Here is a 57,114-nt window from a genome sequence, read left to right as displayed (position 1 = left end):
GCGGCCGGGGCTGGTCCGCTGCCCTTCAGGCGGAAGATGGCGACGGCCGCGATCAGGGCTTGCGCCTGTTCCTGCAGGCTTTCGGCAGCGGCGGCCGCCTGCTCGACCAGGGCGGCGTTCTGTTGCGTGATGTTGTCCATCTGCGTGACCGCCTGGTTGACCTCGCTGATTCCCGCGCTTTGCTCGTGGCTGGCGCTGGTGATTTCGCTCATGATGGCGGCCACCTTCTGGATCGATTCCACCACCAGCGCCATGGTGCGCCCCGCCTCGTCGACGAGCTTGCTGCCCGCGTCAACCCGCTCCACGGAGGCGCCGATCAAGGTCTTGATTTCCTGGGCGGCGGCAGCGCTGCGGTGTGCCAGGCTGCGCACCTCGCCGGCGACGACGGCGAAGCCGCGCCCCTGTTCGCCTGCCCGCGCCGCCTCGACGGCCGCGTTCAAGGCCAGGATGTTGGTCTGGAAGGCGATGCCGTCGATGACGCCGATGATATCGGCGATCTGGCTCGAACTTTCCTTGATCGCGCCCATCGTGCTGACCACCTGGGCGACGACGGCGCCGCCCTGCACGGCGACGGCCGAGGCGGTGGCGGCCAGCTGGTTCGCCTCGCCGGCGTTGCTGGCGTTTTGCCGCACCGTCGCCGTCAGCGTTTCCATCGAGCTGGCCGTCTCTTCGAGGGAACTGGCTTGCGCTTCCGTGCGCGCCGACAGGTCCGCATTGCCCAGCGCGATTTCGTGCGTGGCCACCGACATTTCGCCGGTGCCGCTGCGGATGTCGCCGATCAGCCCCGTCAGGTTGGCGTTAATGGTGTTCATCGCATGCAGCAGCACCCCGATTTCATCGGCTCGTTCGATGACGGCGTCGATGCTCAGGTCGCCGCCGGCGATCAGCTGCGCCGTGGCGATCGCCTGGTCCAGGCTGCGCTTGATGTGGCGGTACACGAGGAACAGGCACAGCAGCGAGACCATGACGGACACCAGCAGCACGCCGACCGTCACGGAGTAGGCCGCCATGGTGCCGCTCATCGCCGTCTGCACGGCTGCGCTCGTGCGCTGGTCGAGCAGCGTGAGGAATTCATTCACCGGCTGCATGATCTTCGCCTTGTTGCTGTGGTATGCGGCATCGTGCATGATGGTGCGGGCCATTTCCAGGTCCGGCGGCCCGGTTTTGGTGAAGTTGCCGTTGCCGTCGTCGAAGCGGCCCTTGACGGCGTTCATGGCGATCACTTCGGTCTTGACCAGGCCGTCCGAATTGGCCTGGGCTTCGCGCAGCTTGGCGAATTCCTGCTCGCTGAAGCCGGCCTTGCGCATCAGTTCTGCCAGCGGCACGGCGGGTCCCGTCGATGCGGGCACGGGCACGCCTGCCGCCACGAAGTCCCAGTAAATGCGCTCGTAATGGGCTGGGCGCGGCTTCTTGCCGTTGCGGATGTCGAGGATGTCCAGGTATTGCTGTTCGTACCTGGCGTCGCCGGTGACGACGTAGGTGCGGGCCAGCCGGGTCAGGTCGTCCGAGCTTTGCCGCAGCTCGTCGGCCAGCAGGTAGGACTGGTAGCGCGTTTCAGTGACGCGGTTTGCCTCGGCCTGCTTGCCCGCCACGCGGAACAGCGCCCACAGGCTGATGACGGAGAGCGCCAGGCTGAGCAGAAAAATGGCGGCAAAGATATTCCTGATCGACAGTTTGCTGCGCATGGTATCCCCCGGAAGTGTGGTTGGGGCCGTTGGCGCTGCCCGCCAGATGAATATACTCCCGTCTGTACGGCATTTTTAATGCCGTACAGAAAAAAAGTGGCGCTATGCAACGGCGCCCCATGGCTATCACATTGCCAGTTGCTGCAGCAGGTAGAGGCGCTGGTACAGGCCGCCTTCGATCTGCATCAGTTCCTCGTGCGCTCCCGCTTCCGTGATGCGGCCGTGATTGAGCACGATGATACGGTCCGCTTCGCGGATGGTCGACAGGCGGTGGGCGATGGCGATGATGGTGACCTTGCCGCGCAATTCATTGAGGGCCAGCTGCACGATCTGCTCCGTCTGGCTATCGATGCGCGAGGTCGCTTCGTCGAGCAGCAAAATGCGCGGCTGGCCGGCCAGCGCGCGGGCGATCGCGATCAGCTGCTTCTGCCCCGACGACAGGCGCGAGCCGCCTTCGCCCAGCTGCGTGTCGTAGCCTTGTTCCAGCGCCGCGATGAAGTCGTGCGCATGCGCGGCGCGCGCGGCCGTCTCGATCTGCTGCTGCGTGTAGCCGCGGCCCATGTCGATGTTTTCGCGCGCCGAGGCGGCCAGCAGGAAGGGGTCTTGCGGCACCAGGCCCACATCGGCGCGGAAGTGCTCGTTGTCGATGCTGTCGAGGGCCACGCCGTTGATGGCGATGCTGCCCTGCGTGACGGGGTAGAAGCGCAGCAGCAGCGACAGCAGGGTCGACTTGCCGCTGCCCGTGTGGCCGACGATGCCGAAGAAGGCGCCCTGCGGAATCGTCAGCGACAGGTCGTGCAGCACCGGCTGGTTTTCCACGTAGGCGAAGGTCAGGCGCGAAATGTCCACGGCGGGCACGTCGCTGTCCGCTTGCGCATGCCGCAGGGTCGGGGTTTCCCTGCCTTGGGTGTGCTCGAGCGCCTGCGCTTCGTCCAGCAGGGCCGAGACGCGCGCCGTGGCCACCACCGACTGCTGCAGCTGGCTGAATTGCATGGTGATCTGGATCAGCGGCTCGATCACGCGCGCGATGTAGCTGATGAACGCGTACAGCACGCCCACTTCCACGGCGCCCATCTCGCGCCGGCCGAAGCTGAAGATGACGACGGCCAGCAGCACGATATTGAGCATGTCGAGCGCGGGGCGCAGCAGCCAGGCGTTGGCGCGCAATTCCTGCATGCGCGCCGTGTAGTGGTCCTGATTGATGCCCGTGAAGCGCGCGCCGAAGCGCTTTTCCGCGTTATTCGCCTGCAGCACGCTCATGCCGCCGATCGATTCGGCGATCTGGCCATTGATCTCGCTGCGCAGGGCGCGCGCGCGCGTGACGGCCGGCGCGCTCCAGCGCTGGTACAGGAAGACGATGAGCAGCACGGCCGGCAGCAGGGCCAGCACGATCAGCATCAATCGCCAGTCGAGGAAAGCCATGGCGGCCATGGTGCCGACCAGGACGATGGAGCTGTCGAGGATGACGAACAGCACCTGCACGTACAGCGATTTCACCGCTTCCGTGTCGTTGGTGACGCGGCTGACCAGCTGGCCCGTGATGGCGCGGTCGAAAAAACTCATCGGCAGGCGCAGCACGTGCTGGTACACGGTCTCGCGCAGGCGCTGCACCGAGCGCATGGCCAGGCCGGACAGGCGCACCAGCTGCAGATAGCGCAGGCCGGACGCGACCCAGCCCGTGAGCAGGCAGCCGCCCAGCAGCAGCGACATGCGCGTCCAGTCCAGGTGGCGCGGCAGCAGATGCTGGTCGATCAGGGCCTTGCCCAGGATCGGTCCCGTCACTTCCAGCGCGGCGGCGATAATCAGCCAGAACGTGGCCCAGTATAAATGGCGCAGGTCGGGCGCGGCGGCGCGGCGCAGCAGGCCGACGGCTTGCGCGGCCTGGCGGCGCACGGATGACGTGGCGGTGGTGGCGTGGTCGTTCTTAGATGGCATCGAGGCTGGCCTCCAGTTGTTGATAGCGCCACTGGCTGGCGTACCAGCCGTCGCGCTGCATCAGCGCGTCGTGGTTGCCCGTTTCCGTGACGTGGCCGTCGCGCAGCACCAGGATCAGGTCCGCGTTGACGACGGCGCTCAGGCGGTGGCTGGCGATGATGGCGCTGCGTTCGGGGCGGCGCGCGCGCAGTTCCTCCAGGTGCTGCAGGATGCGCGTTTCCGTGCCCGTGTCGACGGCGGACAGCGCATCGTCCAATAACAGCAAGCCGTTGTCGGCCAGCAGGGCGCGGGCAATCGCCACGCGCTGGCGCTGGCCGCCGGACAGGGTGATGCCCTTTTCGCCCACGTGGGTGGCATAGCCTTCGGGGAACTGCAGGATGTCCGCATGGATGTCGGCCAGCCGCGCCGCCCGTTCCACTTCCTCGCGCGTGGCGCCGGGACGCGCCAGGGCGATATTGTCGGCGATGCTGGCGGAAAATAAAAAGGATTCCTGCGGCACCCAGCTGATGGCCGCGCGCAGCGCGTGCAGGGTGTAGGCGTCCAGCGTCTGGCCGTTCCACGCGGCCGTGCCCGATTGCGGCGTCACCTGGCGCAGCAGCACGCGCAGCAGGGTCGACTTGCCGCTGCCCGTGGGGCCGACCAGGCCCAGGGTCTGGCCCGGCAGCAGGCGCAGCGAAATGCCGGACAGCGCCGGCATCGTCTGGCCCGCATACGCAAAGCCGACGTCCTGCAACTGCAGGGGGCCGGGCGTCAGCGTATCGATCGTGCCATGGTCGTCGATGGCCAGCGGCGCGTCGAGCATCGGCTGCAGGCGCTGCCAGGCGGCGCGGCCCCGCTCGATCAATGACAGCACCCAGCCGGCGGCGAACATGGGCCAGATCAGCTGGCCCAGGTACATGGAAAAGCTCGTCAGCGCGCCGATGGTCAGCTGGTCTTGCCATACGAGGTAGCCGCCCAGGCCCAGGGTCAGCGCCGTGGCCGCCGTCAGGGTCAGGCCGACGGCCGGTTCATACGCCGCTTCCCAGCGCTGCGCCGTCAGGCTGGCGTTGGCCGCGTGGCCTGCCAGGGTGGAGAACTGCTTGCTGCTGCGCTCTTCCAGGCCCAGCGCGCGCAGGGTGCGCACGCCCGACAGCGATTCCTGCACATGGTCGTTCAGCGCCGAAAAGCGTTGCAGCGAATCCGTCGACGCCGTGTGGATATGGCTGGAAATGCGCCAGAAGGCCAGTCCCATCAGGGGGAAGGGCAAGAGGGCGATGCAGGCCAGGCGCCAGTCCACGCCCAGCAGCATGATGCCGAGCACCATCAGCAAGGTCAATGTGCCGTCGAAGCCGGCCAGCATGGCTTCGCCGGCGGCCATTTCGATGGCGTCGATGTCATTCGTCGCCAGCGCCATCAGGTCGCCCGTGCGCTGGTGCTGGTAGAACGACGCCCCCTGCTGCGACATGCGCGTATAGAAGCGCGTGCGCAGCATCACGCCCAGCTGGTAGGCGGCCTTGAACAGGGTGATGCGCCAGCCCACGCGCAGGAAATAGATGACGACGCCGACGGCGAGCAGGGTCAGCAGCTCAAGCCACAGTTCGGCCGCCGTCATGCGGTGCGCGGCCAGCGCGTCGATGATGGCGCCCACGCGGCGCGGGATCCAGACGGTCAGTGTTGCCACGCCGGTCAGCATGACGGCAGCGGCGGCATACGCCGGCCAATGCTGACGCACGAAGCCGGCGATGAGCCTCGATAAACTCATGGTTACCTTTTGTTTTTGAGTAATGGGGTGTCGCGGGGCGGAAGGGCGGGCACGCGGACGGAAAGTACGCGTAGGATACAACAAGGCGGGAAAGCGCGCTGTGGACGAGCACGCAAAAAACGGGCCGTAGCCCGTTGTTTTGCTGCGTCAGTGCCGTGCGCGCGGCTTACTTGCGGCCGCTGCCTTTGCCGCCGCCCAGCATGTCGAGCTGTTTCGATGGCGTGCCCTTGGGCGCCGCCTTGGCTGCCGGCGCAGCGGATTGCTTCACGGCGGCCTTGGCCACGGTCTTGCTGGCTGTGCTGGCCGGCTTGGCGGCCGGTTTGCTGGGCGAAAATGACTTCGCGGCCGGCTTGGCCGGTGCCGGCGCGGCGGCTTTCGCTGGCGCGGCGGCGTGTGCCGGTGCGGGCTTGGCCGCTTCAGGCTTGGCCGCCGGCTTGGCGTCGGCCGCTTTCACGGCGTGCTTGTCGGTGGCTTGCTCGGCAGCCTTCGCAGGCGCTGCCTCTGGTTTGGCGGCCGGCGCGGGCGTCGCCTTGGCGGCCGGCTTGGCCACTTCCGCAGGCTTGCTCACTTCCGCAGGCTTGGCGGCAACAGGGGCAGGTACCGCTGCCGGCGCTGGTGCAGGCGCTGCGGCTGGTGCGGCGACGGCCAGCGCTGGCTTGGCCGGAGCCAAGGCGGGCGGCGTTGCGGCGGCTGGCGCGGCCGCATCGAGGCGGGCCTGGGCCGAGGCCAGCAATTCAGTCTGGGTGCTCGAGGCGATGCCGAACAGCTGGCGGCTATAGGCCAGCACGCTTTCGATATTCGGCCGCGCCTGGCTGCTGCTGTAGCTGAAGAAGTCGCGCGGGTCCTGCGTGACCAGCAACTGCTGCGCCGTCTCCGCCGTCTGCGACAGGGCGGCCTTGCCTGCGTTGAGGTTCAGGGCGATGATTTTCTCGGCGCTTTCAAAGACTTTGCTGGTGAGGGTACTGAAGATTTGCAGCTGGCTTTCCAGTTGCGACTTGGCGGCGCTGGAAATGTGTTCTGGAAGCGGAAACATATTTAACTCCTTTGTACGGATTAAAATGCTGGCAAAACGCTTTGCAAATCCCGAAAACCAGAGTTGGCCGCGTTTTGTAAAGTGGGTAGCGTGCTGATTAGCCGATCATAGACTTTTTATGATGCAACGCAATATGAATATTCTAGCGGTGATTCGAGTTAGTTGAAAGTTATTTTCTTAGGAGCGTGCGCGTGCCGTATTCACGCGTCCGGCAGCATTTGCACGAAGTTTGCGCGCGCGCAAGGCGTTGCCAGTCAATCTATGGCTATACCTTTGCCAGCAGCGCTATTTTTGCACTGCAGCATGCGTAAAATATATATACTATGACAAGTAACTGGAAGCACCACGCACCGTCGTCAAGCAAAGGAGTGTCCGCATGGACCTAGTCATCCGCAATGCCAGCCTGCCCGACGGGCGCCGCGCCATCGATATCGCCATCGAGGGCGGCCGCATTGCCGCCGTCGGCCCCGCCTTGCCCGTGACGGGCGCGCAAGAGATCGACGCCGCCGGCGACCTCGTCACGCCGCCCTTCGTCGACGCCCACTTCCATATGGACGCCACGCTCAGTTACGGCCTGCCGCGCGTCAACGCCTCCGGCACCTTGCTTGAAGGCATCGCCCTGTGGGGGGAGCTGAAACCGCAGCTGACGCAGGACGCGCTGGTCGAACGCGCGCTGCAGTATTGCGACTGGGCCGTGGCGCGCGGCTTGCTGGCCATCCGCTCGCACGTGGATATCTGCGACCCGCGCCTGCTGGCCGTCGAAGCGCTGCTCGACGTCAAGCGGCAAGTGGCGCCGTATCTCGACCTGCAACTGGTGGCCTTTCCGCAGGACGGCATCCTGCGCAGTCCCGGCGCCTTCGACAATTTGAAGCGCGCGATTGCCATGGGCGTCGACGTGGTGGGCGGCATCCCGCATTTCGAGCGCACCATGGCCGATGGCGCCGAATCCGTGCGCCTGCTGTGCGAATTCGCCTGCGAGCGTGGGCTGATGGTCGACATGCATTGCGACGAATCGGACGACCCCTTGTCGCGCCATATCGAAACCCTGGCCTTCCACAGCCAGCGCCTTGGCATGCAGGGCAGGGTGACGGGGTCGCACCTGACCTCCATGCATTCGATGGACAATTATTATGTGAGCAAACTGCTGCCGCTGATCCGCGAGGCGGGCGTGGCGGCCATTGCGAACCCCCTCATCAACATCACCCTGCAGGCGCGCCACGATACGTATCCGAAGCGGCGCGGCATGACGCGCGTGCCCGAGATGCTGGCCGCCGGCATCCCTGTCGCCTTTGGCCACGACTGCGTGATGGACCCGTGGTACAGCCTCGGTTCCGGCGACATGCTGGAGGTGGCGCACATGGGCTTGCACGTGGCGCAGATGACGGGCCAGCAAGCGATGCACGAGTGCTTCCTGGCCGTGACGCAAACGCCGGCGCGCATCCTGGGCCTGGACGGCTACGGCATCGCGCCCGGCTGCCATGCGGACTTGCTGATCCTCGATTGCGGCTCCACGGTGGAAGCGCTGCGCCTGCGCGCGGCGCGGCGCCTGGTGCTGCGGCGCGGGAAAGTCGTCAGCGAGGCGCCGCGCGCGCAATCGCGCCTGCACCTGCCGGGACGGCCCGAGAGTGTGAACTTCCGCCTGGGGCGCTGATACAATCAGCCATCACTTGTTATCGGGAGCACCGACTTGAAAGAAATTGATATCCGCCCGGCCAACGAAGCCGATTTCGACGCCATGTGGCCGATCTTCCAGACCTTGGTCGCCGGCGGCGACACCTATCCCTTCCCCGCCGAGACCACGCGCGAAGAGTGCCACGCCTACTGGTTCGGTCCCGGCGTGCAAAGCTTCGTCGCCGTGATGGGCAGCGAGCGGCTGCTGGGCATGTACAGGCTGGTGGCGAACCAGCCGGGCCATGGCTCGCACGTGGCCAATGCCTCGTTCATGGTCGATCCCGCCGCGCAAGGCGTGGGCGTGGGCCGCCTGCTGGGCGTGCACTGCATGGAAGAGGCGCGCCGCGCGGGCTACCTGGCGATGCAGTTCAACTTCGTCGTCAGCACCAACCTGGCCGCCGTCACGCTGTGGAAAAAACTGGGCTTTACGGTGGTCGCCACCTTGCCGCTGGCCTACCGCCACGCGCAGCTCGGCTATGTCGACGCCTACGTGATGTACCAGCTGCTGACCGACCCGATGCAGTGGCCAGCATGAGCGCCGCCATGACTGAAGCGGTGACCGTCATCGAGACGCCCCGCTTGCGCCTGCGCACCGCCACCCCGGACGATGCGGCCTTCTACATGGAACTGGTCAACGACCCGTCGTGGATCGCCAACATCGGCCAGCGCAACATCCACACGCTGGACGCGGCCCGCGCCGCGCTGGAGTCGGGACCGATGGCGCAGTTCCGCGAACACGGTTATTCGCTGTACATCGTCGAGCGCCGCAGCGACGGCGCGCCTGTCGGCATGGCCGGCCTGGTGCGCCGCGACAGCCTGCCCGGTCCCGATATCGGCTATGCCGTGCGTCCCGCCTACTGGGGCCAGGGCTATGCCTGGGAGGCGGCGGCCGCCATCGTGCGGCATGCACAGCACGTGCTGCGCCTGCCCACCCTGTACGGCATCACTTCGCTGCAGAACCAGGCATCGATCAATCTGCTCAACAAGCTGGGGCTGCGCTTCGAGCGCTTTACGCGCCGCCAGCCGGATGGCAAGGATACGAATGTCTACCGCCTCGATTTTCGCCTGGATTGACGCGGCAAATCCGTATCGGAAAAGTGAAAAAAAGTATTTAGAAAGCGGCGTCTTTTGTAGTGGTGGCGCGCAGTCTTTGTTTTTATAGTTGGCATACCGGTGGAAGACCGCCGGACTATAAAAACTGGAGACTCGTGATGAAAATCGTTACTGCTATTGCATGGGGCGGCGTCATGTCCGCCGCCTGCGCGTCGATGCCGGCGGCATCGGCGCAAAGCTGCTCGGTGCCCGTCCTCAAGGTGCTGGCGCAAAAAAGCCTGGGCCTGACCGTGATGGAAAAGACCCTGGCCGAGTATGAAAAGAAAAACGGCACCAAGGTGCAGATCAGCTATTTCGGCGAAAACGACCGCCGCTCCAAGGCCAGGCTCGACGCTTCCACCAAGGCCGGCTCCTACCAGATCTATTACATCGACGAAGCCAACGTGGCTGAATTTGCCACGGCCGGCTGGGTCCTCCCCCTGCTCAAATACCTGCCCAAGGATGCCGACTACGACGACTTCCTGCCGGGCCGCCGCGCCGTCGCCTCATACAAGGGCGTGGCGTATTTCGCGCCCCTGATCGGCGGCAGCGACTTCCTGTTCTACCGCCGCGACCTGCTGGAAAAGGCCGGCATCGCCGTGCCGAAGACGCTCGACGAACTGGTCGCCGCCGTGAAAAAACTCAATTCCCCGCCGAACGTGTACGGCTGGGCGGCGCGCGGCCAGCGGGGCTCGGGCATGAATGTGTGGCGCTGGGCGCCGTTCATGCTGGCCGCCGGCGGCAAGTGGGAAAACAATGGCGTGCCCACCTTCAATTCGCCCCAGGCAGTGAAAGCCACTACCCTGTACCGCGAGCTGTTCAAGTATTCGCCGCCCGGTGGCGCCACCTATGACTGGAGCAACGCGCTCGAAGCATTCAGGTCGGGCAAGGTGGCGTTCATGATCGAATCGACGCCGTTCGCCGACTGGATGGAAGACCCGAAAAAGTCTTCGGTGGTCGACAAGGTGGGCTATGTGCGCCCGCCCGCGCCGCTCGCGTCGGCCGCGTATGGCCACGGCCTGGCCATCTCCGCCACGGGGGCGAAGGATGAATGCACGCGCCAGGCGGCCGGCAAGTTCATCGCCTGGGCCACGGGCAAGGAGCAGGAACAGGCGCGCCTGAAGGACAACGTCTTCAGCGACTACAACCGCAGCAGCACCATCGCCAGCGAGTACTTCCGCAAGCACGTCAAGCCGCAGATCCAGGCGGGCCTGACGGACACCACGCCCGTCTCGCGCGTCACCATCTGGCCCAGCCCCGAGTGGCCGGACATCGGCGACAACCTCGGCGTAGTTTTGGAGGAAGTGTTTACGGGCACGCGCGGCGACGTGCAGAGCGCGCTCGATGAGGCCAATGAGTATGCGACGGAAGTGATGCAGCGGGCGAGCAAACGAAAGTAAGCCGCAGTAAGCCGCCTGCCGTGTCGCCGCCGCCCATCAAGGCGGCGGCCAGCTTCCCTGTACTTGACAGTCCGTTGCGAGAGTCTCTCCCATGTCGCATTCCATCCGTAAACAACGCCATACCTGGCTGCCGGCCGTCTTTTTGACGCTGCCGCTGCTGGTCCTGCTGATCCTGGGCCTGGTGCCCAGCATCGCCGCCATCAACCTGGCGCTGCAAAACCGCGTGCTGCGCTACAGCGACAGCGACTATGTCGGCTTTGCCAATTTCATCCGCCTGTTCGGCGACCGCCGCTTCCTCAATGCCGTGCAGGTGTCGGCCGTCTGGGAAGTCGTCACCGTGGCCGGCTCGCTGCTCGTCGGCGTGCTGCTGGCCGTGTTCCTGTTCGAGAAAGTCAAGGGACGCACGCGTGATCTTCTCGCGCTGCTGCTGATCGTGCCCGTGCTGCTGCCGCGCGTCTCGGCGGCCTTCATCTGGAAGTTCATGTATTCGCCGCTGATGGGCATTTTGAACTGGCTGCTCGACTGCGTGGGCCTGGGCGGCAGCGCCTTGCTGGCCGATCCCGCCACGGCACTGTATGCGGTGGCGCTGGTCGACATCTGGCAGTGGGGTCTGTTCTTCGGCGCCGTCATCCTGAAGCTGCTCGAAACGCTGCCGGCCGAACCGCTGGAAGCGGCGCGCCTCGATTACGCCGGCACGCTCCAGGTGTATGCGTATATCGCGCTGCCGATGCTCAAGGTCCCCATCATGAGCCTGGTGTTCATCAAGATGGTCGAGTCGCTGCGCTCGTTCGACCTGATCTACGTGATGACCAAGGGCGGTCCCGGCATCTCCACCGAAACGCTGGACATGTACGCGTACGCGCAAGGCATCGGCCTGATGGGCAAGGTGTCGTACGCGTCCAGCATGGCCGTGCTGATGATGCTGGCCACCACCGTAATTTTCACTCTCCTCTGGAAGCGGGTCGCCAAATGGGAAAACTGACGCTCTCTCGCGGCTTCGGTGCCGTCACCACCACCGCCATCACCACCGTGATTATCCTGGTGGCGCTGTTCCCCATCCTGTGGGCCGTGCTCAATTCCTTCAAGGAGCTGATGGATATCGTCACGCCCGTGCCGCGCTTTTTCTTCAGCCCGACCCTGGCCAACTACCGGCAGGTGCTGGCCAGCCCGGAAGTGCTGACGGGGCTGGGCAACAGCGTGGCCATCGTCGGCGTGGCCGTGTTGCTGGGCGCCGTGCTCGGTGTGCCGGCCGCGTATGCGATCGCCCGCTATCCGGTCCCGGCCAAGAAGGATATCCAGTTCTTCCTGCTGTCCCTGCGCTTTTTGCCGCCGGTGGCCGTCGCCATTCCGCTGATCTCGATCTGGATCGACCTGGGCCTGTACGACTCGCGATTGTCGATGGTGGTGACGTATCTGCTGGTGACCCTGTCGACCATCATCTGGCTATCGATTCCCGCGTTTGCCCGTATCCCGAAGGAGATCGAGGAAGCGGCCGCGCTCGACGGCTACGGCCCTTACCAGGTGTTCTGGCACGTGGCCCTGCCGGTAGCGTCGAAGACCCTGATGGGCGGCATCGTCTTCAGCTTCGTGCTGGTCTGGAATGAACTGATGATCGCGCTGGCGCTCACCTCGTCGAAAAGCATGACTCTGCCCGTGGTGGCGTCGGCGTTTACCTCGATGGGCCAGGAAGTGCCGTGGGGCGTGGTGAACGCTTCCACCGTGCTGCTGGCGCTGCCGCCGCTGCTGTTCGTCGGCATCCTGGGACGGCTGCTCAACTCCATGCTCAAACATAAATAAGGAATTCATCATGCAAGCACTCGTTTTGGAACAGGCGGAAAAAATCACCTTGCGCGACATCGACGTACCGCTCGTCGTCGGCCCGCGCGACGTGAAGATCAAGATTCATACTGTCGGCATCTGCGGCAGCGACGTGCACTATTTTAAACATGGCAAGATCGGCCCCTTCGCCGTCGAAGCGCCGATGGTGCTCGGTCACGAAGCGTCCGGCGTGGTGGCGGAAGCAGGCGACGAGGTGACACATTTGAAAGTGGGCGACCGCGTCTGCATGGAGCCGGGCGTGCCGCAGTTCGATTCGCCGGCCACCATGCGCGGCCTGTACAACCTCGACCCGGCCGTGCGCTTCTGGGCCACGCCGCCCATCCACGGCTGCCTCACGCCGTACGTGGTGCATCCTGCCGCGTTTACCTTCAAGCTGCCCGACAACGTCAGCTTCGGCGAAGGCGCCATCGTCGAGCCGCTGGCCATCGGCCTGCAGGCGGCCAAGAAGGCGGCCATCAAGCCGGGCGACGTGGCCGTGGTGATCGGCGCCGGCACCATCGGCGCGATGACTGCGCTGGCGGCGCTGGCGGGCGGCTGCTCGCGCGTGATCCTGGCCGACCTGGTGCCGGAAAAGCTGGCCCTCTTCGCCGATAACGCCGCCGTGACCACGGTCGACGTGCGCCAGGCCAGCCTGGCCGACGCGGTGCGCGCGCTGACGGATGGCTGGGGCGCCGACATCGTTTTCGAGGCCAGCGGCAGCATGCGCGCCTACGACCACATCGTCGACTTGCTGTGCCCGAACGGCTGCCTGGTGCTGGTCGGCATGCCGTCCGAAAATGTCCCTTTCGATATCGTCGCCATCCAGGCCAAGGAAGCGCGCATCGAGTCCGTGTTTCGCTACGCGAACATCTTCCCGCGCGCCATTGCCTTGCTCGCCTCGGGCAAGATCGACGTGAAACCGTTCATTTCGCGCACCTTCGGCTTTGCCGACGGCGTGCAGGCGTTCGAGGAAGCGGCCAAAGGCCACCCGCGCGACGTCAAGATCCAAATTGAACTGGCAGGAGACTGATCATGGCAAACATCGCCTGCAGGCAGCTGCACAAGACCTATGACCAGAAGACGGCCGTGCTGCAGCCGTTCGACTTGGAGATCGCCGACGGCGAATTCATCGTCCTGCTGGGGCCTTCGGGCTGCGGCAAGTCGACCCTGCTGCGCATGATCGCGGGCCTGGAAGACATCAGCGGCGGCGAGCTGCACATCGGCGGCGCCATCGTCAACGACTTGCCGCCACGCGCGCGCAACGTGGCGATGGTGTTCCAGAACTACGCGCTGTATCCGCACATGACGGTGTACGACAATATCGCCTTTGGCCTGCGCCGCCTGAAGGTGCCGCACGACGAGATCGAGCGCCGCGTGCGCGAGGTGGCGGCCATCCTCAGTCTGGACAGCCTGCTCGAGCGCAAGCCGCGCGCCATGTCGGGCGGCCAGCAGCAGCGCACGGCCATCGCGCGCGCCATGATCAAGACGCCGCAGGTGTTCCTGTTCGACGAACCGCTGTCGAATTTGGATGCCAAGCTGCGTGCGCAGCTGCGCGCCGACATCAAGCGCTTGCACCGGCGCCTGCGCACCACCACCCTGTATGTCACGCACGACCAGCTGGAAGCGATGACCCTGGCCGACCGCGTGGTGCTGATGAAGGGCGGGCATATCGAACAGATCGGCACGCCGGCGGAACTGTACAACCATCCGCGCACCCTGTTCGCGGCTGGCTTCATCGGCACGCCGGCCATGAACTTCATTGATGGCGTCATCGAAAAAGAGGGTGGACACACGCTGCTCGCGTGCGCCGGCTACCGCTGGTCATTGACGTCGCCCTGCTTCGCGGCTTTGCCGGCAGGCGCGCGCGTGGTCTTCGGCCTGCGTCCGAACCACTTGCGCGCGGCGCAAGTGCAGGCACAAACGCAGCAGCCGGCCGGCACGCATGGCCTGGCGTGCGTGATCGACCTGGTCGAGCTGCTGGGGGCCGAAGCGCTGATCAGCTTCCAGTGCGGCGCCTTGAGCCTGTCCGCCCTGCTGCCGGCGCATGCGGCCCACAGCGTGGCGCAGGTGGGGCAGACCCTGGCGCTGGCCTTCGACGAAGAACACATGCACCTGTTCGACGCCGACAGCGGGCTGGCCGTGGCGGTCAGTGGTCACTAAGTGGTGACTAAGTGGTTAGAATAGCTGGCAACGAGAACGCGCAAGGGAACTGCCGTGACGCCTGACCTGGAACTGATCCACAAACCGATCCACGAATCGTTTCGCGCGTGGGCGCACGGCTTTCCGCACACCGTGGCGAAATGGCATTTTCACCCCGAGTACGAACTGCACTTCATCATCACGTCGAACGGCAAATTTTTTATCGGCGACCATATCGGCAGTTACGGGGCGGGCAATCTGATCTTGACGGGGCCGAACCTGCCGCACAACTGGGTCAGCGAACTGCCGGAAGGCGTGGTGCTGCCCGAGCGCGACCTGGTGCTGCAGTTTTCCGGCGACTTCATCGAACGCTGCGCGCTGCTGTTTCCGGAAATGGCGCCCCTGAAAGCTCTGCTGGGCGAGGCCGCCAGGGGCTTGCAATTTCCCGATGCGCTGGGCCTGCGCCTGGTGCCGCTGATGAAGGAATTGACGACGGCGCAGGGCTTGCGCCGCGTCGAACTGTTTACGCGCCTGTTCGGCGAACTGTGCGGCTGCCGAGAGCGGCGGCCCCTGGCCAGCGTCAGCTACCTGGCGCAGGCGGGCCGCTACATGTCGTCGACCATCAACCTGGTGCTGGCCTACATCAAGCAGAACATCACGCTCGATTTTTGCGAGCAGGACGTGGCCGACGTGGCGGAGATGAATACCTTGAAATTCACGCGTTTCTTCCGCAAGCATACGGGCACTTCGTTCATTCAATACGTGAACCAGGAGCGCATCGCGCTGGCCTGCGAGCTGCTGATGAACACGGACATGAAGGTCACCGATATCTGCTACCGCACGGGATTCAACAACCTTTCCAATTTCAACCGCCAGTTTTTGGCGCACAAGCAGATGTCGCCGTCGAAATTCCGCTCCTGCCTGCTGATGAACATGCCCGAGCCGTCCGGCGACGGCCATCCTTAACTCTCTTTTGGAATCAAATGACTTATCTCGGTATCGATATCGGCACTTCCGAAGTCAAGGCCATCCTCACCGATGACGCGCAGACCATCCTTGCCAGCAGCGGCGTGACCCTGCGCGTCTCCAGCCCCCATCCCGGCTGGTCGGAGCAGAATCCCGAAGACTGGTGGCATGCCACCCTGGACGTCATCGCCGCCATCCGCGCCGCGCAGCCGGTGGCGTTTTCCGGCTTGCGCGGCATCGCCCTGTCGGGCCAGATGCATGGCGCCACCCTGCTCGACAAGCAGCAGCACGTGCTGCGCGCGGCCATGCTGTGGAACGACACGCGCGCCTTTGCCGAATGCGTGGAACTCGAGGCGCTGGTGCCCGAGTCGCGCGCCATCACGGGCAACCAGGCCATGCCCGGTTTCACGGCGCCCAAGCTGCTGTGGCTGCAAAAGTACGAGCCGTCGCTGTTCCGCGCCACGGCCAAGGTCCTGCTGCCCAAGGATTACGTGGCCCTGCGCCTGACGGGAGAATATGTGTCCGACATGTCCGACGCTTCCGGCACCCTGTGGCTGGACGTGGCCAGGCGCGACTGGTCCGAGCGCATGCTGGCGGCCACTGGCCTCACGCGCGAGCACATGCCGCGCCTGGTGGAAGGCAGCCATGCCGCCGCGCAGGTGCGCCCCTCGCTGTGCCAGGAATGGGGCATCGCGCATGCGGTGGTGCTGGCCGGCGGCGCGGGCGACAACGCGGCCGCCGCCGTCGGCCTGGGCGTGGTGGAGCCGGGCGCCGGCCTGCTGTCGCTGGGGACCTCGGGCGTGCTGTTCGCGGGCAGCGACGGCTTCGCGCCCAATCCGGGCCAGGGCGTGCATGCGTTCTGCCATTGCCTGCCCGAGCGCTGGCACCAGATGAGCGTGATCCTCAGCGCGGCGTCCAGCCTCAGCTGGGTGGCGCGGCTGACGCAGTCGAACGACATCGGCGAATTGGCGACGCTGGCGGAAAACGTCGAGGCGCGCACGGCACCCGTCTTCCTGCCGTATTTGAGCGGCGAGCGCACGCCGCACAACGACGCCACGGCGCGCGGCGTGTTTTTTGGTTTGTCGACGGAGCACGGGCGCGCGGAACTGGCCTACAGCGTGATGGAAGGCGTGGCCTTTGCCATGGCCGACGGCAATGCGGCCTTGCGCAGCGCCGGCACGCAGCTGGAAGAAGCGTCGTTCGTGGGCGGCGGTTCGCGCAGCCGCTTCTGGGCCCAGCTGTGCGCGAATGCCTCGGGCTTGCACGTGCTGCGCCACGACCACGGCGTGGCCGGCGGCACCCTGGGCGCGGCGCGCCTGGCGCAGATGGCGGTGACGGGCTTGCCGCCCGCGCAGGTGTGCACGCGCCCGGCCGTGCAGGAAACGGTGGCGCCGCAGGCGTCCGGCGTGCTGGACGAACGCCTGGCACGTTACCGGCGTTTGTACCCGCTGCTGCGCGAAGAGTTCGCGGGCGCGGCGGCGGCGCGCTGACGGGGGCCGGCAAGATTGCCTGCCGGACCATGCTGCGGGTGCGGGAATATGGCCAGACAGTCAATCTTCCCGTGTAATTTGTTGTTTCTATGTTGAAAGTGTTTCTCTAGCGAAAGCGCTGCTTGGTTTTTCACGGGCCCCGCCGCATGATTTGTGTATTCGGTGAGAATTGGATAGATTTGGCGGCGTCTTTGTTGCCATCCTGTTCTTGCCGCCGGGAGAAACACATGCAACTCGCGAATCTGAAAATCTCCGTACGCCTGGGTCTGTTGGGCGCCTTCTTCTTTCTTGCGCTGGTGTTCGTCGGCGCGCGCGGCTGGAGCGCGCTCGACGCGGCCAGTGCGCGCGGCAACGAAGCCATGCAGCGCTCCGTGGCCCTGACGCAAGCCGTCGACGCGGCGCGCAGCGCGCAGGTGGAATTCAAGATCCAGGTGCAGGAATGGAAAAACATCCTGCTGCGCGGCGGCGACGCGGCCGCCTTCCAGCGCTACCGCGAAGCGTTCGTCGCCAGCGGCGCGCAGACGCGCAAGGAATTGAAAAGCCTGCAGGCCATGATGGGGGCGTTGAAACTCGATACGGCGCCCGTGGAGCGTGCGCTGCAGGCGCACGATGCGCTGGGCGTGAGCTACCTGGCGGCGCTGCAAAAGTATGATGGCGCGCGCGCCGACAGCGCCCAGACGGTCGATGCGCTGGTCAAGGGCATGGACCGCGAACCGACGCGCCAGATCGACGCCATCGTCGCGGCCATCGGCAAGCAGTCGCACAGCCTGATGGCGCAGATGAAGGAGCAGGATGACGCCGCGCACCGCAGCGCCAGCATCGTCATGCTGGCCACGGTGCTGGTGACCCTGGTGGTCGGCAGCATCACCGTGTGGTGGCTGATCCGCAGCATCACGGTGCCGCTGGGCGCGGCCGTCGGCATCGCCCAGCAAGTGGCGGCCGGCGACCTGCGCGCCGTGGTGGCCGACGGCAGCCGCGATGAAATCGGCGACCTGCTGCGTGCTTTAAAAGCGATGAGCGGCAACCTGGCCGCCATCGTCGGCAGGGTGCGCGCCGGCACGGACGCCATCGCCATGGCGTCCGGCGAAATCGCCAGCGGCAATATGGACCTGTCCTCGCGCACGGAGGAGCAGGCCAGTTCGCTGGAAGAGACGGCCGCCTCGATGATCGAGCTGACCACCACCGTGCGGCAGAATAACGACAACGCCGACCAGGCGCGCCAGCTGGCCGGCGGCGCGTCCGACGTGGCGCAGCGGGGCGGCGCAGCCGTGGCGCAGGTGGTGCAGACCATGAACCATATCAATGCCTCCTCGAAGCGCATCGTCGACATCATCGGCGTCATCGACGGCATCGCTTTCCAGACGAATATCCTGGCCCTGAATGCGGCCGTGGAAGCGGCGCGCGCGGGCGAGCAGGGACGCGGCTTTGCCGTCGTGGCCAGCGAAGTGCGCAGCCTGGCGCACCGCTCGGCCGCGGCGGCCATGGAAATCAAGCAGCTGATCGGCGAATCCGTGCGCACGGTGGAAGAGGGCAGCGTGCTGGCCGGCCAGGCGGGGCACACGATGGATGAGGTGGTGAGCAGCGTGCAGCGCGTGAACGCCATCATCGGCGAGATCGCCGTGGCCAGTGTGGAACAGCGCGACGGCATCGAGCAGATCAGCATCGCCATCAGCCAGATGGATGGCGTGACGCAGCAGAACGCGGCCCTGGTGGAGCAGGCCGCCGCCGCTGCGGACGCGCTGCAGCAGCAGGCGGCCAGCCTGGCCGACGCCGTCAGCATCTTCAAGCTGCACGGCACGCCCGGCGTGGCCGCACCGGCGGGCGCCGCCCTGGCCCGCACGCTGTCGCTGGCCTGAAGCAGGCATGCCCTGCGCCGCTTGATGCCAGTCAAGCGGCGCCCGATCAGGCAAATATCGCGCCGAAATTCTTATATTATTTCCTTTCAGCATGTATCTGCGCCCGGCCGCATGGCGCGCGTTGCAAAGGAAAACCATGTCCCGTACTTTCCGCCTGCCGGGTGACGCATGACGGCGCTGCTGCTGGCGCTGTGCCTGTGCCTGGCCGTGACGCTGAGCGTGCTGCTGGCCAGCCAGTGGCAGGCGGCGCGCATGTGGCGCATGCGCCATGCGACCGGCGCGGTGCTGCAGGCGGCGCAGGCGCAGCGCATGGCGGATGCGCTGGCGCTGCTCCATGCATTACCGGCGGCCATCGTCGGCACCGATCACGACGGCGTGGTGCAGTACCTGAATCCCCGTGCCAGCGCGATGGGGGGCTTGCTGGGCGACGATGGCCTGGGCCAGCCCGTGACCGCGCTGCTGCCGCTGTTCCATGACGGCACGCCCATCGATGCGGCGCGCCAGGTACGCGATTGCGTGGCGCGCCAGGAGGTGCTGGAGGTGGCGCGCGGCGCCGTGCTGCTGCGCCATCTTGACGGCAAGCGCATCGACGTGCAGTACAGCTGCGCGCCGCTGGCGCAGGGCGGCGCGGTGCTGCTGCTGCACGACGTGTCGGCCCGCCGACGCGCCGAGCAGCAGCTGGAATTCATCGCCCACCACGACGGCTTGACGGGGCTGCCGAACCGTTTGCATTTCCAGATCCGCTTCGAGCACGGCATCGCCTACGCGCGCCGGCACCAGGGTTTGCTGGCCGTGCTGTTCGTCGACATCGACCGTTTCAAATCCATCAACGACAGCCTGGGGCACGACGTGGGCGACCAGGTGCTGACGGAGTTCGCGCGCCGGGTGCAGCAGTGCGTGCGCAAGGTCGATACGGTGGCGCGCCAGGGCGGCGACGAATTCATCATCCTGCTGACGGAACTGCGCACGGCGCACGATGCCGAACGGGTGGCTGAAAAAATCGTCGCCGCCATCGCCGCGCCCTTCGTCATCGGCGAGTACAGCCTGTCGGTGGCGGCCAGCGTGGGCGTGGCCCTGTACCCGGACGACGACGATGATGTCAATGCGCTCATCGAAAAGGCCGACCTGGCCATGTATGCGGCCAAGCGCCACGCGCCCGGTACCTGTCTGCGCTACGCCGCGCGCATGCAGACGCAAACGTATTCGCGCACCATCCTCGAGACGGCCCTGCGCCATGCGCTCGAACGCGATGAATTCGTCCTGTTCTACCAGCCGCGCATGGACTTGAAGACGCGCAGGATCACGGGCGTGAAGGCGCTGCTGCGCTGGAAACATCCGGAACTGGGCTTGATGATGCCGCTCGACTTTTTGCCGGTGCTGGAGGAAAGTGCCTTGATCCTGCCAGTGGGGGCGTGGGTGATGGCCACGGCGGTGGAACAGGCGCGCGGCTGGATCGCGCAGGGGCAGATGCTGACGGTGTCCGTCAGCCTGTCGGCGCGCCAGTTCTACCAGCGCGATATCGCGCGCCATTTCGCCGCCGCGCTGGAGGCGGCCGGCGTGCCGGGCCATTGCATCGAGCTGGAAATCGCCGCCGGCATCCTGATCGACAGCAACCAGAACTGCGAGCTGATACTGCGCCAGTTCCGCCAGCTGGGCATGGCGATTGCCATCAGCGATTTCGGCACGGGCGACGCTTCGCTCACTTACCTGAAACGCTTTCCCACAGACGCCGTGAAGATCGAAAAGTGCTTCGTCGACGACCTGGGCAAGCCGGGCGGCGACGGCGCCATGGTGCGCGCCATCGTGGCGATGGCGCGCACGCTGGGGTTGCGCAGCATCGCTGGCGGCGTGGAAAGCGGCGAGCAGCTGGAACTGCTGGCCGAGATGGGCTGCGACGAGGCGTTCGGCTATTTTCTGGGCCGCGCCATGGCGCCCGAGGGGATCGAGGTGCTGCTCAAGGCGCCTAGCCAGGCGTGACGGACAGCGCGGCCAGCAGCACTGCTGACAGCACGGCCGCGCCGCCGATGACGCGCGCCAGGCGCATGGCATGGTGCGGCGCATACGGCAGCAGCCAGATCAGCAGCAAGCCGCAGCCCGTCAGGCTGCCGACCCAGTAGACGAGACCATAGCCGCCGCCGGCGATGTGCATGGCCCAGGCCAGGGCCGCTGCCAACGCCAGCCATCCGGCCCACTGCAGGCGGCGGCGCAGCGGGGCGGGCGGTTCGGCGCCGCGCCCGTGCAAATCGGCGTAATGGCGGTCCATCGCCAGGCACAGCGAAGACAGGCCCGCGTAGCACAAGGCGAAGACAAGGAAGTTCGACAGCAGCTCCATCACGCGGCCTCCATCGTCTGCGCCGGTTTTACCGCATCCGTTGCCTTGTGTGCCTTGGCCGCCTTCACGGGCAGCGGTTTCAATTTGAACGCCGCATACGCGAGGCCCAGGCCCAGCACCAGCACGACCAGGTCGAAGGCGGCCACCGCCACGGGGCCGCGCCCCAGGAACAGGGTCACGCCCAGGTGCGAATGGGTGGTGAAGACGTTTAGCACGGGCAAGGATGCCAGCAGGAAGGCGCCAGCGGCCAGCTGCATGCGCCACATGGCGCGCGACGGGCGCAGCTGGGCGATGATGGCGGCCAGGGCCCAGGCGCCGAAGAAGCAGGCGATTTCCTCTTTCGGGCGCTCCTCCATCGCCGCCGGCAGCAGGCGGTTGGCCCAGAAGTAGGCGCCGAAGGCGATCGGGATGCCGGCGATGGCGCCGATGTTGAGCGCTTCCACCAGGCGCAGGCCGAAGCTGGCGCGCTTGCCGGCGGCCAGCGCCTTGGCCTGCTTCTGGCGCGTCTTGACGGCCCACAGCAGGGCGCCTGTGGCGACCATGGCGCAGCCGGCCAGGCCGGAGAGGAAGAACAGTGCGCGCAGCAGCGGGCCGCCGAAATGCGCGACGTGCAGGCCGACCATCACGCCGTGCGTGGCGGCTGCACCGGGCTGCGCCTCGCCGTCGGTCGACAGCAGTTTGCCGGACACGCCGTCGAATTCCATCGACGGCTGCTTCGATGACATATCGCGTCCGCCCGCGCGCGTCAGCGTGATGGTGGCGTTGGCGTCGCCCGGATGGTTGACCGAGATGCGCTCGACCTTGCCGCCCCACTGCTGTTCCGCCTGGCGCACGAGGGGCGCGATCGGCGTCAGCGGCGCGGCCACGCCGGCCGGCTTGCTGTCGCCCGAGCGGCCGGGAAAGGCTTCGGCGAAGAAGGCATCCTGGTCGCCCTTGTAGGCGGCCGTGACGCCGGAAGGCATGTACAGGAACATCAGGGTGACCAGGCCCGTGTAGGTGATCATGATGTGGTAGGGCAGGGCCAGCACGGCCGTCACATTGTGCGCGTCCAGCCACGAGCGCTGGCCCTTTTTCGGCCGGAAGGTAAACAAGTCCTTGAAGATGCGCTTGTGCGTGACGATGCCGCTGATGATGGAGACGAACATGAACATGGCGCAGAAACCCACGATCCAGCGGGCCCAGATGGCCGGCATGTAGTGCAGGTCGAAGTGCAGGCGGTAGAGGAATTCGCCGCCCCGCGTCTCGCGCGGCTTGGACAGCACCTGGCCCGTGGCCGGATCGGCTTTTTCGCTATGAAAATTGCCGCGCCGTCCGCGTTTCTTTTCGCCCGGTTGCGACGGCTTGCTCCAGCCCAGCTGCGTGGTGGGGCTGCGCTCGCCGGGCAGGCTGATGAACCAGCGCGTGGCGCCCGTGGCGCGCTCCTGCATCGCCTGTTGCGCGACGGTGGCCGCTTCCTCGGTGCTCACCTGGCTGGCGGCGGCGCCGTGCAGCTCGGGCTGCATCCATAAGGTGATTTCATTGCGGTAGTAGCTGGCCGTGCCGGCGCAAAACACCAGCAATAAAATCCAGCAGACGAGCAGGCCGGACCAGGTGTGCAGCCATGCCATCGACTGGCGGAAACCTTCTTTCATGCGAGACTCCAGGAGAGTGCGCCCATCGACTGCAGGATGGCGGCGATGACGGCGGCCGGAATCAGGAGACCCAGCCACGCGCGCAGGGCGCTGCGCGTGGCGAAGACCCACAGCACGGCGCAGGTGTAGACGGCAAACGACAGCAGGGTGGCCGTCATGACGGCTTCGGAACGGGCCATGGGCAGCGTCACCGACAGCAGCATGGTGACCAGGGCGGCCAGCACGTAGCCGCCGACGATGGCGGCCACGCTGCGCGACGCCACGCCGAGGCGGTACATGACCGCGGCGGAGAGCCGCAGGCGCGGCATTTTAATGATGGCTGGCGCTTGCATGGTCAGTCGTGATCCTTGCTGGGTGGCAGGGCCGGGCCGGCAGGCAGCGGCGCCACGCCTTGCGGCTGCACCAGGCTCAGGGTGGTCACGAACATGGCCTTGTCATACGCTTGCGCGCCGCGCTGTCCGGCCGTCTTGTCCGTGTGCTGCACTTCCAGCACATACGTGCCTTTCCATGGCAGCGCGAAGCTGACCAGGCCTTGCGCATCGCTCCACGCTTCCTTGCCCCAGCCCGACTGCACCACGGCGTTGACCTTGGCCTGCGCCAGCGGCTTGCCCTGGTAGCTGACCTGGAACTGGCCCGGCGTACCGGTCGGCACCAGGTCGAGGGTCAGCGCGGGTGCTTGCGCCTTGCCGTCGGCGATCAGGCGCGCGGCCGGCACCCACACGGTGCGCGTGGTCTTGCCATCCTTTTTCTCTTCCCACGACGGGTAGGCGTTTTCCTCGACGATGATGCTTTCGCCGGCGCCCACCTTGCCATTCAGGAGGAAAGCGCCGGCCGTCTTGCTCGCCTGCAGCGGCTGCGCGCCCTTGGCTGACAGCCACGTCACGTTCTTGATGCTGAACTTGTCCAGCAGGCCGGGCGACGCTTCGCGCAGGTTGTCGCCGAATTCGCCGAAGTACACGCTGGCCGCCTTGCCGTCCTGCTGCAGCCAGATCTGGTGCGCGCTGGCGCTGCCGCAGGCGAGGGCCGCGCCCAGCAGGGCGGTGGCGAGGGCGCCGGGGCGCGCGATGGAAGTGATGTGCATGGTGTATCCCTTATCTTGTTATATGAGTGGAAAAAGCGGCCGGCGGTGCATCAGTACTGGTAGCGCAGGTTCAGCGCCACGCCGTCGATCTGGTAATTGCCGATGGAAAAGCCGCGCGCTGAAAAACTCGTGCGTTCGCTATCGTTTTCCTGCACCGTCACGCCCGTCGACTGCACCAGCACCTCGGCCAGGCTGTTCAAGCCCATGTCGTCCATGCGCTGGCGCGTCACCACGGAGATCGATTGCGGCGTTTCGCGCATCGACAGGCCCATGCGCGTGCCCGTGGCCATCTGTCTGGTGGTGTAGGAGCCCGTGTGCTCCGTCGAGGCCTGGTCTTGCTGGCCCGGCACCTTGATTTCGCTCAGGGTGGCTTCCTCCGGCTTGGCGCTCGTATCGGCGGCCAGGGCCGTGCCTGCGCCCAGCGCCGCCGCCAGCAATGCCGCCTGCTCGGCGGCGGCCAGCGGACGCAGGGCGGTATTGCCAACGGTTGGGGAAAACGGGCTGGCCACCATGCCGGCCAGCGAAACTGCTCGCGCCATGAAACATCCTTCTTCTCGTCTGCCCGCCGTCGCACGGCGGGCGTTTTTGGTAGGGGAGGCTTGCTTGGCGGTGTTGCCTGGCTGGCGCAGCGTGTCATCCAGCCATATGGCAGTCAGGCGACTGCGTGCAGACTCTGGCGAGTCCAAATGTGAATGAGAACTATTCTTATTATAGTGCGCAGTTGTGAGACATGCAAGAGTGCGATGTTGTAAACACGCGCGGCCGCCCCGGTACTGGCGGCGGCCGTGGCGCGCGATGCTGGCTGCGCGGGTGCTTACAGCGCCGGCGTGTAGCGCACGGTGAGGATGATGTTGCGCGGTTCGCCGAAGTAATTACCACGGCGCAATTCGCCCGTGGCGGCCCAGTAGGTCTTGTCCGTCAGGTTGGCGATACTGAGGCTGGCGCTCCAGTGGCGGTTGAAGATGTACGCGGCGCGTGCATCCCAGAGCGTGCGCCCGCCGTTGCGGAAACGCACGTCGGGATTGTCATCGGCCCGGTAGACATAGCCGCTTTGCGCCGAGACGCCGCCGCCGATGGTCCAGTGGTTCCACGCGCCGGGCAGGCGGTAGCTGGTCGATACGCGCAGCATGTGCTTGGGCGTGACGGTGGGCGGCGTTTCGTCGCCTTCGCCGCGCGCGATATTGTAGGTGTAGCCGGACGACAGCTGCCAGCCCGGCAGCACTTCGCCGCTGGCGTCCGCGTCGATGCCCGTGCTGCGGATGGGGCGGCCATTGCGGTAGCAGCTGCCCGTCACGTCCCACTTCAGGCAATCGTCGTTGCTGGCCTCGTCGTACACGGCCGTGTCGCGCTTGTCGATGCGGAAGGCGGCCAGCGCCACGTTCAGGCGGCCGTCGTACAGCTCGCCCTTCACGCCCGCTTCATAGGTATCGCCCACCACCGGTTTCAACGGTTGTCCGCCCAGGGTGTAGTACAGGCTTTGCGGCTGGAAGATGCTGGCGTAGCTGCCGTATACGGACCAGCGCTTGTCGAGGTCGAGCACCAGGCCCGCGTACGGCGTGAATTCGCGGCTTTCCTTGTAGCGGCTGACAGGGTCGGTCGCCAGCTTGCCCGTGGTCTGCTTGTCGAACCAGCTCAGGCGGCCGCCCAGCAGCAGGTGCAGGTCCGGGCGCAGTTCCCAGCGCGTGCTGGCGTAGGCGCCGTAGTGCTGCTCGTTCAGGTGCGGCAGCGAGTCCCAGGCCGGATGCGGGGGACGGGCAAGCAGCGTATTGTTCGGATGGAAGACGTCGAAGGGCAGGCCGGGCGAGGCCGAGGCCGCGTGATCGTCGGTCACGGCGCGCGAGGCATTCATGCCCAGCAGTACCTCATGCCTGCCGCCCCAGGCCTGGAAGCTGCCGCCGACGTTGGCGTCCAGGCCCGTGCTGACGATATCCTGCTTGCGGTAATTGACCGTGTACAGGCGCGCCCCTTGCTGCGTGGCGGGAGCTATGCTGCCGCGCACGATGGCCGCCTGCTGGTCGAATGCGCCCATGGTGCGGTTGATGGCGACCTTGGCCTTCCAGTCGCCGCCAAAACGGTGCTCGAGATCGGCGAACAGTTCGCCGATGGTGGCGTCGTGGCGGTTCCAGTCTTGCGCCAGCGAGGTCGAGCGCCGCACCGGCAAGGTCGCGCCGTCGCTGTAGCGGGGCAGGCCGAACAGCCAGTAGCCGTCCGTCACCGTGTGCTGGCGGCGCGCGCCGACGCGCACGGTGGTGGCGGCGTCGAGGTCCGCCTCGACGATGCCGTAAAACAGGGGCATGCGGCTGTGCGCCGCGTCATAGAAATAATCGCGGTCTTCATAGGCGACCAGCGCGCGTCCGCGCACCGTGCCGGCCGCGTTCAGCGGCGCGCCTGCGTCGAGTTCGATGCGGCGCTGCTTCCAGCTGCCCACGGTGGCCGTCACATCCGCGTGCGCTTCGGCGCGCGGGCGCTTGCGCACCAGGTTGGCCACGCCGCCCGGCGTGCCGGCGCCGACGATCAGGCCGGCCGAACCGCGCAGGATTTCCACGCGGTCATACACGGCCATGTCGGGGATCAGCCAGCCCGTGGCATTGTCGGAAATGCCGGGCATGCCATCGATCAGGTAAGACAGGGCATTGCCGCGCGACAGGAATTCATGCGAGCCGAAGCTGCGGTTCATGCGCGTCAGGCCCGTGCTTTGTTCCAGCACCTGGTCCAAGGTGAACAGATTCTTGTCATCCATCTGCTGGCGCGTGACGACGGACACCGATTGCGGCGTGTCGCGCAGCGAGCGTTCCGCGCCCGCCAGGGTCACGGCGCGCGTCGTGTAGGCGCCCGTGCCTTCGCTGGTGGCCGTGCGTTCGCCATTGGCCGTCACGGTGATTTCCGACAGCATCGCCGTTTCGCCCGTGGCCTTGGGCGCCGCCTTGATGATGACGGCATTGCCGTCGATCGACGCCTGCAGCCCGCTGCCGGCCAGCAGACGATCGAGGCTGTCGCGCACGCTCAAGGTGGCGTTGATGGCGGGCGCCGTCTTGCCGGCCACCAGGTCGGGCGAAAACAGCAGTTGCAGATTGGCTTGCCGCGCCAGTTCATTCAGGGCTTGCCCCAGCGGCTGGGCGGCGATGGCCAGTTTCACGGTGGGCACGGCTTGCGCCTGCGCCACGTTGAACGTGCCCAGGGCCAGCATGGCGGCCAGGGCGAGGGGGGCGGGTTGCAGATTGAAGCGGGGGGACCACATGCAGCACTCTCCAGGTTATTTGTTGTCGATTCACCTGGTAGACGCGGCGGCAGATAAAACCCTCACCTGCGGATGCGATTTATTTTCATTTATTTTGTTGCAGATGCATGGCGGGCGCCTGCGTAGGCATGTTTGCCGCCATGCGGATCTCGTTGGCGCTGCCGCTGTGCACGATCTGCACGGGCAGCAGCTGGGGCAGGGCGGCGGCGAAGCGGTCGAGCTGGGTCAGGCTGAAGCTGCCGCCGATGCGCAGGCGCGCCACGGCCGGATCACGCACGAGCAGGCCCGTGTCGCCATAGCGCTCGAATTCGGCCAGCGCGGCGCCCAGCGGGACGTTGTCGAAGGTGATCCTGCCGTCGCGCCACGGCGCCACGCTGCCGGGGGCCAGGCTGGCGACGGCCGACAGGCGGCCGCCGGCGTCGGCCGTGACGCCCTGGCCGGCCGTCAGGTCGACCCGATCTTGCCGCGCGCCCGCCACGCGCACGTGGCCATGCTGCACGGCCACGCGCAGCTGGCCGTCCTGGGTCAGGGTGTTGCGCACGGAAAACTGCGTGCCCACCACCGTGACCGTCAAAGGACCGCTGAGCACGTCGAACGCCTGTCCTTGCTTCGCTTGCACCTGGAACAGCGCTGCACCCTGCGCCAGGCGCACTTCGCGGCGCTGGCGGTACACGGTGACGTGCAGCTGCGTGGCCGTGTCGAGCTGCAGCTTGCTGCCGTCGGGCAGGGCGACGGCCAGGCGCTGGCCGCGCGCCGTGGCGTACGACTGGCTGAAAGTGGGTTGCTGCCACCACTGGTAGCCGCCCGCGCCCACGCCGAGCAGCAGCATGGCGGCGGCCGCATACGGCAGGCTGCGCAGCCAGTGCCGGCGAGGAGCGAACACTGGCGCAGGGGAAGCCTGGGGCACCGTCCAGCGCGCGGCGACGTGCGCGGGAATCCGGCGCACGGCGCGGTGCGTGTCCTTGAGCTGCGCATACGCTTGGGCGTGACGCGCATCGGCCGCCAGCCAGGCGGCAAACTCGGCCTGGCCATCCGGCTGGCCGCGCCGGCTGAACCAGTGGGCCGCCGCGAGCGCTACCGGGTCTTGTGTGGCGGCAAAAGCGGCGTGTTCGCGCGAGTCCGCCTCGTCCTGGGCGGAGGAGCCGACATCATGGCGGGGCGGGCGGGCGGTCATGGGCGCCATTATGTGGCTTTGCGCAAAGAATGCAACTGTGCCTGGCAACTGAGCATGCCGCGCGCGATATGCTTTTCCACCATGCTCACGGATATGCCCATGCGCGCGGCGATCTGCGCGTGCGGCAATTCCTCGAACACGTGCAGCACGAAGGCATCGCGGCAGCGGGGCGGCAAGGCGTCGATGGCGGCCACGCAGGCTTGCCAGTCCTGGCTGCTTTCGAACGCCTGTTCCGGCTGCAAATGCAGCGGCCCTGCCGGATGCGCCGCTTCCGGCAGGGCGTCAAGTTCCTCGTGCTGGCGCAGGGCGGCGCGGCGGTGCTGGTCGATCATCAGGTTGCGCGCCGTGCGGTACAGCAGCGCGCGCGGTTCGCGCACGGCCTGTTCGCCCAGCACGCGCGCGTAGCTTTCCTGCACCAAGTCCAAGGCAGCCTCGCGGTTGCGCAAGCTGCGCCAGCAAAAGTTCAACAGTTCTTGGTAATAGCGTGCAACCACGGCGTCCGATGTATGAGTCCGCAGCCAGGAATGCCGCATATGAGAATGATTCTCATTATACGATATGCCGGGATACGGCGTTAAGCGGCTTGCCGCACCGTGGCAGGCGTACAACGCTTTGCCCGGCGGCCGGCATCGGATAACATGGGAAGTTAACAGGGAGATAACATGGCGATTCAAATTATCAACACGGCGCCGGCAGCCGGCCAGCGGCCCGGCACCTCGGGCTTGCGCAAGAAGGTGGCGGTCTTCAGCGCCCCGCAATACCTGGAAAACTTCGTGCAAAGCGTGTTCGACACGCTCGGCGACTGCCGCGGCCAGACCCTGGTGCTGGGTGGCGACGGGCGTTACTACAACCGCGCGGCCATCCAGACGGTGCTGCGCATGGCGGCCGCGCACGGCTACGCGCGCGTGCTGCTGGGACAGGGCGGCATCCTGTCGACGCCGGCCGTCAGCTGCGTGATCCGCAAGCATGGCGCCAGCGGCGGCATCATCCTGTCGGCCAGCCATAATCCGGGCGGCCCCGATGGCGATTTCGGCATCAAGTACAACATCTCCAATGGCGGCCCGGCGCCCGAAAAGGTCACCGAAGCCATCTACGCCCGTACGCAAACCATCACCGAATACCGCATCAGCGACGCGGCCGACATCGACCTCGACGCCTTGGGCACCGTGCGCATCGAGCAGATGACGGTCGAAGTGATCGATCCCGTTCTCGATTACGCTGAACTGATGCAGCAGCTGTTCGACTTCGACGCGATCCGCGCCCTGTTCGCGGGCGGCCTGCGCATCTGCTTTGACGGCATGCATGCCGTTTCCGGCCCGTATGCGACGGCCATCCTGGAAGGCATGCTGGGCGCGGCCAAGGGCAGCGTCATCAACGGCGTGCCGCTGGAAGACTTCGGCGGCGGCCATCCCGACCCGAATCCCGTCAATGCGCAGGAATTGATCGCCGTCATGGCGGCCGATGATGCCCCTGATTTTGGCGCCGCCTCGGACGGCGACGGCGACCGCAACATGATCGTCGGCCGGCGCTTCGACGTCACGCCGTCGGACAGCCTGGCCATCCTGGCGGCCAACGCCAGCGTGGCGCCCGGCTACCGCGGCGGCTTGAAGGGCATCGCCCGCTCGATGCCGACGTCGGGCGCGGCCGACCGGGTCGCAGCCGCGCTGGGCATCCCGTGCCACGAGACGCCGACAGGCTGGAAATTCTTCGGCACCCTGCTCGACGCGGGCATGGCCACCCTGTGCGGCGAGGAAAGCTACGGCACCGGCTCGAACCACGTGCGCGAAAAGGACGGCCTGTGGGCCGTGCTGTTCTGGCTCAACCTGCTGGCGGAGAAAAAACAATCGGTGGAAGACATCGTGCGCGCGCACTGGGCAACCTATGGCCGCAACTACTATTCGCGCCACGACTATGAAGACATCGACAGTGCCGGCGCGCAGCAGCTGATGGACGCCGTGCGGAGCCAGCTGGCCGCCTTGCCGGGCCAGCAGTTCGAGGGCTGCACGGTGGCGCTGGCGGACGATTTCAGCTACACCGATCCCGTCGACGGCTCGGTGGCCACGCAGCAGGGCATCCGCATCATCATGACGGACGGCGCGCGCATCGTGCTGCGCCTGTCCGGCACGGGCACCGAGGGCGCCACCCTGCGTTTGTACCTGGAGCGCTATGAGGCCGATCCGACGCAGCACGCCATCCCGACCCAGCAGGCGCTGGCGGGATTGATCGCCGTGGCCGAGCAAGTGGCGCAGATCCGCGCGCGCACGGGGCGCGATGCGCCGACGGTGACGACGTAACAAAAAAGGGCGCTGTCGGGCGCCCTTTTTACGTCAGATCAAACCGGCATCATGCTTTTGCCGGGATGGCCGTCTGGCGGTAGTTGTCGACCATCTTGTAGCGCTTCGCATACAGGCCGAAAGCCAGCATGGCCACGGCGGCAAAGGCGGCGAAGAAGAACATCTGGAAGGCCGTCACGCTGATGCCGCTCTCGGCGATCTTGCCGATCACGCCTTCGTTCATGACGCTGCGGTTGACGATCAGCACCCACAGGTTGCCCACCGTGGTCGACAGATTCCAGAAGCTCATGATGGCGCCCTTCATCGACACGGGCGCCTGGCTGTACGCAAACTCCAGGCCCGTGGCCGAGACCAGCACTTCGCCGAAGGTCAGCAGCGCATACGGCAGGATCTGCCACATGATGGAGACGGCATTGCCGCTGTCGAGGGCCAGCTGCAGCAGGCCGATGACGATCCACGCCAGCGAGGAAAAACCGATGCCGGCCGTCATGCGGCGCAGGGCCGTCGCTTCCAGGCCGAAGCGGTTCAGCATCGGGTACAGCACCAGGTTGTTGAACGGGATCAAGAGCATCACCAGCATCGGGTTCAGCGCCTGCATCTGCGCCGGCAGGAACCAGCTCGGTTTTTCCATGGTGTTCGCCTGCACGATCCAGGTCGAGGCCTTCTGGTCGAACAGCGAGAAGAACGGCGTGACGAGGGCGAAGATGACGAGGATGCGCAGCACGGCGCGCACGCCTTCGACGGCTTCGTCCGGGTGGATGCCGCGCGCGCGTTCCAGCTGCATGGCCGTGCCGATGCTGCCGAAGGCCAGCAGCAAGACCAGCGCCGTACACGCGGAAATCACGAAGCCCCATTCGGGAATGCTGTAGAACGCATACAGGGCGCCGATCACGCCGACGTAGGCGACGTACAGGCCGGGACGCGAACCGCCGTCGACGCGCGCCAGCAGGGCCGTGCGGGCCACGCGGGTGAACGAATCGGGATTCGGCGGCGCTGGCGGCACGTGCACGTATTTCTTGGCGCCCATCCAGAAGACGATGGTGGCGGCCAGCATCATCAGGCCGGGGATGCCGAAGGCGATCGACGGGCCGAAGTCGCGCAGGAACATCGGCATCAGCAGCGAGGCGAAGAAGGAGCCGAAGTTGATGATCCAGTAGAACAGGTCGAACACCAGCTTGGCCTTGTGCTTGTTGGTCTGGTCGAACTGATCGCCGACGAACGAGGCGACGAGCGGCTTGATGCCGCCGGAACCGAAGGCGATCAGGAACAGGCCGAAATAGAAGCCGTTGACGCTGTTTTCAAACAGGGCCAGGCAGGCATGGCCCGCGCAATACACGAGGCTGAGCCAGAAGATGGTGTTGTACTTGCCGAAGAAGCGGTCGGCCAGCCAGCCGCCCAGCAGCGGGAAGAAATACACGCCGATGACGAAGGTGTGGAACACGTGCTTGGCTTCGCCCGTGCGCTGGTCGATCGGGATCATCAGCAGCAGTGTGCTGATGAGGAATGGCGTCAGGATGTTGCGCATGCCATAAAAGCTGAAGCGTTCGCAGCCTTCGTTGGCGATGATGTACGGTATTTGCCGCGGCATTTTGCCCGTGGCGGTGTGTGTCTCGGCCGATGACATTGGCTCTCCCCCAAGTTTTTTTTGTAAGCCGCGATGCTAAGGCCTGCCGCGTTTGCTTGCAACAGAAAAAACGGCCTGTCCGCTATTTCGCAGGGATTTGTAAGGTATTGATTTTCATAAAGACATTACTTTCGGCACTTGCACGGGCCGGGCGCGGCAGCGACAGCTGCAGTTGCAGCATGCCGTCCGATGCGGGGCCGTCCGCCAGGGTAAAGCCGCAGCCCAGGTACAAGGTCAATGCCGCGTGGTTGTCCTGCGCCACGGCCAGGCGCACGCGGCCCAGTTCGGGAATGGCGCAGGCATGGGCGAGGGCGGCCTGCACGAGTTGCCGTGCCGCGCCGCGCCCGCGCGCCTGCGGCGCCACGTACACGCCCCACAGGCTGGCCTTGTCATGCACGACGGCGATCAGTTCGCGGCGCAGGCCGGCAATGCCGATCAATTGTTCCCCGTCGAAAGCGCCAAATATTATTTGGCAAGGAGTGGCGCGCAAGCGCTCGGCTATCCGTGCCAGCGGCAAGCCGCTCTCCGCCGCGTACGTGGTGCAGAAGGCGGCGGGCAGCTCGGCGATGCCGGCCAGGCGCAGCGCGCGGTAGCCGCTGGCGTCGTCTGGCATGAGGGGGCGGACGGTGGTGGCGGGCATGTGGGCGAGTATCGGGCTTCGATGCCAGAAAGTAAACCTTGCGTTGCAATGACTTCGGACATAAGATATATCTTATTGCGATATATCTTAAGGAATCATCATGTTCCATCTTCTGCGCGGGATGCACCCCGTGCGCGCGACAGCCCACAGCCAGGGCGATGCGCCCGGCAGCCCTGTTGCCCGCGGGCCGAAAATGTTTGACGCGGGCACCTTGCGCTATCTGGTGCTGCAATTGATCGCCGACAAGCCGCGCCACGGCTACGACATCATCAAGGCCATCGAACAGCGTGCCGGCGGCGCATATGCGCCGAGTCCCGGCGCCATCTATCCGCTCATGCACGGCCTAGTGGGACACGGTTACGTGGCCGTCAGTCTCGATGGCAACAAGAAGCTGCACAGCATCACGCCCGAGGGACTGGCTTTCCTGGCGGCGAACCGCGCCTATGTCGACGCGATTGCCGCCAGGGTCGATGCGCCGGCCGGCGCGGACGACGATTTGCGCCACCTGATGCACGAACTGAAGGCGGCCGTGCTGGCGCGCGGGCGCGCGGGCGATGCGGATGCCGTGCGCCTGGACGCCATCCGCGCCATCCTGCGCCAGGCCCGCAGCGCTGTCGAGGCGCTGGCATGACGGCCGCGCCTGTTCCCGTGCTGACCGCGGCGCGCGAGCGCGCGATGCTGTGGCTGCTTGCGCTGACGCAATTTACCGTCATCATGGATTTCATGGTGATGATGCCGCTGGCGCCCCAGCTGATGCAGGCTTTCCACATCGGCCCGGCCGCCGTCTCGGGCGCCGTTTCCGCCTATGCCTGGTGCGCGGGGCTGTCCGGCTTGCTGGCGGCCACGTATATCGACCGCTTCGACCGCAAGAAGCTGCTGCTGACCATGTTTTGCCTGTTCACCCTGTCGAACCTGGCTTGCGCGCTGGCGCCGAACTTCCATGTGCTGCTGTGGTCGCGCGCGTTTGCGGGGCTGACGGGTGGCGTGCTGGGCGCCATGGTCATGGCCATCATCGGCGACGTGATTCCTTCCGAGCGGCGCGGCGCGGCCACCGGCATCGTCATGACCTCATTTGCCATGGCGGCCGTGGGCGGCGTGCCCATCGGCGTGGTGCTGGCTGCGCACTTTGGCTGGGCTTCGCCGTTTTTCCTGCTGGTCGTGCTGTCGCTGCTGGTCTGGCTGGGCGCGGCGCGCGTGCTGCCGTCGCTGACGGCGCACATGGGCGCCGCTGCCACGCCGCTGCGCCAGGTGCTGCCGAACCTGCTGGCGCTGTTCCGCGAGCGGCGCCACCTGAAAGCGTTCTCCTTGTCGATTGTCAACATGACGGCCGGCATGCTGGTCATTCCCTTCATTTCGCCCGTGCTGGTGGGCAATATGGGGCTGGCGCCGGCCGACGTCACCTGGGTTTACCTGGCAGGCGGCTGCGCCACGATCTTCACGGCGCGCCTGATCGGCCGCTGGGCGGACCGGGCCGGCAAGCAGCAGGTGTACCGCTGGGTCTCCCTGCTGTCGATTGCGCCGCTGCTGTTCATGACGCACTTGCCCCAGCTGCCGCTGCTGGGGCTGATGCTGGCGTTTCCCTTCTTTATGGCCTTGGTGTCGGGCCGCATGGTGCCGCTGCAGGCGCTGCTGACGACCATCCCGGAACCGCACAAGCGCGGTGCTTTCCTCAGCGCCAATTCGGCCTTGCAAAGCTTAGGCAGCGGCCTGGGCGCCTGGCTGGGCGGCCTGACCCTGCAGACGGACGCGGCCGGGCACATCAGCGGCTATGGCATCAATGGCTGGCTGGCGGCGGGCTTGTCGCTGTGGACGGTGTGGTGGGTGGCGCGCGTGGGCGGCGCGGCGCGGCAGGGGGCGCCGGCGTAGGGGATTACTGGGTGGCGATGCGCTGCATGGGCGCATTGTCCTTGCGCCATTGTTCCAGGCTGATCAGCTCACCGCTGACGACGTCGTCGACGAGGATGCGCTCGCCATCCTGGGAGACGACGAAACTCTCCCAGCGGTGCGCCGCGTCCGGCGTGTTTTCCACAAAGTTCAGGTCATAGTAGGGCTTGCCATCGATGAGGCGCACGTCGGGCGAGGTTTCCATCACGGCGCCATGGGCGCGGCCGCCCGAAGCCTTTTCGATATGCGCCGACCAGGCCTTGATTTCCGGCAAAGCCATCAGCGCATCGACGGCGCGCGCGCTCTGTTCTGGCGCCGCCGGGCTGCTCGCGGCCGGGACGTTGCCGGGATGCGGCGCGGACTGCTGGTGCAGGTAGAAAGCGCCGAGTCCGGCGGCCAGCAAGCCGGCCAGGATGCCGGCGATGATGGTGGTTTTGGAAGAAGAGGCGCGTGGCGGCATGATGGTGGCGTGAGAAAGAGGAACGATGGCGGCCATGCTAAAGCAAAACGTGCAGGCGGGCAATCGTTGAAATTTCTAAAAAGCAAGGCGAAAAAAAAGCCACCTTCCGTAGAAGATGGCTCTCGGGGCTGCCGGGCAGGCGCAGGCAGCTTTTGGTCTGCCTGTCCTGTCCCGGCGTGTGCGGCTGCGCGCGCCGTCGCCTGCGCGCGCGGCCGCGGACATTACATCATGCCGTCCATGCCGCCCATGCCGCCCATACCACCCATGCCGCCGCCCATGCCGCCGGCTGCCTTGTCGTCAGCGATTTCGCAGACCATGCAGTCGGTCGTCAGCATCAGCGAAGCGATCGAAGCGGCGTTTTGCAGCGCCGAACGGGTCACCTTGGCTGGGTCCAGGACGCCCATTTCCACCATGTCGCCATACGTGCCGTTGGCAGCGTTGTAGCCGTAGTTGCCCGCGCCAGCCAGAACGGCTGCCACGACGACCGAAGCTTCTTCGCCGGCGTTTTGCACGATCATGCGCAGTGGCTCTTCCATTGCGCGCAGGACGATCTTGATACCAGCGTCTTGATCAGCATTGTCGCCCTTGATCGCGATGTTGGCGCGTGCGCGCAGCAGAGCGACGCCGCCGCCTGGCACGATGCCTTCTTCCACGGCAGCGCGGGTCGCGTGCAGTGCATCTTCAACGCGGGCTTTTTTCTCTTTCATTTCGACTTCGGTGGCTGCGCCAACCTTGATCACGGCAACGCCGCCAGCCAGTTTGGCCACGCGCTCTTGCAGTTTTTCACGGTCGTAGTCCGAGGTCGCTTCTTCGATCTGTACGCGCACTTGTTTCACGCGGGCTTCGATCGAGGCGGCTTCGCCGGCGCCATCGATGACGATGGTGTTTTCCTTGCCCACTTCGATGCGTTTCGCCTGGCCCAGTTCGGCCAGCGTCACTTTTTCCAGGGTCAGGCCGACTTCTTCGGCGATCACCTGGCCGCCGGTCAGGATGGCGATGTCTTCCAGCATGGCCTTGCGGCGGTCGCCGAAGCCAGGGGCTTTCACTGCGCAGGTTTTCAGGATGCCGCGGATGTTGTTCACCACCAGGGTGGCCAGCGCTTCGCCTTCGATGTCTTCGGCGATGATCAGCAGTGGACGGCCAGCTTTCGCGACTTGTTCCAGTACCGGCAGCAGGTCACGGATGTTCGAGATTTTCTTGTCGCACAGCAGGACGAATGGGCTGTCCAGGACGGCAACTTGCTTTTCCGGGTTGTTGATGAAGTATGGCGACAGGTAGCCGCGGTCGAACTGCATGCCTTCAACGATGTCCAGCTCGTCGTTCAGCGACTTGCCGTCTTCCACGGTGATGACGCCTTCCTTGCCGACTTTTTCCATCGCTTCAGCGATGCGCTCGCCGATCGATGCATCGGAGTTGGCCGAGATCGAACCGACTTGGGCGATTTCCTTGGTGGTGGTGCAAGGACGGGCGATTTTCGCCAGTTCTTCGACGGTCGCCGCAACGGCCTTGTCGATACCGCGCTTCAGGTCCATCGGGTTCATGCCGGCGGCAACGAACTTCATGCCTTCGCGCACGATGGCTTGTGCCAGCACGGTCGCGGTGGTGGTGCCGTCGCCGGCGTTGTCGCTGGTGCGGGAAGCAACTTCCTTGACCATTTGCGCGCCCATGTTCATGAGCTTGTCTTTGAGTTCAACTTCTTTCGCTACCGACACACCATCCTTGGTGACGGTAGGGGCGCCGAACGAGCGCTCCAGCACCACGTTGCGGCCTTTCGGGCCCAAGGTGACTTTGACTGCGTTGGCGAGGATGTTGACGCCTTCGACCATCTTGGCGCGCGCTGCGTCGCCGAATACTACTTCTTTAGCTGCCATGTTCAATTCTCCTGAGTTTCGGGATGTATCTGTCTACAACGTGGAAACAATTACTTGACGACGATCGCCATGATGTCTTCTTCGCGCATGACCAGCAGCTCATCGCCGTCAACTTTGACGGTTTGGCCGGCGTACTTGCCGAACAGGACGCGGTCGCCCACTTTGACATCCAGAGGACGGACTTTGCCGTCGTCGAGAATCTTGCCATTGCCTACGGCAAGGACTTCGCCTTGATCCGGTTTTTCAGCAGCTGCATCAGGAATGATGAGGCCGGACGCAGTTTTGGTTTCCTGGTCGAGGCGTTTGACGATGACGCGATCGTTCAATGGGCGCAGATTCATACAAAACTCCTTAAAGTTCAATGGATAGGTGTTGCTAAATGAATACATGCCTGGCACAGCGCCAGGCGTGCTTTCAGTGACCGCCGTTGAAAGCAGCCCGCAACGGTCAAGCAAACCCCATGGCATCGTGTGCATGCCGGCGCTGGGCAGTGGTGGCATCGCGGCGTCGCCCGCCGCGTAGCGTTCCCTGCTGTTGCCCGGCAGACACCATCATGTCTTGAGGATTGCTACGAAAGAGTTTGTTAGCACTCTCTACTAACGAGTGCTAATTATAGGGACGGTAGGGGGCTTATTCAAGGGCTTATTCTCCGGGAAGATCAGCATCAACGTTCTGCGCAGCCTGCATTGACGCAGGGTTTGCGCAAACGCAAGCCTCGTTCGCGGGCGTCAGCAACAGGCGCGACTCTAGCATGCCCGTCAGGCGAACGGCGTTCCTGTACGCACAGGAAACAGAGTTTTGCTATGGACTTTGATAAGATGATTGCAATTGCGTATCAATATTCCCCCTGTACCAGAAAGCACACCATGCCATCGACTCTTTCCCGTCCCGCCCTGCGCCTGCTCGGTGCCGCCATCGTCGGCCTCGCCTGCCTGGGCAATGCCGCCGCGCAAACGCCCACCATTCTCGACGAGATCACCGTGGCGACCCTGACGCCGCTGGAAAAGGAAAGGCTGCTCAACGAGCTGTTCAACGACTTGAACAAGGATGACGACGACCAGGAAGCCCACGTGTGGGACAACGGCGGCGACAGCGGCGCGCGGGTGAAGGTCACGTATAACTTCAGCAACTCCGGCATGACGGAACACAGCCTGAAGGCGCATGTCTGCCGCGACCTGAAATTTGTCGTCACGGCGGCCGGCAAGTCGCAGGACCTGAGCCGCCGCACCTGCTCGCAGAACAGCGGACGCTGGGATGTGCAGGGCAAGGACCCGGCGCCCGTCGTGTATCCGCCCTTCCTGTCCGACGTGACCATCGCCAAGCTGAATGCGAAGGAACAGAAATCCTTGCTGACGGCCGCCGTGCGCACCTTGAAAGATGAAGAGGATGGCAAGAGTCGCCAGTGGAGCAACAAGGGACTGGGCAATGCGCAAGCGCTGGTCGTGACCTTGACGCCGTCAGGGACGGACGCCAAGCCGGGTAGTTACCGCACCTGCCGCGACTTGACGATGGTGCTCGACGGCAAGGGTGGCAAGCAGGAATTGCGCCGCCGTTCCTGTGAAAACCGTTATGGCGCACTCGATATCGAGCCTGATTACGTCGACGAGTAAGCCTGCGCGCGGACGGCGTCCGCGGCAGCGCGGACGATGCGTGCAGATGGCGAAAAGCGCCGGAAAAAGCGTGTATTTCACGGCAACTGACCTGCATTGATGTAAATATGTGTGACAGCGGCGTGATTCGATTGACGCCCATGGAGCGTCCGCCCTATAGTGGCGGGATGATTTYCGAATTCAACGAATTATCCGACAAAATAGGCCTGCTGGCCGAAATGACCCATGCGCTGCGTCGTGAAAACGCGCAACTGCGCAAGGACAATGCCGCGCTGGCCGCCGAGAACGCCCTGTATGTGCAGCGCATGCGCGAGGCGCAGGAGCGGGTCGAGGCCTTGCTGGAAAAAATTCCCGAACTGGTGCAAGCCGGCCTGGAGCAAGCCGCCTCGGAAGCGGGTGCCTATCTTGCCGAGAACGAGAAGGAAGCGTAATGCCGCGTGTCGATGTCAATATCATGGGCCAGTCCTACAGCATGGTGTGCCGCGACGGCGAAGAGCGCGCGCTGCGCGAAGCGGCGATCTATCTCGATAGCAAAATGAAAGCCATCCGCGACGCGGGCAAGGTCAAGGGCAACGACCGCATCGCCGTGCTGGCCGCCCTGGGCGTGGCCGCGGAATTCCTTTCCGTGAAGTCGCCGCAGGGGCCGTTGTCGGAATTGACGATCCTGGAAGTGAAGCAGAAAATATCGGCCATGCACACCGTATTGGACAGTGCCCTGACGCCCCAGGAGAACCTTTTTTAAGCGCGTACGCGACGATTTGTCTTTGCGATGCGCGATCAAAGGAGTAAACTTGGGTCTACCCTGCGGTGTTCGCGATTGCCATATATTCCTTGAACCATTTATGCGCATCGGTTGCGAATTTTGTTTGATGGGAGTGAGCGTCGCTCGTTCGACGAACCCGAAATTGAACTAACGTGACCACCTTGAACCGTTTGGTTCGGGATGCCGGCATAGCGGCACAGGCGGGGCCCAATTTGCAGTATAAAGAAAACGGTTGCAGCATCATGCGCAACCGTTTTTTTACGCCTGTTGCTTTTGATAGGGAATGAACATGAAACAATACTGGCTGATGAAATCCGAACCCGATGAAGTGAGCATCGACGACCTGATGGCCGCGCCCGGGCACACCATGCCCTGGTTCGGCGTGCGCAACTACCAGGCGCGCAACTTCATGCGTGACGGCATGCAGGTTGGCGACGGCGTGCTGTTTTATCACTCGAGCTGCCCGCAGCCGGGCGTGGCGGGCGTGGCTGAAGTGGCCAGCGGCGCGTATCCCGATCACAGCCAGTTTGAAGAGGGCGGCAAGTATTTCGATGCCAAGGCCACGCAAGAGCAGCCGCGCTGGATCAGCGTCGACGTGCGCGGCCTGAAGAAGACGGCGCTGTTGCCCCTGTCCGCGATGCGCCAGATGCCGGAGCTGGAAGACATGCTGCTGCTGAAGAAGGGCAGCCGGCTGTCGATCACGCCGGTGACGCCGGCGCAATGGAAAGCCATTACCGGCAAGCTGGCAAGCTAGCCCTCGACCCGGTTGCGGCCGTTGTGCTTGGCCCGGTACAGGGCCTGGTCGGCGCTGGCGAGCAATTGTTCCGGCGTCTGTCCTGCGTCATGCAGTGCCAGGCCGATGCTGGCCGTCACGAAGCCGCCGCGCGACGGTGCGTGGACGATGGCGGCAGCGGCGATGGCTTCCTGCATCTTGTGCGCCACGGCCAGCGCGCCCGCGCCATCGGTGGCGGGCAGGAGGGCGGCAAACTCCTCGCCGCCGAAGCGGGCCGCCAGGTCGCTGGCGCGCGGCAGCGCGGAATGCAGGGCCGCCGCGATCCGCACCAGGCAGGCGTCGCCATACGGGTGGCCGAAGCTGTCGTTGAGGCTTTTGAAGAAATCGATATCGATGATCAGCAGCGCCAGCGGCTGATGGTTGCGCGCGGCGCGCTGCCACTCCAGCTGCAGCGCCTGGTCGAAGCAGCGGCGGTTGGCGATGCCCGTCAAGCCATCGGTCAGCGACAGCTTTTCCAGCTTGTCATGCGCCGCGCGCAAGGCCAGTTCGCTTTGCATGTAGCGGCTTTGCAGGGTGGCCGAGCGCAGCGCGTGGACCAGCAGCGCGACGAACAGCGACGCCGCCGCCAGGTAGAAGTGCGTGCGCATGACGGCAAAGCCCAGGCCCAGCAAGGCGGCCGTAAAGAAGATGGGACTGAAATTGTCGATCAGCAGGGTCAGCTTTTGCGGGACACGCTGGGCCGGTATCCTTGCCATCCCCGATGGCGCCGCCGGGACGCGCGTGGCCAGCAGCACCAGCAGCAGGAACGGCAGGCCCGGCAGCACTTCGCTCCACGCTTGCGTCACGCCATGCAAGGTCAGATAGTTATATGCGGCCGCGCAGCCGGCATAGCACCATAAAAACACCGTCAGCGACAGGTAAAAGCGGCCTTGCCCGCCATCGCGGCGGTGCGCCAGCAGGCGCAGCGAGGCGCAGCAGGCCAGCGCCAGGTTTTCCACGTTGTAGGTCAGCACCAGCAGGCTGGCGGGAATCGGCGCGATGGAGCGCTGGTCGAAGGGCGACACGGAAAAGATGGCCATGTAGGCCAGGTAGGCTGCCAGCGCCACCTGCACGGCGTCGAGCCATTGCAGGGTGCGCGAGGGAGGGCCGTGCGTCACGGACGACATGGCCAGCAGCAGGGGCGCGCCATACATGAAATAGGCGAAATCGGAAAAATACGTGGCGTCGGAGGCCACTTGTCCGCTCAGGTCTTGCCAGGCCGACAGTAGCATGCCCGTGCTCCAGAACAGCATGGCCACGGCGAACAGGGCCCAGCCTGCCCTGGCGGCGCCTGCCGCGCTGGCGTAGGCGCAGCGGCAGCAGGCGGCCAGCGCCAGCAGGGGCGAGACAATGTTGAACGCGTAGCTGACCCAGGGGGCGCGCGTGCCGGCCCAGGCCGTCAATGCCAGCTGGGCCAGCACATAGCAGGCGCCCAGCGTGATCGAGCATGTCAGTTTTCGCCCTGCAGGCGGCATGGCAAGGCACTCCCCGGTGGCATGCCCTGGTCAGGCGGCACGTGAAAACGATGATACCCAGATGTCAACAGCAAGTCTATTCCACAAGGAAATTTTATTGCGCCGGGGGAAGTGGTGCGGAGGGGACGTGGCGCGCCTGCCTGGCGCGCCACCGGGGGACGCGTGCTTACGTGTTTGCCGGGCGGGCCTTGGTGGGCGGCGTGCCCATCACCTGGCTTTTATACGCCCAGACCAGCAGCGCGATGGCGCCGACGATCATCGGCAGCGACAGCATCTGGCCCGAGGTGATCGGCACGCCCAGCCACACGACTTCCCAGTCCGGCGTGCGGAAGTATTCCGTGAAGAAGCGGGCGCAGCCGTACAGCAGGGTGAACATGGCGCCCACGGCCATGCGCGGACGCTGCTTGCGCGCATACAGCCACAGGATGATGAACACCAAAATGCCGTCGACCAGCATCTGGTAGATCGGCGACGGGTGCACGGGATACGGAATGCCCGGCCACTGCATGGCCCACGGCAGGGTTTCCGGTGCGATGCGGCCCGGCAGTTCGGCGTTGATGAAGTTGCCCAGGCGGCCGGCCGCGTAGCCGAGCGGCACCAGCGGCGCGATGAAGTCGAGCACGTCGAACAGGTTGCGGCCCGCCTTGCGGCTCCACAGGTACATGGCCAGGATGACGCCGAGGAAGCCGCCATGGAAGGACATGCCGCCATGCCAGACCATGAAGATCTCGAGCGGATTGTGCAGGAAGTATTCGGGACGGTAGAACAGCACTTCGCCCAGGCGCCCGCCGATCACCACGCCCAGCATGCCGTAGAACAGCATGTCGTCGAGGTCTTCCTTCTTCCAGCCCAGCACGGCGATATGCGGCTGCTTGATGCGCACTCTGCCCAGAATAATGAACAGGGCAAAAGCCAGCACATACATCAGGCCGTACCAGTGCACGGCAAGCGGGCCGATCTGGATGGCTATCGGGTTGGGCATCGGGTGTATCAGCATGGGGTTTCTTTCTTTGTTTAAAGCCAAGGTGGCGTAGTATGGGGGCGCTTGCGGTTTTTTGCCTTAGCGGCCACTTAATTTAATCGGCGTTTAATCGGCGGCAGCGCTGATCTGCCTGCGCAACAGCGTCAGGAAACCTTGCAGCACGGCGGACGGATTGTCGCGGCGCCAGGCCAGGCCCGTCTCCACCAGCGGCGTGGCATCCTGCAGCGGCCTGTATTCTACGCCCGGGCGCATCAGATTCGATACCGATTGTGGCACAAGCGCGATGCCCATGCCAGCCGAGACGAGGCTGACGATGGTTTGCATCTGGATCGCTTCCTGGCCGATCTGCGGCGTGATGCCGGCCGCGCGGAACACGCCGAGGATGGCGTCGTGCAGGGCGGGCGAGATCGCGCGCGGGAAAATGATCAGGGGCAGGGGCGGCAGGTCGCGCAGGCGCACGGGCCCCGGCGTATTCAAAATGTCCAGGCCGGACGGCGCGGCCAGCACCAGCGGCTCGGCCAGCACGGGCAGGTAGTCGAGTTCCCCTTTGGCCTTCTCGGGCAGGGGCGGGATCAGCAGGCCCGCATCCGTGCGCCCGGCCAGCAATTCATCGAGCTGCAGGTCCGAGGTGGCTTCCTGCAGCGCGATCTGTACTTGCGGATAGGCTGTTTGGTAGGCGCGCAGCAATGGCGGCAGCACGCTGTAGTCGGCCGACGAGACAAACGCCAGGCTCAAACGTCCCGCCTCGCCCTGCGCGGCCCGTCGTACCAGCGCGGGTAAATCGAGCGCCTGCGCCAGCAGCCGGCGCGCCTCGGGCAGCAGGGCCGTGCCCGCCGGCGTCAGCTGCACTTCGCGGCGCGTGCGCACGAACAGCGCTGCGCCCAGCAACTCTTCCAGCGCCATGATGGTTTGCGACAGCGGCGGCTGCGTCATGTGCAGGCGCGCGGCGGCGCGGCCGAAGTGCAATTCCTCGGCGACGGTGACGAAATAGCGCAACTGGCGCAGTTCAAGGTTCATATGCGTTTCCATGCAGATTGATTACTGTGATATGTAAAACGACTCACAGGAGCGTGCATCATATATTTGACAGTGGGGCGCGCGCAAGGCAATCTGGCGTACCCCCACTGCATGCAGGGTTTTGCTGCGAACTTTTCTGCAAACCCGCGCAGTCAGGCATCAATCATCCTTGGAAGGACCCCATCATGCCGCAATACCGCTCCCGCACCACCACCCACGGCCGCAACATGGCTGGCGCCCGCGCCCTGTGGCGCGCCACCGGCATGAAGGATGGCGACTTCGACAAGCCGATCATCGCTGTCGTCAACTCGTTTACCCAGTTCGTGCCCGGCCACGTGCACTTGAAAGACCTGGGACAGATGGTGGCGCGCGAGATCGAAAAAGCGGGCGGCGTGGCCAAGGAATTCAACACCATCGCCGTCGATGACGGCATCGCCATGGGCCACGGCGGCATGCTGTATTCGCTGCCCTCGCGCGACCTGATCGCCGATTCCGTCGAATACATGGTCAACGCCCACTGCGCCGACGCCATGGTCTGCATCTCGAACTGCGACAAGATCACGCCGGGCATGCTGATGGCCGCCATGCGCATCAACATCCCCGTGGTGTTTATTTCCGGCGGTCCGATGGAAGCGGGCAAGGTCGTCAAGGTGGTCAATGGCAGCCAGAAGATCATCAAGCTGGACCTGGTCGACGCCATGATCAAGGCGGGCGACAGCACCGTCTCCGACGCCGACGTGGCGGAGATCGAGCGCTCGGCCTGCCCCACCTGCGGCTCGTGCTCCGGCATGTTTACGGCCAACTCGATGAACTGCCTGACGGAGGCACTGGGCCTGGCCCTGCCCGGAAACGGCACCATCCTGGCCACGCACTCGGACCGCCAGCAGCTGTTCCTGCGCGCCGGCCGGCTGATCGTGGAACTGGCCAAGCGCCACTACGAGCAGGACGATTATTCGGTGCTGCCACGCTCGATCGCCACCAAGGCCGCGTTCGAGAACGCCATGGCGCTCGACGTCTCGATGGGCGGCTCGACCAATACCGTGCTGCACTTGCTGGCCGCCGCGCACGAGGCGGAAGTCGAGTTTACGATGGCCGACATCGACCGCATTTCGCGCAAGGTGCCGTGCCTGTGCAAGGTGGCGCCGATGACGGACAAATACCATATCGAGGACGTGCACCGCGCGGGCGGCATCGTGGGGATACTGGGCGAACTGGCGCGCGCCGGCCTGCTCAATACCACCTTGCCGACCATCCACGCGCCGACCCTGGCCGACGCCATCGCGCAAAACGACATCAAGTGCACCGACGATCCGGCCGTGCATGAACTGTTCCGCGCCGCGCCGGGCGGCGTGCCGACGCAGACGGCGTTCTCGCAGTCGGAGCGCTTCGCCGCTGTCGACACGGACCGCAGCACGGGCTGCATCCGCGACAAGGCGCACGCCTACTCGCAGGATGGCGGTCTGGCCGTCCTGTACGGCAACCTGGCCGAAAAGGGCTGCATCGTCAAGACGGCGGGCGTCGATGAAAGCATCTTGAAATTCTCGGGCAAGGCGCGCGTGTTCGAAAGCCAGGATTCCGCTGTTGAAGCGATTTTGGCCGATACCGTGCATGAAGGCGACGTCGTCATCATCCGCTACGAAGGCCCGAAAGGCGGCCCCGGCATGCAGGAAATGCTGTATCCGACCTCGTACATCAAGTCGAAGGGCCTGGGCAAGGCGTGCGCGCTGTTCACGGACGGGCGCTTCTCGGGCGGCTCCTCGGGCCTGGTGATCGGCCACGCCTCGCCGGAAGCGGCCGAAGGCGGCGCCATCGGCCTGGTGGAAGAGGGCGACTTCATCGACATCGACATCCCCGAGCGCACCATCAAGCTGCGCATCACGGATGCCGAGCTGGCCGCGCGCCGCGCCGCCATGGAAGCGAAGGGCGACGCTGCCTGGCTGCCCGTCAACCGCGACCGCTATGTGTCGCAGGCGCTGCAGGCGTATGCGGCGCTGACGACGTCGGCCGACCGGGGGGCCGTGCGGGATCTGTCGCAGCTGAAAAAACGCTGATCTGTTGCATAAGTGCGACGGCCGGCCCCGTTTGACTATGCGGGGCCGCCTGTCGTTACATCGCCTTACAAACAACATGGTCATGGGCGCGCAGTTGGGGCAGAATATGAGTGCCTGATAGACGACATTGCGTGACTACATTGAAACGCTTGATCTAGGCTCGTGGTGCATCTGCGGAAACACAGTAAAATGCCGCAGGAAGTAACTTTGGAGAAAAGACAATGAAACGTTTTATGTTGGTGAGTGTATTGGCCGTTTCGGCTCTGGCATCGCAAGCAGCGTTGGCCAATCCTGATTTGGCGAAAGCCAAGAACTGCATGGCTTGCCATGCGGTGAGCACGAAACTGGTGGGTCCTGCGTATAAAGACGTGGCGGCCAAGTATGCCGGTCAGAAAGACGCGGAAGCCAAGCTCGTGGCGAAAGTCATGAAGGGCGGTTCCGGCACCTGGGGCGCGATCCCGATGCCAGCCAACCCGCAAGTGAGCGATGCGGAAGCCCACACCCTGGTTAAATGGGTACTGGCACAGAAATAATCTGTGCCGCAATACCTGTAATTAGCGCGCCGGCAATCCCGGCGCGTTTTTTTTGCCGGTAGCCTGCAGATTCCCCATGCCCGCCAAGGTCGCCCGCACGGCTTCGTCCAGCGGCGTATGCGGCTCCCGGCCCAGCACGGCCAGCAGCCGCGCATTGTCCATGGACAAGGGCGTTTGCCACAGATAGCGCATTTCGCGCATTTCACGCAAGGTCGCCATGAAGGGCGAGGCCAGCGCCACCAGCCACCACGGAAAACGCCGGATGGCGGGCGCAGCTCCTGTCGCCTGCTCCACCACGCGGGCAATCGCGCCCGTCATTTGCCGGCCATCGTGGTCCCAGTGACCGGCCATGTGAAAGCGCGCAAACGCGGGCAAGGTGGCGCGTATGGCCAGCAATTGCACCATCGTGCGCGCCACGTCGGGCAGGTAGGACCACTGGTGGCCCACGCCGGGCGCGCCCGGATACAGGATGCTGCGCACGGGCTGTCCCGGTTTCACCAGTCCCTGCGAAAACCAGTTATTGCCGGCGCGGGGGCCGAAGAAGTCGCCCGCGCGCACGATCAGCACGCGCGCGCCCTGGGTGCTGGCCCGTTCCAGCCGCGCTTCCAGTTCCACGCGGATGGCGCCCTTGCGCGTCTGCGGATGCTGCGGCGCGTCTTCCGCCAGCACGGGAAAGGCATCCGGGCCGAAGTTGTAGACGGTGCCGGGCAGCACGATGGTGGCGCCTTCGGCCATCGCCGCGGCGATGGTGTTGTCGAGCATGGGCAGCACCAGCCGGCCCCAGTGCCGGTAGCCGGGCGGGTTGACGGCGTGGACGATGACGGCGCAGCCTTTGGCGGCCGCCATCACGTCTGCGCGCGCCAGCGCGTCGCCGCGCAGCCATTCAATGCGGTCGCCGCGCGCCGGCTGTGTTTCTCCCCGCTTCATGGCGCGCACCTGCCAGCCCGCCGCCGCCAGCTGGCGTACCATTTCGCCGCCGATGCCGCCTGTGGCGCCCAGTACCAATGCCGTTTTTGTCGTGTCCATCATGACCTCCGTGTGGTTGATGACGCCAGTATCTGCCGTACAAGGCTAATTGGAAATTGACGAACATCGCGTACAGGCTATACATTTATGCATGACCAAGTTGACACCATGAACCCATCGATTGCCTGGGAATACTACCGTTCGCTGCTGGCCGTGCTCAAGCACGGCTCCCTGTCCGGCGCCGCGCGCGCGCTGGCCATCACGCAGCCCACCGTGGGCCGGCATATCGCCGCCCTGGAGCAGGCGCTGGGCGCCACCCTTTTTACACGCTCCCAGCTGGGTTTGCTACCGACGGAAGTGGCCCTGGCCCTGCGTCCCCATGCGGAAACCATGGAACATACTGCCGCCCTGATGGAACGCGCCGCCAGCAGCCAGGGGCAGGGCGTGGCCGGCGTCGTGCGCATCGCTGCCAGCGAAGTGGTGGGCGTGGAAGTGCTGCCGCCCATCCTGGCCCGCTTGCGCGAACGCTATCCGGGCCTGATCATTGAATTGGTATTGAGCAACAAGGTGCAGGATTTGCTGCGCCGGGAAGCGGACATCGCCGTGCGCATGCTGCGTCCGCGCCAGGAACAGCTGGTGGCGCGCAAGGTGGGCGAGATCGAACTGGGCCTGCATGCGCACGCCGATTATCTGGCGCGCCATGCCGTCATCGGCTACGACGAGGCGAGCCCCTTCGTGCGCAACGCGGGCGCGGCCTTTCAGGGATTTACGCGGGAAAACTTTGCCTGGCGCAGCGACAGCGACCTGGCGCAACTGGCATGGATACGGGCGGGCGCCGGCATCGGCGTGTGCCAGGCGGGCCTGGCGGTGCGCGATCCGGCCCTGCGGCGCGTGCTGCCGCAAGCGTTTTCGCTGCCGATGGAAACCTGGGTCACCATGCATGAAGACTTGCGCGGCAGCCTGCGCTGCCGCGCCACCTTCGACGCGCTGGCCGAAGGCTTGCAGGCTTACGTGGCGACGCAGCCGCTTACTTGACCACTTCCATCTTGGTCTTCTTGCCTTCGCGGTAGGTGAACAAGGTCAGCGCGCCATCCTTGATGTCGCCGTTGGCATCGAACGAGATCGGACCCGTCACGCCCTGGTAGTGCACCTTGGCCAGATACGGCAGGTAGACGGACGGTTTCGACGATTTCGCATCCTGCATGGCGGTGGCCATGGTCATCACGGCATCGTAGACGTATGGCGCGTACAGCTGCACTTCCATATTGTATTTCTGCTTGTAGCGGGCGCGGAATTCGTCCATGCCTTTTTGCTGCGCGCCCGTCACGCCGCCCGCTTCCGCGCAGGTGACCATGTCTTCGCCCACGGCGTCGCCCGCCAGCTTGCCCAGCGGTTCCGTGCACAGGCCGTCGCCGCCCATGAACTTGGCCTTGATGCCCAGCGCCTTCATCTGGCGCAGCATGGGGCCGCCCACGGAATCCATGCCGCCAAAGAAGATCAGGTCGGGATTTTTCGACTTGATGCTGGTCAAAATCGCATTGAAGTCGGTCGCGTTGGCATTGGTAAATTCCTTGCCGACGATTTGCACGCCGGGTGCCGCCTTTTTTGCGCCCTTGACGAACTGTTCCGCCACGCCCTGGCCGTAGGCCGTGCGGTCGTCGATGACGGCGATTTTCTTCGCCTGCAGCTTGCCCACGGCATACGCGCCCAGGGTGCCTCCAAGCTTGTTGTCATTGGCCACGACGCGGAAGGCCGTGTTGAATTTTTGCTGGGTATAGGTCGGGTTGGTGGCGGCCGGCGAAATCTGCGGAATGCCGGCATTGAAGTAAATGCGCGAGGCGGGTATCGTCGTGCCCGAGTTCAGGTGGCCGACCACGCCGTTGACCTTGGCGTCGACCAGCTTTTGCGCCACGGCCGTGCCCTGCTTGGGATCGGCCGCGTCATCTTCGGGCACCAGCACGAATTTCACGGCTTTGCCGTCGATCTTGAAGCCTTTGGCGTTCAAATCCTCGATCGCCATCTTGGCCGCGTTCTCGTTATCCTTGCCCAGGTGGGAACTGGCGCCAGAGACCGGGGCGACGTGGCCGATCTTGATGATTTCCTGCGCGCCCGCATGGCCGGCAAAAGCGAGGGCGAGGGCGAGAGGAAGGACTTTGGTCTTGAGCAGCATAAACATTCTCCAATGGATAAAGATACGGCGGCGTCTCGTGAAAAACCGCTTCGACAGGCGGTGCGTGTGAAGAAAGGTACAACAAAAAACAGGCGGCGCAAAGCCGCATTTCGGGCTTTTTGCATTTTGTCGCAACAATCACCAAAGTGAGGCGCGATGCACCGATTTCGCAGGCGCGCGCGCACCAAAGAATGGCGTTGGAGGAAAGAATAGGGTAGGTCGGGCAGGTCGGGTTAGCGCGCAGCGCGTAACCCGACATGCCGCGGCATGCTCAGGGCTGCGCCGGCGGATGCAGATGCCCGAGCTCATGGCTGACCGCGTGCGCCACGATCTGTTCCAGCGATTGCTGCAAGTCTGCGCGCAGGGCGCCGCGCATGCCGATCAGGGCGTTTTGCAGCGCCGTCTGCAGCACGTGGGCGATGCGCTCTTCCAGCAGATGGTCGATCTTGCCTTGCACCTGATGCAGGATGCGCTGCGTCAGCCGCTGTTCGATGGCGTCCCAGTCGGGTTGCGCCACCGCTGGCGGCAATGCCGGCATTGCCGCGACAGCAGGCTCTACTGGGCTGGCGGGAGCCGCCTCCGGCCCCAGCAGCACCTCCGTCAGCAGGGGAATGCCCTGGTCGAATGGCGGCTGGTTCATGTTTTACCCGCGACGAAATGCGTCGGCTGCACGTCCTGCTGGCGGTAGTGCAGGAAGCGCTGGCGGCCCGCCTGCGCATCTTGCTCATCCATGGAAACGATCTCGAAGACGCGCTGGAACTGCGCGTAATTGGCGGGCGGCAACTGCGACAGGTTGACGAGGATGTCGTGGTGCGGCAGCTCGGCCGCCGCGTCATCGGTCAGGATGATGGGCGTTTGCGGGGCCAGCGGGTCGCCGGCCAGCACGTGCGGCAGGAAATCCGTGGCGGAAATGGTCCACATGGCGCTGTTCAAGGCGTCGAGCTGGCTGCCGTCTTGCACCAGCACGACCACCTTGTTGCCGGCCATATATGCCTTGCGTGCCAGGCGGCAGGCGTAGGCCAGCTTGTCCGGCACGTTGCTGTGAAAATCGACGCGGCTCATGGCGGGATTCAAGCTGCCATGCCGCTGTGGCGCAGCAGGGCGTCGATCGACGGTTCGCGGCCGCGGAAGGCCGTGAACGATTCCAGCGCCGGGCGCGAGCCGCCGACGGACAGGATTTCCTGCAGATAACGCTTGCCCGCCGCCGTGGTGGCGGCCGGTCCCAGCGCGCGGGCTTCCTCGAAGGCCGCATAGGCGTCGGCGGACAGCACCTCGGCCCATTTGTAGCTGTAGTAGCCGGCCGCGTAGCCGCCGGCAAAGATATGCCCGAAGGAATTCTGGAAGCGGTTGAAGGCGGGCGGGATGAGCAGCGCGAATTTGGCGCGCACGCCGTCGATCAGCTGCTGCACGGTCTGGCCCGTGCCGGCATCGTAGTCATAGTGCAGATGCATGTCGAGCAGGGAGAACTCCACTTGGCGCAGGGTTTGCAGGCCGGACTGGAAATTCTTGGCCGCCAGCATCTTGTCGTACAGCGCGCGCGGCAGCGGCTCGCCCGTGACGGCATGCGCCGTCATGTGTTCGAGCACTTCCCATTCCCAGCAGAAGTTTTCCATGAATTGCGACGGCAATTCCACGGCATCCCATTCGACGCCGGCGATGCCCGACACGCCCAGCTCGTCGACGACGGTCAGCATATGGTGCAGGCCGTGGCCGAACTCGTGGAACAGGGTGATGACTTCATCGTGGGTGAACAGGGCAGGCTGTGCCTTGCCGTCGAGCACGGCCGGTTCCGTGAAATTGCAGGTCAGGTAGGCGATCGGCGTTTGCACGCGGTGCGCGTCGGCGCGGCGGCCGCGCGCGTCGTCCATCCAGGCGCCGCCGCTCTTGCCCGCGCGCGCATACAGGTCCAGGTAGAACTGGCCCACCAGCTGGCCGTCGCGCTCGATGCGGTAAAAACGCACGTCCGGGTGCCAGACGGGCGCCGTATCGGGCTTGATCTCGACCGCGAACAGGTTCTGGATCTGGCGGAACAAGCCGTCGATCACCTTGTGTTCAGGGAAATACTGTTTGACTTCCTGGGCCGAGAACGCATAGCGGCGTTCCTGCAGCTTTTCGGACGCGTACGGCACGTCCCACGCCTGCAGTTCGGCGATGCCCAGCTCTTCGTGGGCGAATTGCTTCAGTTCGGCCAGGTCCTTTTCGGCGAACGGACGCGCGCGCTTGGCCAGGTCTTCCAGGAAGGCGATGACTTGCGCGGGCGAGGTGGCCATCTTGGATACCAGCGACACTTCGGCGAAATTGGCGTAGCCGAGCAGTTTGGCTTCCTCGTCGCGCAGTTTCAGCAAGGTGACGATGTTGTGCGTATTGTCCCAGTCCTCTTTCTTGCTGAAGACGTCGCCCTGGTCCGACGCCTTGGTGGCGTTGGCGCGGTAGATCGTTTCGCGCAGCGCGCGGTTGTCGGCAAACTGCAGGATCGGGTAATAGGACGGGAAGTGCAGCGAGAATTCATAGCCTGGCTTGCCGGCCTTTTCGGCGGCGGCGCGCGCGGCCGCCTTCACGTCGTCGGGCAGGCCGGCCAGCTCGGCTTCGTTCTCGACCAGCAATTTGTAGTCATTCGTGGCATCGAGCACGTTTTCGGAAAAACGCGTACCGACGGCCGCATGTTCTTCCTGGATGGCGCCAAAGCGCTCTTTTTTGTCCTCGGTCAACTCGGCGCCGCCCAGGCGGAAGTCGCGCACGGCATTCTCGACGATGCGCCGGCGCGCCGGCGACAAGCCGGCGAAAGCGGGGCTGGCCTGCAGCTGCTTGTATTTACCGAAGAGGATTTCGTTCTGGCCCAGCTCGGTCAAGAACTCCGTCACCTTGGGCAGGTTCGCATTGTAGGCGGCGCGCAGTTCCGGCGTATCGATCACGCTATTTAAATGGTTGACGATGCTCCAGGCGCGGCCCAGGGTTTCGGCGATCTGGTCCTGGGGCGCGACGAAGTTTTCCCAGCTCACTTCTTCCATGGGCGCTTCCAGCCGCGCCACCGTGGCGCGTGCCTGTTCCAGCAGGGTATCGATGGCAGGCGTGACATGCTCGTGCGTGATCGCATCGAAGCGTGGCAGGCCGGAAAAATCAAGCAGGGGATTGGTGTTCATCGTCGGTTCGTCCATTCTGTCTTCATATATGGGGCGCCCGCAACGTTCATGGCAGTTCAACGCTGCCATGGACGTTCTCTGCGGCGTCCCTCTTTAAATGCGTTCTGCCGCTTCCACGGTATTCATAAGCAACATGGTGATCGTCATCGGACCCACGCCACCGGGCACGGGGGTGATGTGGGAAGCGATTTCTTTCACTCCGGCAAAATCCACGTCGCCGCACAGCTTGCCGTCATCGTCGCGGTTCATGCCCACGTCGATGACGATGGCGCCCGGCTTGACCATGTCGGCCGTCAGGGTGTTGCGGCGGCCGACGGCGGCCACGACCACGTCCGCCTGGCGCGTGTACAGACCCAGGTCCGGGGTCGCGCTATGGCAGATGGTGACGGTAGCGTTCGCTTGCAAGAGCAGCAGTGCCATCGGCTTGCCGACCGTGTTGCTGCGGCCGATGACGACGGCATGCTTGCCGCGCAAGTCCACGCCCGTGCTTTCGATCAGTTTCATGCAGCCATACGGCGTGCACGGGCGGAAGCCGGGCAGGCCCGTCATCAGTTCGCCGGCGCTCAGCACCGAGTAGCCATCCACGTCTTTCGTCGTGGCGATCGCTTCGATGACCTTGTGCGGATTGATGTGCTTGGGCAAGGGCATCTGCACGAGGATGCCGTGGATGGCCGGATCCGCGTTCAAGCTGGCGATGCGTGCCAGCAAGTCCGCTTCGGACAGGTCCGCTTCATATTTCTCCAGCACCGAGTGGAAACCCACGTCGCCGCACGCCTTGACCTTGTTGCGCACATATACCTGGCTGGCCGGGTCTTCGCCGACGAGGATCACGGCCAGGCCGGGCTGGCTGCCCTTGGCGGTGAGGGCGGCGGCGCGCGTGGCGATTTCGCTGCGCAGTTTTTGGGAGAGGGCGATTCCGTCGATCAGTTGTGCTGGCATGGTAGTGGATGAGAGCTGGTGGGAGGGAAAAGCAGATTATAAAGCCGGGCGGCGCAAAGGGGCGGTTTTGGCGCTCATGCTATCAAATGCAAAGTGCAAAGGCGTAAAACGGCGGGCCGGAGGCGCGGGCCTGAGAAAATGCCGATGGCGGCGTTGCAGCTCCTTGCCGTACATGCGTACTGTCTGCGTCGCTGCGCCTTGCCCTCGACATTTTCAGGCCCGCTTGGCCCGAGGAGCCTGTTCGGGCGACTGGGGTTGTCATCCATTTTGCCGATATGAGTGCATGTTGCCGCCATCTTTGGTACTTTGACCACCCTAATTTCCGGGCGGAATTTGCGGCAGTGCAGCATAAATTTCATAGGGAAATTTCATGATATGAAATGCTATATCGTAATTTGAAAAATACTAAATACGCTGTTAGAATCCCCACACTAAACCGACTTAATAGTAAATAATCAGCGAAATACCGTCCGACAGCGATCCGGAAAATCGGGGTGGGGCGTTCACAAAGGAGACTCAACAGATGTCAGCTCAACTGAACCAGGTAACGACACAGATCGGCACCGACCCGGATATGCAGGAAACCAAGGAGTGGCTGGACGCGCTCGAAGCCGTGCTGGAAAATGAAGGTCCCGAGCGCGCGCATTACCTGATGGAGCGCATGGTTGACCTGGCCCGCCGCCGCGGCGCCCAGATCCCGTTCTCCAGCACCACCGCCTACGTCAATACCATCCCCACCAAACAAGAAGCACACTGCCCCGGCAACCTCGAATACGAAGAGCGCCTGCGCTCGTGGATGCGCTGGAACGCCATGGCCATGGTCGTCAAGGCCAACCGCGCCGACGGCGACCTGGGCGGCCACTTGTCCTCGTTCGCTTCGCTGGCGAACATGCTGGGCATCGGTTTCAACCACTTCTGGCACGCGCCGACGGCCGAGCACGGCGGCGACCTGCTGTACATCCAGGGCCACTCCTCGCCCGGCGTCTACGCGCGCGCCTTCCTCGAAGGCCGCTTGACGGAAGAGCAAATGCTGAACTTCCGCAAGGAAGTCGACGGCAAGGGCCTGTCCTCATACCCGCATCCAAAGCTGATGCCTGACTTCTGGCAGTTCCCGACCGTGTCGATGGGCCTGGGCCCGCACATGGCGATCTACCAGGCGCGCTTCCTGAAATACCTGCACGCGCGCGGCATCGCGAAAACCGACAACCGCAAGATCTGGGCCTTCTGCGGCGATGGCGAGATGGACGAGCCGGAATCGCTGGGCGCGATCGGCCTGGCCGCGCGCGACATGCTCGACAACCTGGTCATCGTGGTCAACTGCAACCTGCAGCGCCTGGACGGCCCGGTACGCGGCAACACCAAGATCATCCAGGAACTGGAAGGCGAATTCCGTGGCGCCGGCTGGAACGTCGTCAAGGTCATCTGGGGTCCGGGCTGGGACGCCCTGCTGGCGCAAGATAAAGAAGGCATCCTGCAGCGCGTGATGATGGAAACCGTCGACGGCGAATACCAGAACTACAAGGCGAAAGATGGCGCCTACGTGCGCAAGCATTTCTTCGGCAAGCATCCGAAGCTGCTGGAAATGGTTGCCAACATGACGGACGACGACATCTGGCGCCTGACCCGTGGCGGCCACGATCCGCACAAGATCTACGCGGCCTTCAAGATCGCCCAGGAACACAAGGGCCAGCCGACCGTCCTGCTGGTGAAAACCATCAAGGGCTACGGCATGGGCAAGTCGGGCGAAGCGCGCAACACGGCGCACCAGACGAAAAAACTGGACGACGAAGCCATCCGCGAAATGCGCGACCGCTTCTCGCTGCCTATCCCTGACGACAAGCTGGCCGACATCCCGTTCTTCAAGCCGGCCGACGACGCGCCGGAAATGGTCTACCTGCACGAGCGCCGCAAGGCCCTGGGCGGTTACCTGCCGCAGCGCCGCCAGAAAGCGGAAGAAAGCCTGCCCGTGCCTGGCCTGGACGCGTTCAAGAACGTGCTGGAAGCCACGCCGGAAGGCCGTGAAATCTCGACCACGCAAGCGTTCGTGCGCGTCATTTCGACGCTGCTGAAAGACCCGAACCTGGGCCAGCGCGTCGTGCCTATCCTGGTCGATGAATCGCGTACCTTCGGCATGGAAGGCCTGTTCCGCCAGATCGGCATCTACAACCCGAAAGGCCAGTTGTACGAGCCGGTCGACAAGGACCAGGTCATGTACTACCGCGAAGACAAGGCCGGCCAGATACTGCAAGAGGGCATCAACGAAGCGGGCGGCATGAGCTCGTGGATCGCTGCGGCGACGTCGTACTCGACCAACGACCGCATCATGATCCCGTTCTACACCTTCTACTCGATGTTCGGCTTCCAGCGCATTGGCGACCAGGTATGGGCTTCGGCCGACATGCGCGCCCGCGGCTTCCTGATGGGCGGCACGGCCGGCCGTACGACGCTGAACGGCGAAGGCTTGCAGCACGAAGATGGCCACAGCCACATCTTCGCCGCGACCATCCCGACCTGCATGCCGTACGATCCGACCTTCAGCCATGAAGTCGCCGTCATCATCCAGGACGGCCTGCGCCGCATGATCGCCAACCAGGAAGATGTGTTCTACTACATCACGATCATGAACGAGAACTACGCCCAGCCAGGCATCAAGCCGGGCCAGGAAGAAGGCATCCTGAAAGGCATGTACAAGTTGCAGGAAGGCAGTGCGGACGCCAAGCTGCGCGTGCAGCTGATCGGCTGCGGCACCATCTTGCGCGAATCGATCTTCGCCGCCGAGCTGTTGCAAAACGACTGGGGCGTGGCTGCGGACGTGTGGTCGGCGCCGTCGCTGACGCTGGTGGCCCGCGATGGCCAGGATGCGGAACGCTGGAACATGGTCAACCCGTCGAAAGAGCAGCGCGTGCCTTACGTGACGTCGCTGATGCAGGACACGGATGGCCCGATCGTCGCCACGACCGACTACATGCGCGCATTTGCAGAACAGATCCGCGCCTTCATGCCGAAGGGCCGCACCTACAAAGTGCTCGGTACCGATGGCTTTGGCCGCTCGGACAGCCGCGCCAAGCTGCGCGAGTTCTTCGAAGTGAACCGTTATTATGTCACCGTGGCCGCGCTCAAATCGCTGGCTGACGAAGGCAAGATCGACGTGTCGGTGGTGGAGCAGGCGATCGCCAAGTACGGCATCGACGCGAACAAACCGAATCCGGTGACCCAGTAATCGTTGTGCGGACCCGATGATGCCAGGGCGGTGCGAAAGTGCCGCCCTGGCGTGTGTGCGGGTCCATCTGACAAATAAAATAACGGAGCAAGCTATGAGCATTGTGGAAGTCAAAGTCCCGGATATCGGCGATTTCAAGGAAGTCGAGATCATTGAACTGATGGTCAAGCCAGGCGACACGGTCAAGGTCGACCAGTCCCTCATCACGGTCGAATCGGACAAGGCCAGCATGGAAATYCCATCGAGCCACGCCGGYGTCGTCAAGGAATTGAAAGTCAASGTKGGCGACAAGATCGCCGAAGGTTCGCTGGTGCTGCTGCTGGAAGTGGCGGACGACGCGTCGGTCCCGGTATCGGCGCCCGCGCCAGCCGCCCCTGCCGCCCCGGCACCTGCCGCTGAAGCCGCCCCAGCTCCTGCGGCC

General features: G+C 64.8%; 50 protein-coding genes and 1 other RNA gene (1 of these 51 only partly in view). 25 read left to right on the top strand and 26 right to left on the bottom strand.

Features of this window, described 5'->3' with window-relative positions; translation table 11 throughout:
- The 4 genes from CBW66_RS19485 to CBW66_RS29710 all read right to left on the bottom strand — a co-directional run.
- Positions 1-1,685: the 5' portion of a methyl-accepting chemotaxis protein gene (locus CBW66_RS19485; protein WP_086138951.1), read on the bottom strand. 16 nt of this gene lie to the left of the window's left edge; 1,685 of the gene's 1,701 nt are visible here — the first part of the coding sequence; its start codon is at positions 1,683-1,685; the stop codon falls past the left edge of the window.
- A 126-nt stretch (positions 1,686-1,811) separates the two neighbouring features.
- Positions 1,812-3,620, bottom strand: a complete 1,809-nt coding sequence (locus CBW66_RS19480) for an ABC transporter ATP-binding protein (protein ID WP_086138950.1) — start codon at positions 3,618-3,620, stop codon at positions 1,812-1,814.
- A complete protein-coding gene (locus CBW66_RS19475) occupies positions 3,610-5,361 on the bottom strand; it encodes an ABC transporter ATP-binding protein (RefSeq protein ID WP_086138949.1) in 1,752 nt (583 codons plus the stop codon). The genes CBW66_RS19480 and CBW66_RS19475 overlap by 11 nt, the downstream gene beginning before the upstream one ends.
- Before the next feature lie 166 nt (positions 5,362-5,527).
- Positions 5,528-6,394 carry a phasin family protein gene (locus CBW66_RS29710; RefSeq protein ID WP_086138948.1) on the bottom strand — a complete coding sequence of 289 codons (867 nt, stop codon included), beginning with the start codon at positions 6,392-6,394 and terminating at the stop codon, positions 5,528-5,530.
- Between the two features lie 376 nt (positions 6,395-6,770).
- Between CBW66_RS29710 and CBW66_RS19465 the strand changes: the two genes are divergently transcribed.
- From CBW66_RS19465 to CBW66_RS19410, 12 genes are all read left to right on the top strand, one after another.
- On the top strand, positions 6,771-8,045 hold the full coding sequence (locus CBW66_RS19465) for an amidohydrolase family protein (RefSeq protein WP_086138947.1): 1,275 nt from the start codon (positions 6,771-6,773) through the stop codon (positions 8,043-8,045).
- A 36-nt stretch (positions 8,046-8,081) separates the two neighbouring features.
- On the top strand, positions 8,082-8,600 hold the full coding sequence (locus CBW66_RS19460; protein WP_086138946.1) for a GNAT family N-acetyltransferase: 519 nt from the start codon (positions 8,082-8,084) through the stop codon (positions 8,598-8,600).
- Positions 8,601-8,608: 8 nt separating this feature from the next.
- Entirely contained in the window at positions 8,609-9,139 is a 531-nt protein-coding gene (locus CBW66_RS19455) for a GNAT family N-acetyltransferase (RefSeq protein WP_230492052.1), read from the top strand.
- A gap of 137 nt (positions 9,140-9,276) precedes the next feature.
- Positions 9,277-10,557, top strand: a complete 1,281-nt coding sequence (locus CBW66_RS19450) for a sugar ABC transporter substrate-binding protein (protein ID WP_086138945.1) — start codon at positions 9,277-9,279, stop codon at positions 10,555-10,557.
- A gap of 91 nt (positions 10,558-10,648) precedes the next feature.
- The gene (locus CBW66_RS19445) at positions 10,649-11,539 is read left to right on the top strand and encodes a carbohydrate ABC transporter permease (protein WP_086138944.1); all 891 of its coding nucleotides are present in this window, start codon (positions 10,649-10,651) and stop codon (positions 11,537-11,539) included.
- A complete protein-coding gene (locus tag CBW66_RS19440; protein ID WP_086138943.1) occupies positions 11,527-12,354 on the top strand; it encodes a carbohydrate ABC transporter permease in 828 nt (275 codons plus the stop codon). Before CBW66_RS19445 ends, CBW66_RS19440 begins: the two co-directional genes overlap by 13 nt.
- 10 nt (positions 12,355-12,364) lie before the next feature.
- A complete protein-coding gene (locus CBW66_RS19435) occupies positions 12,365-13,405 on the top strand; it encodes an NAD(P)-dependent alcohol dehydrogenase (RefSeq protein WP_086138942.1) in 1,041 nt (346 codons plus the stop codon).
- A gap of 2 nt (positions 13,406-13,407) precedes the next feature.
- Positions 13,408-14,535: an ABC transporter ATP-binding protein gene (locus tag CBW66_RS19430; RefSeq protein ID WP_086138941.1), complete on the top strand. Its 1,128-nt coding sequence runs from the start codon at positions 13,408-13,410 to the stop codon at positions 14,533-14,535.
- A 54-nt stretch (positions 14,536-14,589) separates the two neighbouring features.
- Positions 14,590-15,480, top strand: a complete 891-nt coding sequence (locus CBW66_RS19425; protein WP_086138940.1) for an AraC family transcriptional regulator — start codon at positions 14,590-14,592, stop codon at positions 15,478-15,480.
- A gap of 17 nt (positions 15,481-15,497) precedes the next feature.
- Positions 15,498-16,970, top strand: a complete 1,473-nt coding sequence (gene xylB, locus CBW66_RS19420; RefSeq protein WP_086138939.1) for a xylulokinase — start codon at positions 15,498-15,500, stop codon at positions 16,968-16,970.
- A gap of 227 nt (positions 16,971-17,197) precedes the next feature.
- Positions 17,198-18,826: a methyl-accepting chemotaxis protein gene (locus tag CBW66_RS19415; RefSeq protein WP_086138938.1), complete on the top strand. Its 1,629-nt coding sequence runs from the start codon at positions 17,198-17,200 to the stop codon at positions 18,824-18,826.
- 168 nt (positions 18,827-18,994) lie between these two features.
- A complete protein-coding gene (locus CBW66_RS19410) occupies positions 18,995-20,803 on the top strand; it encodes a bifunctional diguanylate cyclase/phosphodiesterase (protein ID WP_086138937.1) in 1,809 nt (602 codons plus the stop codon).
- On the opposite strand, the gene CBW66_RS19405 is transcribed toward CBW66_RS19410, so the two are convergent.
- The 8 genes from CBW66_RS19405 to CBW66_RS19370 all read right to left on the bottom strand — a co-directional run bounded on the left by CBW66_RS19405 (position 20,790) and on the right by CBW66_RS19370 (position 28,776).
- Positions 20,790-21,158, bottom strand: coding sequence for a DUF3325 domain-containing protein (locus CBW66_RS19405; RefSeq protein ID WP_086138936.1), 369 nt, complete (start codon positions 21,156-21,158; stop codon positions 20,790-20,792). The two genes, CBW66_RS19410 and CBW66_RS19405, sit on opposite strands and share 14 nt — an antisense overlap.
- On the bottom strand, positions 21,158-22,789 hold the full coding sequence (locus tag CBW66_RS19400) for a PepSY domain-containing protein (RefSeq protein WP_086138935.1): 1,632 nt from the start codon (positions 22,787-22,789) through the stop codon (positions 21,158-21,160). The genes CBW66_RS19405 and CBW66_RS19400 overlap by 1 nt, the downstream gene beginning before the upstream one ends.
- Complete coding sequence (locus CBW66_RS19395) at positions 22,786-23,121, bottom strand: DUF3649 domain-containing protein (protein ID WP_086138934.1); 336 nt, start codon at positions 23,119-23,121, stop codon at positions 22,786-22,788. Before CBW66_RS19395 ends, CBW66_RS19400 begins: the two co-directional genes overlap by 4 nt.
- Positions 23,122-23,123: 2 nt before the next feature.
- Positions 23,124-23,870: a DUF4198 domain-containing protein gene (locus CBW66_RS19390; protein WP_086138933.1), complete on the bottom strand. Its 747-nt coding sequence runs from the start codon at positions 23,868-23,870 to the stop codon at positions 23,124-23,126.
- Between the two features lie 50 nt (positions 23,871-23,920).
- Positions 23,921-24,409, bottom strand: coding sequence for a TonB-dependent receptor plug domain-containing protein (locus CBW66_RS19385; RefSeq protein WP_086138932.1), 489 nt, complete (start codon positions 24,407-24,409; stop codon positions 23,921-23,923).
- Between the two features lie 275 nt (positions 24,410-24,684).
- Entirely contained in the window at positions 24,685-27,108 is a 2,424-nt protein-coding gene (locus CBW66_RS19380; protein ID WP_086138931.1) for a TonB-dependent receptor, read from the bottom strand.
- 85 nt (positions 27,109-27,193) lie between these two features.
- Positions 27,194-28,282 (bottom strand): FecR domain-containing protein, encoded by a 1,089-nt coding sequence (locus CBW66_RS19375; RefSeq protein WP_170933048.1) that lies wholly within the window; start codon positions 28,280-28,282, stop codon positions 27,194-27,196.
- 8 nt (positions 28,283-28,290) lie between these two features.
- Positions 28,291-28,776, bottom strand: a complete 486-nt coding sequence (locus CBW66_RS19370; RefSeq protein WP_170933047.1) for a sigma-70 family RNA polymerase sigma factor — start codon at positions 28,774-28,776, stop codon at positions 28,291-28,293.
- A 168-nt stretch (positions 28,777-28,944) separates the two neighbouring features.
- Between CBW66_RS19370 and CBW66_RS19365 the strand changes: the two genes are divergently transcribed.
- A complete protein-coding gene (locus CBW66_RS19365) occupies positions 28,945-30,576 on the top strand; it encodes an alpha-D-glucose phosphate-specific phosphoglucomutase (protein ID WP_086138928.1) in 1,632 nt (543 codons plus the stop codon).
- A gap of 49 nt (positions 30,577-30,625) precedes the next feature.
- Here CBW66_RS19365 and CBW66_RS19360 read toward each other — a convergent pair whose 3' ends face one another.
- Positions 30,626-32,164, bottom strand: a complete 1,539-nt coding sequence (locus tag CBW66_RS19360) for an oligopeptide:H+ symporter (RefSeq protein WP_205701197.1) — start codon at positions 32,162-32,164, stop codon at positions 30,626-30,628.
- A gap of 118 nt (positions 32,165-32,282) precedes the next feature.
- Complete coding sequence (locus CBW66_RS19355) at positions 32,283-32,840, bottom strand: GNAT family N-acetyltransferase (protein ID WP_086138926.1); 558 nt, start codon at positions 32,838-32,840, stop codon at positions 32,283-32,285.
- A 100-nt stretch (positions 32,841-32,940) separates the two neighbouring features.
- On the opposite strand from CBW66_RS19355, the gene CBW66_RS19350 reads away from it, so the two are divergent.
- Positions 32,941-33,471: a PadR family transcriptional regulator gene (locus CBW66_RS19350; protein WP_230492053.1), complete on the top strand. Its 531-nt coding sequence runs from the start codon at positions 32,941-32,943 to the stop codon at positions 33,469-33,471.
- Positions 33,468-34,706, top strand: a complete 1,239-nt coding sequence (locus CBW66_RS19345; RefSeq protein ID WP_086138925.1) for an MFS transporter — start codon at positions 33,468-33,470, stop codon at positions 34,704-34,706. Before CBW66_RS19350 ends, CBW66_RS19345 begins: the two co-directional genes overlap by 4 nt.
- A gap of 4 nt (positions 34,707-34,710) precedes the next feature.
- Here the strand turns inward: CBW66_RS19345 and CBW66_RS19340 are convergent, their stop codons facing one another.
- The 3 genes from CBW66_RS19340 to groES form a co-directional block, all read right to left on the bottom strand.
- Complete coding sequence (locus CBW66_RS19340; RefSeq protein ID WP_230492054.1) at positions 34,711-35,220, bottom strand: hypothetical protein; 510 nt, start codon at positions 35,218-35,220, stop codon at positions 34,711-34,713.
- A 185-nt stretch (positions 35,221-35,405) separates the two neighbouring features.
- The gene (gene groL, locus CBW66_RS19335; protein WP_086138924.1) at positions 35,406-37,055 is read right to left on the bottom strand and encodes a chaperonin GroEL; all 1,650 of its coding nucleotides are present in this window, start codon (positions 37,053-37,055) and stop codon (positions 35,406-35,408) included.
- A 50-nt stretch (positions 37,056-37,105) separates the two neighbouring features.
- Complete coding sequence (gene groES / locus CBW66_RS19330) at positions 37,106-37,396, bottom strand: co-chaperone GroES (RefSeq protein ID WP_010400979.1); 291 nt, start codon at positions 37,394-37,396, stop codon at positions 37,106-37,108.
- Between the two features lie 525 nt (positions 37,397-37,921).
- On the opposite strand from groES, the gene CBW66_RS19325 reads away from it, so the two are divergent.
- The 5 genes from CBW66_RS19325 (at position 37,922) to CBW66_RS19305 (ending at position 40,182) form a co-directional block, all read left to right on the top strand.
- The gene (locus CBW66_RS19325; RefSeq protein ID WP_086138923.1) at positions 37,922-38,665 is read left to right on the top strand and encodes a hypothetical protein; all 744 of its coding nucleotides are present in this window, start codon (positions 37,922-37,924) and stop codon (positions 38,663-38,665) included.
- Positions 38,666-38,832: 167 nt separating this feature from the next.
- Entirely contained in the window at positions 38,833-39,096 is a 264-nt protein-coding gene (locus tag CBW66_RS19320; RefSeq protein WP_086153659.1) for a DUF904 domain-containing protein, read from the top strand.
- A complete protein-coding gene (locus CBW66_RS19315; RefSeq protein ID WP_034747344.1) occupies positions 39,096-39,407 on the top strand; it encodes a cell division protein ZapA in 312 nt (103 codons plus the stop codon). Before CBW66_RS19320 ends, CBW66_RS19315 begins: the two co-directional genes overlap by 1 nt.
- Positions 39,408-39,461: 54 nt before the next feature.
- A non-coding RNA gene (gene ssrS, locus CBW66_RS19310) (6S RNA) lies at positions 39,462-39,639 on the top strand.
- Between the two features lie 78 nt (positions 39,640-39,717).
- Positions 39,718-40,182, top strand: coding sequence for an EVE domain-containing protein (locus tag CBW66_RS19305; RefSeq protein ID WP_086138984.1), 465 nt, complete (start codon positions 39,718-39,720; stop codon positions 40,180-40,182).
- Here CBW66_RS19305 and CBW66_RS19300 read toward each other — a convergent pair.
- The 3 genes from CBW66_RS19300 to CBW66_RS19290 form a co-directional block, all read right to left on the bottom strand.
- Complete coding sequence (locus tag CBW66_RS19300) at positions 40,179-41,675, bottom strand: GGDEF domain-containing protein (protein ID WP_086138922.1); 1,497 nt, start codon at positions 41,673-41,675, stop codon at positions 40,179-40,181. The two genes, CBW66_RS19305 and CBW66_RS19300, sit on opposite strands and share 4 nt — an antisense overlap.
- 166 nt (positions 41,676-41,841) lie before the next feature.
- Positions 41,842-42,672 (bottom strand): prolipoprotein diacylglyceryl transferase, encoded by an 831-nt coding sequence (gene lgt, locus CBW66_RS19295; protein ID WP_086138921.1) that lies wholly within the window; start codon positions 42,670-42,672, stop codon positions 41,842-41,844.
- Between the two features lie 90 nt (positions 42,673-42,762).
- Positions 42,763-43,674, bottom strand: coding sequence for a LysR family transcriptional regulator (locus CBW66_RS19290; RefSeq protein WP_086138920.1), 912 nt, complete (start codon positions 43,672-43,674; stop codon positions 42,763-42,765).
- A gap of 185 nt (positions 43,675-43,859) precedes the next feature.
- Between CBW66_RS19290 and ilvD the strand changes: the two genes are divergently transcribed.
- Together ilvD and CBW66_RS19280 are read left to right on the top strand one after the other, a co-directional pair.
- A complete protein-coding gene (ilvD, locus tag CBW66_RS19285) occupies positions 43,860-45,725 on the top strand; it encodes a dihydroxy-acid dehydratase (protein WP_086138919.1) in 1,866 nt (621 codons plus the stop codon).
- A gap of 221 nt (positions 45,726-45,946) precedes the next feature.
- On the top strand, positions 45,947-46,258 hold the full coding sequence (locus CBW66_RS19280; protein WP_086138918.1) for a c-type cytochrome: 312 nt from the start codon (positions 45,947-45,949) through the stop codon (positions 46,256-46,258).
- 21 nt (positions 46,259-46,279) lie between these two features.
- On the opposite strand, the gene CBW66_RS19275 is transcribed toward CBW66_RS19280, so the two are convergent.
- Positions 46,280-47,287, bottom strand: a complete 1,008-nt coding sequence (locus tag CBW66_RS19275) for an NAD(P)H-binding protein (protein WP_086138917.1) — start codon at positions 47,285-47,287, stop codon at positions 46,280-46,282.
- 105 nt (positions 47,288-47,392) lie between these two features.
- Between CBW66_RS19275 and CBW66_RS19270 the strand changes: the two genes are divergently transcribed.
- A complete protein-coding gene (locus CBW66_RS19270) occupies positions 47,393-48,259 on the top strand; it encodes a LysR family transcriptional regulator (protein WP_086138983.1) in 867 nt (288 codons plus the stop codon).
- On the opposite strand, the gene CBW66_RS19265 is transcribed toward CBW66_RS19270, so the two are convergent.
- The 5 genes from CBW66_RS19265 to folD form a co-directional block, all read right to left on the bottom strand.
- Complete coding sequence (locus tag CBW66_RS19265; RefSeq protein WP_086138916.1) at positions 48,252-49,394, bottom strand: branched-chain amino acid ABC transporter substrate-binding protein; 1,143 nt, start codon at positions 49,392-49,394, stop codon at positions 48,252-48,254. The genes CBW66_RS19270 and CBW66_RS19265 overlap by 8 nt on opposite strands.
- A gap of 271 nt (positions 49,395-49,665) precedes the next feature.
- The gene (locus CBW66_RS19260; protein ID WP_086138915.1) at positions 49,666-50,034 is read right to left on the bottom strand and encodes a hypothetical protein; all 369 of its coding nucleotides are present in this window, start codon (positions 50,032-50,034) and stop codon (positions 49,666-49,668) included.
- Positions 50,031-50,456, bottom strand: coding sequence for a DNA polymerase III subunit chi (locus CBW66_RS19255; protein WP_086138914.1), 426 nt, complete (start codon positions 50,454-50,456; stop codon positions 50,031-50,033). Before CBW66_RS19255 ends, CBW66_RS19260 begins: the two co-directional genes overlap by 4 nt.
- Positions 50,457-50,464: 8 nt before the next feature.
- Entirely contained in the window at positions 50,465-52,534 is a 2,070-nt protein-coding gene (locus CBW66_RS19250) for a M3 family metallopeptidase (RefSeq protein ID WP_086138982.1), read from the bottom strand.
- 93 nt (positions 52,535-52,627) lie between these two features.
- Positions 52,628-53,473, bottom strand: coding sequence for a bifunctional methylenetetrahydrofolate dehydrogenase/methenyltetrahydrofolate cyclohydrolase FolD (gene folD, locus CBW66_RS19245; protein WP_086138913.1), 846 nt, complete (start codon positions 53,471-53,473; stop codon positions 52,628-52,630).
- A 523-nt stretch (positions 53,474-53,996) separates the two neighbouring features.
- Here folD and aceE point away from each other — a divergent pair.
- The gene (gene aceE / locus CBW66_RS19240; protein ID WP_086138912.1) at positions 53,997-56,693 is read left to right on the top strand and encodes a pyruvate dehydrogenase (acetyl-transferring), homodimeric type; all 2,697 of its coding nucleotides are present in this window, start codon (positions 53,997-53,999) and stop codon (positions 56,691-56,693) included.
- Positions 56,694-56,787: 94 nt separating this feature from the next.
- Positions 56,788-57,114 (top strand): biotin/lipoyl-containing protein (locus CBW66_RS19235; protein WP_301178834.1); only part of this gene is annotated, 327 nt, incomplete at its 3' end.

This window comes from Janthinobacterium sp. GW456P (assembly GCF_002127655.1).
Classification (GTDB): Bacteria; Pseudomonadota; Gammaproteobacteria; order Burkholderiales; family Burkholderiaceae_D; genus Janthinobacterium.
This window is presented reverse-complemented; position numbering and strand designations above follow the sequence as displayed.

Bases quoted from the DNA above. Each gene is read 5' to 3' on its own strand.
- CBW66_RS19260 (WP_086138915.1), bottom strand. From the start codon at position 50,034: ATGAACCAGCCGCCATTCGACCAGGGCATTCCCCTGCTGACGGAGGTG.
- CBW66_RS19430 (WP_086138941.1), top strand. From the start codon at position 13,408: ATGGCAAACATCGCCTGCAGGCAGCTGCACAAGACCTATGACCAGAAG.
- CBW66_RS19300 (WP_086138922.1), bottom strand. From the start codon at position 41,675: ATGCCGCCTGCAGGGCGAAAACTGACATGCTCGATCACGCTGGGCGCC.
- CBW66_RS19365 (WP_086138928.1), top strand. From the start codon at position 28,945: ATGGCGATTCAAATTATCAACACGGCGCCGGCAGCCGGCCAGCGGCCC.
- CBW66_RS19290 (WP_086138920.1), bottom strand. From the start codon at position 43,674: ATGAACCTTGAACTGCGCCAGTTGCGCTATTTCGTCACCGTCGCCGAG.
- CBW66_RS19315 (WP_034747344.1), top strand. From the start codon at position 39,096: ATGCCGCGTGTCGATGTCAATATCATGGGCCAGTCCTACAGCATGGTG.
- aceE (WP_086138912.1), top strand. From the start codon at position 53,997: ATGTCAGCTCAACTGAACCAGGTAACGACACAGATCGGCACCGACCCG.
- CBW66_RS19450 (WP_086138945.1), top strand. From the start codon at position 9,277: ATGAAAATCGTTACTGCTATTGCATGGGGCGGCGTCATGTCCGCCGCC.
- CBW66_RS19440 (WP_086138943.1), top strand. From the start codon at position 11,527: ATGGGAAAACTGACGCTCTCTCGCGGCTTCGGTGCCGTCACCACCACC.
- CBW66_RS19355 (WP_086138926.1), bottom strand. From the start codon at position 32,840: ATGCCCGCCACCACCGTCCGCCCCCTCATGCCAGACGACGCCAGCGGC.
- CBW66_RS19410 (WP_086138937.1), top strand. From the start codon at position 18,995: ATGACGGCGCTGCTGCTGGCGCTGTGCCTGTGCCTGGCCGTGACGCTG.
- CBW66_RS19305 (WP_086138984.1), top strand. From the start codon at position 39,718: ATGAAACAATACTGGCTGATGAAATCCGAACCCGATGAAGTGAGCATC.
- CBW66_RS19350 (WP_230492053.1), top strand. From the start codon at position 32,941: ATGTTCCATCTTCTGCGCGGGATGCACCCCGTGCGCGCGACAGCCCAC.
- CBW66_RS19415 (WP_086138938.1), top strand. From the start codon at position 17,198: ATGCAACTCGCGAATCTGAAAATCTCCGTACGCCTGGGTCTGTTGGGC.
- CBW66_RS19360 (WP_205701197.1), bottom strand. From the start codon at position 32,164: ATGCCGCGGCAAATACCGTACATCATCGCCAACGAAGGCTGCGAACGC.
- ilvD (WP_086138919.1), top strand. From the start codon at position 43,860: ATGCCGCAATACCGCTCCCGCACCACCACCCACGGCCGCAACATGGCT.
- lgt (WP_086138921.1), bottom strand. From the start codon at position 42,672: ATGCTGATACACCCGATGCCCAACCCGATAGCCATCCAGATCGGCCCG.
- groES (WP_010400979.1), bottom strand. From the start codon at position 37,396: ATGAATCTGCGCCCATTGAACGATCGCGTCATCGTCAAACGCCTCGAC.
- CBW66_RS19435 (WP_086138942.1), top strand. From the start codon at position 12,365: ATGCAAGCACTCGTTTTGGAACAGGCGGAAAAAATCACCTTGCGCGAC.
- CBW66_RS19405 (WP_086138936.1), bottom strand. From the start codon at position 21,158: ATGGAGCTGCTGTCGAACTTCCTTGTCTTCGCCTTGTGCTACGCGGGC.
- folD (WP_086138913.1), bottom strand. From the start codon at position 53,473: ATGCCAGCACAACTGATCGACGGAATCGCCCTCTCCCAAAAACTGCGC.
- CBW66_RS19345 (WP_086138925.1), top strand. From the start codon at position 33,468: ATGACGGCCGCGCCTGTTCCCGTGCTGACCGCGGCGCGCGAGCGCGCG.
- CBW66_RS19255 (WP_086138914.1), bottom strand. From the start codon at position 50,456: ATGAGCCGCGTCGATTTTCACAGCAACGTGCCGGACAAGCTGGCCTAC.
- CBW66_RS19445 (WP_086138944.1), top strand. From the start codon at position 10,649: ATGTCGCATTCCATCCGTAAACAACGCCATACCTGGCTGCCGGCCGTC.
- CBW66_RS19275 (WP_086138917.1), bottom strand. From the start codon at position 47,287: ATGATGGACACGACAAAAACGGCATTGGTACTGGGCGCCACAGGCGGC.
- CBW66_RS29710 (WP_086138948.1), bottom strand. From the start codon at position 6,394: ATGTTTCCGCTTCCAGAACACATTTCCAGCGCCGCCAAGTCGCAACTG.
- CBW66_RS19465 (WP_086138947.1), top strand. From the start codon at position 6,771: ATGGACCTAGTCATCCGCAATGCCAGCCTGCCCGACGGGCGCCGCGCC.
- CBW66_RS19385 (WP_086138932.1), bottom strand. From the start codon at position 24,409: ATGGCGCGAGCAGTTTCGCTGGCCGGCATGGTGGCCAGCCCGTTTTCC.
- CBW66_RS19280 (WP_086138918.1), top strand. From the start codon at position 45,947: ATGAAACGTTTTATGTTGGTGAGTGTATTGGCCGTTTCGGCTCTGGCA.
- CBW66_RS19475 (WP_086138949.1), bottom strand. From the start codon at position 5,361: ATGAGTTTATCGAGGCTCATCGCCGGCTTCGTGCGTCAGCATTGGCCG.
- CBW66_RS19375 (WP_170933048.1), bottom strand. From the start codon at position 28,282: ATGACCGCCCGCCCGCCCCGCCATGATGTCGGCTCCTCCGCCCAGGAC.
- xylB (WP_086138939.1), top strand. From the start codon at position 15,498: ATGACTTATCTCGGTATCGATATCGGCACTTCCGAAGTCAAGGCCATC.
- groL (WP_086138924.1), bottom strand. From the start codon at position 37,055: ATGGCAGCTAAAGAAGTAGTATTCGGCGACGCAGCGCGCGCCAAGATG.
- CBW66_RS19265 (WP_086138916.1), bottom strand. From the start codon at position 49,394: ATGCTGCTCAAGACCAAAGTCCTTCCTCTCGCCCTCGCCCTCGCTTTT.
- CBW66_RS19480 (WP_086138950.1), bottom strand. From the start codon at position 3,620: ATGCCATCTAAGAACGACCACGCCACCACCGCCACGTCATCCGTGCGC.
- CBW66_RS19325 (WP_086138923.1), top strand. From the start codon at position 37,922: ATGCCATCGACTCTTTCCCGTCCCGCCCTGCGCCTGCTCGGTGCCGCC.
- CBW66_RS19270 (WP_086138983.1), top strand. From the start codon at position 47,393: ATGAACCCATCGATTGCCTGGGAATACTACCGTTCGCTGCTGGCCGTG.
- CBW66_RS19250 (WP_086138982.1), bottom strand. From the start codon at position 52,534: ATGAACACCAATCCCCTGCTTGATTTTTCCGGCCTGCCACGCTTCGAT.
- CBW66_RS19380 (WP_086138931.1), bottom strand. From the start codon at position 27,108: ATGTGGTCCCCCCGCTTCAATCTGCAACCCGCCCCCCTCGCCCTGGCC.
- CBW66_RS19390 (WP_086138933.1), bottom strand. From the start codon at position 23,870: ATGCACATCACTTCCATCGCGCGCCCCGGCGCCCTCGCCACCGCCCTG.
- CBW66_RS19395 (WP_086138934.1), bottom strand. From the start codon at position 23,121: ATGCAAGCGCCAGCCATCATTAAAATGCCGCGCCTGCGGCTCTCCGCC.
- CBW66_RS19455 (WP_230492052.1), top strand. From the start codon at position 8,609: ATGACTGAAGCGGTGACCGTCATCGAGACGCCCCGCTTGCGCCTGCGC.
- CBW66_RS19400 (WP_086138935.1), bottom strand. From the start codon at position 22,789: ATGAAAGAAGGTTTCCGCCAGTCGATGGCATGGCTGCACACCTGGTCC.
- CBW66_RS19340 (WP_230492054.1), bottom strand. From the start codon at position 35,220: ATGGCCGCCATCGTTCCTCTTTCTCACGCCACCATCATGCCGCCACGC.